The following is a 57,671-nucleotide window of genomic DNA, read 5'->3' on the forward strand; positions in this document are numbered from 1 at the left end:
ACTACTCACTCTGGCATCAGAGGATGCCCCTTTATATTTTTCCTGCCGTTCTGCAGCAAAGCTCTTTTTTGCAACAACAGGCTTGGATGCATTTTTTACAGCCTTAGCACTTTTATTCACCGGAGTGCCAGGTATTTGTTTCTTTGCCTTTTCTGCCGCACCACTCCATAATGGCGCACTGGAACCCGCTGGTTGCACGATACTTAAATCAATTTTACGCGCATCCAGATCTACCCTACTCACCTGAACTTTGACCTTATCGGTGAGTTGGTAACGCTTACCAGTACGTTCACCGCGCAATTCGTGGCGTGCCTCATCAAATTGGAAGTAATCAGCACCCAACTCCGTGATATGTACCAAACCTTCAATGTAAATATCGTCAAGCTGAACAAAAATACCAAACTGGGTCACGCCAGAAATGGTACCAATGAATTCTTCACCCAATTTATTTTTGATGAAATAACACTTTAACCAAGCTTCAACATCGCGCGACGCCTCATCAGCACGACGCTCATTGGCAGAACAATGCGTACCTAAAGAGTCCCAAATCGTTGGATCTTTCTCAATTTTCTTTTTACCGGCTGCTTTATCAGCAATTAACTGCTTGCGTGCCGAGTTCGAAATAGAGGTGTTCAAAAGGCTCAGATCTATCCCTTTCGGTTCATAGACTTTACCTTGCAATATTGCCTTAATCGCTCGGTGCGTCAACAAATCCGGATAACGACGGATCGGACTGGTAAAGTGCGCGTACGCTTCGTATGACAAGCCAAAATGACCGATATTATCTGGGCTATAAACTGCTTGCTGCATAGAACGCAGCAACATTGTTTGCAACAACGGCGAATCTGGACGGCCTTTAATTTTATCCATTAATGCCGCGTAATCAGAAGCAGAAGGTGAATCACCACCACCTAAAAACAAACCAACTTGTTTCAAGAAATTTCTGACCTGCGTCAGCTTTTCTTTAGTCGGTCCCGCATGAATACGATAGGTACCCGGATGCTTGTAGGTTTCCAACAGGTTTGCCGCACAGACATTGGCCGCCAACATACACTCTTCAATCAGCTTATGCGCATCGTTACGTGTGCGTGGGATAATTTTTTCTATCTTGCCGGCGGCATTGCAAACGATATAGGTTTCAGTTGTTTCAAAGTCGATCGCTCCACGCACATGGCGCGCTTTCAACAGCGCCTGGAACACTTCATATAGATGCAATAAATGCGGCACCAATGGTAAACGCTTCGCCGCCTCTGGCCCTTTGGTGTTACCTAAGACCGCAGCAACTTCAGTGTAAGTAAATCGTGCTGCGGAATGAATCACTGCAGGGTAAAACTGATAGGCATTCACAACACCATCTTGTGTAATTACCATATCACAAACCAGCGTCAAACGATCGACATCAGGATTGAGCGAGCAAAGACCATTCGATAACTTCTCCGGCAGCATAGGAATAACTCTACGCGGGAAATATACGGAAGTGCTACGCAACAAAGCATCCTGATCCAACGCGTCATTTGGAGCCACGTAATGACTCACATCGGCAATCGCAACCAAGAGACGATATCCTTTGCTCCGCCCGATTTTTACCGGCTCACAATAAACGGCGTCATCAAAATCGCGCGCGTCTTCGCCATCAATGGTCACAAGTGGAATATCGCGCAGATCAACTCTGTCTTCGAGATCCTTAGGACGAATTTCTGAAGGTAATTTAGCAGCAGCTTTTTGCGCTGCCTCAGAAAACACGTGTGGCACACCAAACTTACGCACAGCAATTTCAATTTCCATACCCGGGTCGTCAATATCACCGAGTATCTCGACTATCTTTCCAACGGCCTGTGCATAGCGGGTAGGCTGCTCTGTAAGCTGAACACTGACTACCTGACCGGCTTTCGCCTTTCCCGGGGAGCCTGCAAGCAAAATATCCTGGCTAAAACGGTTATCTTCAGGAGCGATAACCCAGACTCCATTTTCATTTAACAAGCGACCTATCACATGCGTGTTGGCACGTTCCAGAATCTCGATAATGCTGCCTTCGAGGCGCCCGCGGCGATCAGTGCCTACAACGCGCGCGGTGACTTTATCTCCATGCAACACCTTTTGCATTTCCCGCTCGGGCAAATACAAATCATCACTACCGTCATCAGGTATCAAAAAGCCATAGCCATCTCGATGGCTATTTACTTTTCCTGAAATAAAATTTTCTTGATTAGCGAGTGTATAGTGTCCAGAACGATCAGGCTTGATTTGACCGTCTCTTTCCATCGCGTTTAATCGTCGCGTCATGCCATCAAACTCCTCGGGTTTCACGCCTAACTTTTCTGCAATATCGTTTGCAGTCAGTTTGGCCTTATTCGTACGAAGGACGCCCAGAATTTCTTCGCGGCTAGGAATGGGGTATAAATGCTTATTCAAATGATGTTAATTTCTTTAAAAGTTAGATCACGCCCTGACTATACAAGACATCCTCCTAGTTTACCGGAGCAAACGTCAAATGCCTAACAATTCTTCAACAAGAACCAGGTGAACCCTTGACACTACAAGCAAACGCTCTATAATGCTGGCTTCCGTTGCCCACGTGGCGGAATTGGTAGACGCGCATGGTTCAGGTCCATGTGCCGCAAGGTGTGGGGGTTCGAGTCCCTCCGTGGGCACCACAGCATTCGAAATGCCCGTTGATTCGTCAACGGGCTTTTTTGCATTTAATCACCTTCATCAGCATTCAGACCTCCTTTTAAAATAAAAATCTAAATATTTTAAATATTCCCCCAAACAAGGTGCATTTCATCTATAATCACGCCTTCCGTTGCCCACGTGGCGGAATTGGTAGACGCGCATGGTTCAGGTCCATGTGCCGCAAGGTGTGGGGGTTCGAGTCCCTCCGTGGGCACCACAGCATTCGAAAGCCCGTTGATTCATCAACGGGCTTTTTTGCATCCGCGCATCTCAAGCCTCACACACACCTAGCTCCAACCAAATACATCTGAACCAAAACAAGCACCCAAAAAAAACGGAAGCCTATTCGCTTCCGTTTTTTAGTGCAATTTATGCAGATTCACCCTTTTTCAACCAAGCATTCAATTGATGAGGACGAATGCTATCGTACTCTTCGAACGGTTGATGAATCCAAGGATTTGTCGCCAGATAATCAAGGTGATAGTCAGGAGCCACAGATGAGCACGCTTTATACCAGATCACCGCAGACTTCACATCCGTCACTGCTGGGAAATTTTCACGTAAGTGGTGCAATACGCGCTCCAGTGTGACGCCCGAGTCAACCAGGTCATCCACCACCAACACACGACCCTGCAAGGTACCCTTAGTCATGGAAATATATTTACCGATATCCAAAGACCCCTGAACTGTACCCGCATCCTCGCGATACGAACTAGTAGACAAAATTGCCAAAGGAACATCAAATATTCTGGAGAATATATCGCCAGGACGCAAACCGCCGCGCGCCAGACACAATACCTGATCAAACTTCCAGCCAGATTCATGCACTTTGAGCGCTAATTGCTCAATGGAGCGGTGATACGCATCCCAGGAAACCCACAAATCTTTATCTGTAGAGGCAGGTGTATTCATATTTTTATTTTTCCTTCTTTAAACAAACGGATGGCGCAATACAATAGTTTCCTCGCGGTCCGGGCCAGTTGACACCATATCAATTGGCACCCCAACGAGAGACTGAATGCGCTCAATGTAATTGCGAGCATTCAGAGGCAACTCTTCCATGCTCTTAGCCCCAACGGTCGATTCCGACCATCCGGGCATTTCTTCGTAGATCGCTTCACACAAAGAAGCCTCTTCAGCACCTACCGGGAAAATATCAACCACCTTATCACCCAGCTTATAGCCTGTGCATAGCTTCAATGTTTCGATACCATCCAACACATCCAACTTAGTCAGACACATACCTGAAACACCATTAATTTGGACAGAACGCTTTAACAAAGCCGCATCAAACCAGCCACAGCGGCGGGCACGACCCGTCACAGTCCCAAACTCATGACCGACACTGGCTAAATGCTTGCCAACGCCTTGATCGGTCGGCAATTCAGATGGGAACGGACCAGAACCGACGCGTGTCGTGTAGGCCTTCGTAATACCCAAAATGTAATGCAACATGTTAGGACCAACACCTGCACCCGCAGCAGCGTTACCCGCAACGCAGTTGCTGGATGTCACGAACGGATAAGTACCATGATCAACGTCGAGCAAACTACCCTGCGCACCCTCAAACAACAAGCTAGCACCTGCCTTATGAGCTGCATACAGGGCACTAGACACGTCCGCAACCATAGGACGGATACGTGGCACATGAGCCAGAGCATCATCGAGCGTTTTTTGATAATCAACCGCTGGTGCTTTGAGATAATTGGTCAGCACAAAATTGTGGTAATCCAGATTTTCTTTTAATTTTTCAGCAAAGCGTTCGGCATTAAGCAAGTCAGCGACCCGAATAGCGCGACGCGCAACTTTATCTTCATAGGCTGGACCAATACCCTTCCCCGTCGTACCGATTTTTGCGGCGCCACGAGCCACTTCACGTGCCGCGTCCAATGCTGTGTGGTAAGGCAAGATAACTGGGCAAGCTTCGGAAATTTTCAAACGAGAGACAACTTCAACGCCGTTCGCTTGCAACTTATCAATCTCGCGGAGTAAATCAGGAACTGACAACACAACACCATTGCCGATATAGCAAGCAGTACCTTCACGCATAATACCCGATGGTATCAATTGCAAAGCCGTTTTCTGACCACCAATAACCAGAGTATGACCGGCATTGTGACCGCCTTGAAAACGCACAACACCTTGTGCGTGATCAGTCAACCAGTCGACGATTTTACCTTTACCTTCGTCACCCCACTGGGTTCCGATCACAACGACATTTTTTGGAGTTTTATTGTTTGACATCACTCAACCTACATTTTGAAGAATCCATTGATCACCATCGAATACGACCACTCTGTTGCAGTCGAATTCGTCTTGTTCGTTCTCGTGCCCAGGGAAATTTTGAATTACCACTTCCCCCTCATTACGTAATTCTGCTATTTTTTGGCGCAAACCAACATCTCGGCTCCACGGGGCGCGAATCGCATCCTTGCGCTCAGCAACTGGCATCAATCGTGCTAGCTCACGCAAATCCAATGAAAATCCGGTCGCCGGACGCGCCCTACCAAAAGCCTCACCCACATGATCATAACGCCCGCCACGTGCCACCGCGTTTGGCAAGCCATGCACAAAAGCACTAAACATCACGCCACTATGGTAGTGGTAGCCTCTCAAATCAGCCAAATCAATGGTCACCTGTGCAGGCCCCACCAAGCTAGCCAGATATTCCAACTCATCAAGCGCACTAATAATGCCATTTACCGCAGGCAGTTTTTCTCTTGCGATTTTCAAAATAGAAACATCACCATACAAAGTTGGCAACAGCATCAGAGCCGCCCGTACCTCCGGCAACAATTCACGGCTAACGATGTCTATACTAGGCAAATCCTTCGCCTCAAGCAAAGAAAATAAAACATTCTCCTGCTTCTTTGCCTCGGAATCAAGGTCGAGAATCGCGCGCAAAACCCCCACGTGACACAAATCCAGACGTACTTCGCGAATTCCAGCCAATGCCAGACTCGCCAATACCAATTCCTGGATTTCAGCGTCAGCTTCTAAACCCGCATGACCATAGATCTCAGCACCAATTTGTATTGGCTCACGGGTTGCATGCAAACCAGAAGGCTTAGTGTGCAACACGTTGCCAGCGTAGCAAAGTCTAGTCACCGACGCGCGATTCAACAAATGCGCATCAATCCTAGCCACTTGGGTAGTCATATCTGCACGTAGGCCCATGGTACGTCCGGAAACCTGATCAACCAACTTAAAAGTGCGTAAATCCATGTCCTGACCAGCGCCAGTCAACAAGGATTCGATGTACTCAAGCAAAGGCGGCATTACCAGCTCGTAGCCATACAATCTGAAGTGATCAAGAAAAACTCGGCGCAAGTCTTCGATCTTACGTGCTTCAGAAGGCAGGACGTCAGCAATATTTTCGGGGAGAAGCCAATTCGGCATGAAAAACAATCAAAAAAAATTAACAAATACGTATTTACGACAGGCATCCAGCAAATAGCGATCTGTACCGCAATTGGTACAGATCGCTATTTGCTGGATATGTTTTCTGAATTACTTAGATTTTACTGCATTCGCCCCACCACTAGATACCCCAGGGGTTTTAAAATACTTAAAAAAGTCTGAACTTGGATCAACCACCACGAAGTCACTCTTACTTTTGAAGCTAGCACGATATGCTTCAAGGCTACGGTAAAATTTGTAAAATTCCGGATTTTGTCCAAAAGCCTTGGCATAAATCTGCGAAGCCTCGGCATCACCTGCACCGCGCATTTCTTCAGATTCACGATAAGCTTCAGCCAACAACACGGTGCGCTGACGATCCGCATCAGCTCTAATTTTTTCCGAATCAGCTGAACCGGTCGAACGCAGCTCATTTGCCACGCGCAAACGTTCCGCTTTCATACGGTCATACACAGAATTATTGATTTGTTCAACATAATCAACACGTTTGAGGCGCACATCAACAATTTCCACGCCAATTTGGCGTGCTTCTTCAGTCACCTTGCTACGAATCGCTTCCATTACCTTGCCGCGCTCGCCCGATATCACTTCTCGTACGGTGCGTTTGGTAATTTCATCATTGAGTGCCGCTTTAACGATTTGCGATAGCCGATTTCTTGCACCGCGTTCTTCACCAGCAAAACTGACGAAGTACAGCTTAGGATCAGAGATACGCCATTTCACGTAAGAATCAACGAGAATATTTTTCTTCTCAGCAGTAATGAAACGATCAGCCTCATCAGCATCAATAGTTAAAATCCGCTTATCCAGAAACAATACATTTTGAAATGGCGGAGGCAACTTGAAATGCAAACCAGGTTCACTAATGACCGATTTCACCTCACCGAATGCAAAAACGATGGCATAGTTTTTTTGATTAACAACAAATATAGTTGAATAAGCAACTAACAATAGACCAACAAATATCGCCAGAAAAGACATAATCTTATTCATATTAACGTACCTCCCTGTCGCGGGAATCACGAATTTCCCGAGATCTATTTTCGTCTTTATTACTACGCATTTCTATCGTTGGGATTTGCTCATTCAACACAGAAGATTGGACTGCGGCCGGAACCTGGGTCGCCACATTCGACTTGGCAGATGCGGCTTCGTTTTGCGACATCACTTTATCCAAAGGTAAATACACCATGTTATTCCCGGACTTGGTATCCATCATCACCTTACTAGTGCTCGCGAAGATTTGTTGCATCGTTTCCAGATACATACGATCACGGGTAACAACCGGTGCTTTCTGATATTCATTCAACACTTGCTTAAAGCGAGAAGCATTACCCTCTGCATTTGAGACTACACGCGACTTATAGCCTTCAGCCTCTTGCAACAGTCGCGATGCTTCGCCACGCGCTTTAGGAATCACGTCGTTCGCATACGCCTGACCCTCATTTTTCTGACGCTCTTTATCCTGGCCTGCTTTTACTGCATCATCAAATGCTGCCTGCACTTGCTCAGGAGGCTGCACACCTTGCATAGTCACGTTAGCAATTTGCACACCAGCCTTATAGCGATTCAAAATCTGCTCCATAAGAGCGCCTACGTCAGACGCTACTTTTTCGCGGCCTTCATATAAGACGAAATCCATCTTACTCTTACCGACGATTTCACGAATCGCAGTTTCAGCAACCTGACGTATCATTTCATCCTGATCACGATTACTGTACAACCAATCAACGGCATCTTTAAGTTTGTACTGAACGGCAAATTGAATATCAACAATATTCTCATCATCAGTGAGCATTAAAGACTCACGAGCCTGCTTGTTTTTGACATTTGAGCGATAACCAACCTCCACCGTGCGCACTTGCGATACATCGACGATTTCGTGGTTTTGGATAGGATAAGGCCAACGCCAGTTCATACCAGCACCAGTAACATGCGTATATTTACCAAATGTCGTAATTACCGCAGTCTGACCTTCTTGGACGATAAATACGCCACTGACCAACCAGACAAATAAGAAGACAAGCAGGATAGCCCCGACGCCCAACTTTGCACTTACAGGGTCAGAATTAAAGTTATTACCCCCATTACCACCGCTGCCATCGCCTTTTTGACCCAGAAAGCGGTTTAAGCGCTGATTCAGATCCTTCCAGATTTGCTCTAGGTCGGGCGGTGTATCAGGAGATTTTTTGTCATCCTGATTACTATTCTTGGAGCCACGGCCCCATTGAGGATCGTTCAATGACAAAGTCACACCAATTCTTTTTAGAAATGAACCAATCATTCTCTTGATTTCCAATGAATAGAAGGTTGAGCTACAGGATATTAAATCTTGCATCAGTTTCATCGGGAGCAATCTTTGCTCCTGCTGTTTCCGACGCCTTTTGGATAGCAAAATCTGCAATGGACTGCCTCAACAGGTCCAAGCCAGCACCTGTTCTTGCGCTCAGAAATATTCTGTCAATTTTACCACACTCGTTTAGCACGACCGCCGGCTCGAGAGCCGCCAGATCGATTTTATTGCAAACCATTAATTGCGGAATATGATCTGCGCCAATTTCTTTCAGAACATGATTCACCTGCTCTACCTGATCTGCCCGCACAGGACTATTAGCATCAACAACATGCAATAACAAATCCGCATGTATAGTCTCTTCCAAAGTTGCGCGGAAAGCGGCTACCAATTGATGAGGCAACTCGCGAATGAAGCCAACGGTATCAGAAATCACCACGCTACCCGCGTCACCCAGATACAGGCGCCGTGAAGTAGTATCCAACGTAGCAAACAATTGATTGGCCGCATACGTGCCCGCCTTCGTCAATGAATTGAACAAGGTTGATTTACCCGCGTTGGTATAGCCAACCAGAGATACTGAAAAGGTTTTGCTACGATCACGTGAACGACGCTGCGTTTCACGCTGCTGCTGTAACTTTTCAAGGCGCGACTTCAACATTTTTACTCGCTCACCAAGTAAGCGACGATCTGTTTCCAACTGCGTCTCGCCCGGCCCGCGCAAACCTATACCGCCTTTTTGACGCTCCAGATGCGTCCAACCACGAATCAAGCGCGTAGCCAAATGTTGCAACTGAGCCAACTCAACTTGCACTTTACCTTCGTGGCTTTTTGCCCGTTGCGCAAAAATATCCAGAATCAAACTCGTGCGATCAACCACCCTGATCTTCAGGTGTCGCTCGAGGTTACGTTGCTGAGCAGGCGAAAGCGCATGATTGAATATAACCAGATCAAGCTTCTCATCAGCAACGATATCTGCAATTTCAGTCGCTTTACCACTGCCAATAAATAACGCTGCGTCCGGTCTGGAACGCTTACAAGTAACCACACTTATAGGGTCAGCCCCAGCAGATTGTGAAAGCAGAGAAAGCTCTTCCAGGCCAGCTGCAAAATCGTCCTTGCCAAAATCGACGCCTACCAAGGCTGCGCGCATGCTCAAGGACATATACAAAAAATAGAAGGAATCAAAAAATTACTCAGCCTCAGACTCAGTAGCAATACTAACAGCACGTGCCGGAACCACCGTAGAAATAGCGTGCTTATAAACCATTTGAGTCACGGTATTTCTTAACAAAACCACGTATTGATCAAAGGATTCAATATGACCTTGCAGCTTAATACCGTTAACTAAGTAGATAGACACGGGAATATGCTCTTTACGCAGTGCATTCAGAAACGGGTCTTGTAAAAGTTGCCCTTTATTGCTCATAACAGCTCCATTGTGTTGTTGTGATCAGGAGTTGGGGATTATTTGAAATATTTCAAGTAATCCCATAGTAATTACAAAACAACTGTAATTGAATTTTATTCAAAAACTTAATAATACGATTTTCTTTAACCGAAAAAAATCAACATTAATATGTTTCTCAAGAACTTATTTTTCTTTACTTAGACTTATCGAACGGATTCTTACCAGAACGCATTTCAATTCTCAGGGGGGTCCCCGTCAATGAGAACGTCTCTCTAAAATGTTTTTCCAAATAACGCTTGTACACGTCACCGACCGCCTCCAATGCATTACCGTGAATCACAATAATAGGCGGATTTTGACCGCCTTGATGCGCATAACGCAATTTCGGACGTATTGATCCTTTGCGCTTCGGTTGCTGATGCTCAACAGCTTCAATCAAAGCACGGGTCAATTTAGGGGTCGATAAATTAGCCATCGCTGCTTCATAGGCAGCATCAATCGATTTCATCAATGGGCTAATACCAGTTGATTTTAAAGCAGAAATGAAATGGAACTTTGCAAACGTCAGGAAATTCAACTTACGTTCGATATCAAATTTAATCTCATCCCTACGATCACTTTGCAGTCCATCCCATTTATTGACACCAACCACTAATGCACGACCAGACTCCAGAATAAAGCCAGCAATATGGGCATCTTGCTCGGAAATATCCTGTTGCGCATCCAATAGCAGCAACACAACATTCGCCTCAGAGATGGATTGCAAAGTTTTAACGACAGAAAACTTCTCGATTGCCTCAAAGACCTTACCACGACGACGAATACCCGCCGTATCAATCAAAGAATAATGCTTACCATCTCGCTCAAACGGAATTTCTATTGAATCACGAGTAGTGCCCGGCATGTCAAACGCAATGACCCTATCTTCACCGAGCAGGGTATTAACCAATGTCGATTTACCGACATTAGGACGCCCGACAATGGCTATTTTAATACCACGAACAACATCAACTGGCTCCTCCATTTCTGGCGGACGTTGAGCAAAAGCAATGTTAAGTGACTCTTCGACCAAATCAGCAACGCCATCACCGTGAGCTGCAGAAATCACATAAGGATCCCCCATACCCAATTCGTAGAAATCAGCGGTAACGGCAGAATATCTCATGCCCTCAGCTTTGTTGACAACTAGCATCACAGAGCGGCCTGATTTACGCAAGAAATCGGTGATGGTCTTGTCATGTGGCGTCAAACCCTGACGACCATCAACAATAAAAATAACGACATCAGCTTCAGCAACGGCTTGCTTGGTTTGCTTAGCCATTTCATGCAAAATACCCTCTTTGGCAACTGGCTCAAAACCTCCAGTATCAATAACTAAAAAGGGCCTCTCTCCAACACGACCTTCACCATAATGGCGATCGCGAGTCAGACCGGGAAGGTCTGCCACTAATGCGTCGCGTGAACGGGTAAGCCGATTGAACAGCGTGGATTTGCCGACGTTAGGTCGGCCTATAAGTGCGATAACCGGCTTCATTTGTATTACTCGGCTGCAAAAGCAACCACTGATCCTGATTTTGTTTGAACAATCAGATTTGAACCAACCACAATCGGGGCAGCTAAAATCTGACTACCATCGGTAGCAACTCTACCAATGAAAGAACCATCTTCTCTTGAGAGAAAATGAACGTAACCTTCAAAGTCGCCCACAGCTACGCTGCGACCAAAGGAAATAGGGGCTGATAAACGACGGCGAGCAAGCTTATCATTACGCCAGGCACTAGACCCGCCATCGCGATTAAATGCATTTACAGTGCCAACGCTATCTGATGCAAACATGAAACGCTCATCTGCGCTCCCACCAACTTCGCTAGAAATATTTTTTACCCAGCGTGGCGAACCTGTGTTTAAGTCAAAACAACCAACTCGCCCTTGGTACGACGTCGCGCAAACATCCTTACCCACCACCACTGGCAGACCGGATACATCAGCAACACGCTCGAGCTCAGTATTACCTTTGGGCTCACCAACAACAGCTTCCCAACGCAAGCCACCATTTTTAAGCGCCAAAGAAGACATGCGCCCGCCAGGCAAAGCCACTATAACCTGATCACCGACCACCAACAAGCCGGGCACTGCTCGTAAAATAAGCGGCGGCAATGGACGCTCGACGGACCATTTTTTCGCACCAGTTTCTAAATCATAAGCACTAATCCGATTGTCATTACTACGTATAACAACCAACCCTGCACCAATCGCAGGAGTTGAAAGGATTTCAGACGATTCTTGCACTTTCCAACGTAATTTACCATCAGTATCGAAAGCGAACAAATTCCCTTTCTCACCAGCAACCACAACAGAACCTAATCCTGCACCAACGCCTGCAGTCAGGCTAAACCCGGCATTAATACGCCAAACGGAACGACCAGAAGCAGCATCAATTTTTGCCACCGTACCGTCCGCAGCCGCCACATAAACACTAGAACCGTCCACCGCAGGACTAAAAACATAATTTGCTGATGAGCCAATCGAAATCAACCAAGCCTGCTTAACAGCAATCGTTGACTTGATCTCCACTAGTGGTGCTGGGAGTTTTTTTGGATCAGGCTTAGAAGCAAATGGGTTTAAAGATGAGCATCCCGCCAAAAGACAAAACGCAGCCACCGAAATTAATTTGGCGGAAAATTGCATGAACAACTCCTGTTATTTATTTACGACAACTGCATCAGCCGCAGAACCGCCTATCGCATCCAGTTTAATCTGCACCAATTGACGTGCCGAGTTTTTATCTGTCATTTTTTCAAGGGCCGCCTGATATGCTTTACGCGCATCATCAATTTTTGCTTGCGCAACCAGAACATCCCCCTTGCGATCAAAAACCTCGGCCTGCAAATCCACCGGAAATTCTCCGGAAAGTTGCGTCATAGCCAGTTCGTAATTTTTTTCATCTAAGGCGATTCCGGCTAAACGAATCCTTGCGATCGCTTTGTAATCATCATTCTTGCTCTTATCAACTACCCATTGCAATTGCGACTTTGCAGATGTCAGATCATTTGCATCAAATGCACTTTTAGCAGCAACCATAGCAGCCATCGATGCATACGAAGTAGTCGCAAATTTTTCTTTTAAATCATTTGCAGCACGCTGTACTTTCGCATCGTCTTTTGCTGCCACAGATTTTTGCATTTCCTCATACAACTGAGATGCCTGGCCAGATTGATTGCTTTGATAATTACTCCACTGAGTCCATGCTGCGTAGGCGGACAATGCGATAATTAAAATCCAAGTAATCAAATTACCATATTGTTTCCAGATTGCTTTAAGGGTTGCAAGTTGTTCCTGCTCTTCTAGATCGTAAGCCATGTTCTTATATTTTATTAATGGTGAATATGAATATGATTTGGGTCATCGCAACAATCCGCGTCTGACTCTGCACCGACAATTTGATCAACCAAATAATCAATTACAGTATCAAATGGCACACTGATTTGGTTATTTTCCTGATTATCAGAGCGCATGGTTTTGATAATAACGCTATTACTGGCAAGTTCATCCTCACCGATAATGGCGGCATAAGCGGCACCACTTGCATCTGCTTTTTTCATTTGCGCTTTGAAATTACCGACACCTGTGGCAGTTGCGCAATGTAACACAACATCAAGACCCGCATCACGCAATCTCTCGCTCAAGACAAACGCTTGCATTTGCGCATCATTACCTTGATGCACCACATATACGTCGCAAATCGCTGAAGGCTGAGTATCGCCAGCTGCCTTCATCAATTCGATCAGACGCTCGATACCCATACCAAAACCACATGCCGGAGTAGGCTTACCACCAAAGGTTGCAAACAGCGAGTCGTAACGCCCACCACCACAAACTGTACCCTGAGAGCCAAGTTCGTCGGTAATCCACTCAAACACCGTCAGGTTGTAATAATCCATCCCACGCACCAGACGTGGATTGATTTTAAATGGAATACTATTAGCCCTTAAGATTTTCTGCACACCTTCAAAGTGGGCAAGAGATTCCTCACCCAGGTAGTCAAGCAACTTTGGTGCAGCATTAACCATGTCTTGCATCGCTGGATTTTTCGTATCCAGAATTCGCAATGGATTTGAGTGCAAGCGACGTTGTGCTTCAGCATCAAGCATGTCCATATGCTGCTCAAAATAAGCAATCAAGGCTACTCTATGAGCATTTCTTTCTGCCGCGTTACCGATGGAATTTAATTCCAGACGCACGTTTTGCAGACCTAAATCATCCCACAACCTCTGACATAGCATAATCAATTCTGCATCAATATCAGGACCACTGAAGCCCAAAGCTTCAGCACCCACCTGATGAAATTGACGATAGCGCCCACGCTGGGGGCGCTCATGGCGGAACATAGGACCGGTGTACCATAAACGTTTTGGACCATCGTAGACCAAATTATGCTCAATAGCGGCACGTACAATACCAGCAGTACCTTCAGGCCTCAGAGTTAGCTTGTCACCATTCATCGAATCTTCAAAAGAATACATTTCTTTTTCGACGATATCAGTAACCTCACCCAAACCACGTGAAAACAAAGGAGTAGCTTCAACAATAGGTGTGCGAATTTGTTGAAAACCATAACTCTTTAAAACTGACTGCACCGTATTCTCAAACAACTCCCACAAAGGAGAGTCAGATGGAAGAAGGTCATTCATCCCTTTAACACCAACGATTTTTTCTATTTTTTTATTTTCCGACATGGTCAGCCTAGTTTAATTACTCTCAACTTCTGCAGCACTTCCGTAACGCTTCTGCACATAATCCAACACGATAGCTTGAAATTCCTCAGCAATGCGATCGCCGCGCAAGGTCATCGCTTTTGTGCCATCAATGAACACTGGCGCAGCTGGTGATTCACCCGTACCTGGCAAACTAATACCGATATTTGCGTGCTTTGATTCACCCGGGCCATTCACGATACACCCCATCACGGCAACATTCATATTTTCAACACCAGGATACTGCTTCTTCCAGACTGGCATCTGATCACGTAAAAACGTTTGGATATCGTCCGCTAATTCCTGAAATACCGTTGACGTCGTACGACCACAACCCGGGCAAGCGATTACCATTGGCGTAAATTTTCGCAAACCCATGGTTTGCAAAATTTCCTGGCCAACAATCACCTCACGACAACGATCGCCACCTGGCTCAGGGGTTAAAGAAATACGTATTGTATCGCCTATCCCCTCTTGCAACAAAACACCCATCGCTGCTGTCGAGGCAACAATTCCTTTACTTCCCATGCCCGCCTCAGTCAGGCCGAGATGCAATGGATAGTCGCAACGCGCAGAAAGTTCACGATAAACTGCAATCAAATCCTGCACGCCTGACACTTTGCACGACAAAATGATCTTGTCACTACCCAGACCCAACTCTTCTGCACGCTGTGCATTTTCAATGGCTGAGGTAATTAATGCCTGATACATCACTGACTGAGCAGTTCTTGGATCAGCCAATGATGCATTCTCATCCATAATCCGCGCCAGCAAGTCCTGATCCAGACTTCCCCAGTTAACACCGATGCGCACTGGCTTATCGTATCGACATGCCATTTCTATCATTTGCGCAAACTGCGTATCGCGTTTCGCACCCTGCCCGACATTTCCGGGATTAATCCTATATTTAGACAATGCTTGGGCGCATTCTGGATAATCCCTAAGCAATATATGTCCGTTATAGTGAAAATCACCAATCAACGGAACATCCACGCCCATACGATCGAGCTGTTCACGGATTGCAGGCACCGCCGCTGCGGCCTCCTGATTATTAACTGTAATTCGCACCAACTCAGAGCCAGCCCGCGCCAGATCTTTAATCTGAATCGCAGTTCCAATGACATCAGCAGTATCCGTGTTTGTCATCGACTGCACAACGACTGGAGCATTGCCGCCGATTAATACTTCTTTCTTGCCATAGACAATTTTTGCAGTGCGACTAGAACGCCTTGCCAAAGGCCCGGAAGCGATTTCCGATAAAAATGGTTTCATGCTTACTTCACGCTTAAATTAACGACATTCGTATCTTTAGGAGGGACAATTTCAAGTGCAACGCCGCGTAGGACCGCATCAACACCATGCGCATTTCCCAATCTCAACTGAACCGGCTCTTTCACATCAAAAAACTCTTCAGTCCCAGCCCTGGCCAAATGAGATGTAATTACCTCACCAGACTCTTTTTTCACCTGCAGCCATGAATCCTGGCGAAACTTCAGATGCAACTTATTATTCGCAGATAACGCACTACCACTCGACGCAACAACAGACGCACTGGAAGCGGGAACCACGACATTGGTCGCAGGCATCAAACTAGACTGCACACTCTTCACTTCCGTAACTGGCGTTGGTGGTGGCGCCACCTGTGTTACCACTGCTTCGGAAGCAGCAACACGCTCTACCACCGTGCCTGCCTGAGCAACGACATCCGGTGGAAACACGTCGATCTGAGACGCTGGCAGCGTCACATTATCAACTTGAGGAAGTGATGCAGAAACCTGCTCCACTACTGGCTTCGCAGCATCTGAATGTGCAAACAATAATTTAAACCATTCCGCCTGCTCGAAATGCTGCGCAAGAACAAACAAGAGTGCAGCGACAGCCAAAATGCCAGCACCTAACATGTACTTCTTGTTATGATTCTCGGTCCTGCCGAGAAAATGAGATTTAGATTCAAGAAAAGGCGTCGCCAGAGTTGGCCGCAAATCCGTATCTAATTCGACGGAACTTACCTCCCCCGGAAGACAAGCAATGATCGGCGCAGGATCAACTCGCAGCAATTTTGCATATGATCTGACGAAGCCTCTGACAATCACCATCTTGGGTAATTTATCAAATTCATTACTTTCCATCGCCAGAACTTGTCTATGCGATAGCTTAAGCTGCTCTGCCACTTGCTCAAGGCTCAATCCCAATTGCTGACGTGCAGCAGACAACTTCGCACCAGCAGTATCAAGAAGCTCAACTGATTTCTCCTCAACCAAACCAGAAGCCATCGATTCAGATAAAGGATTTAAGCCAACCTCATTCATCAAACAAACCTCTCTGCAAGAGACTAAATTCAGGGGAGTCTGGATAACGCTTTCGCAATTGCGCAGACAGACTATTTAATGCAGCATCATCACGCAACTTATGCTCAATTTTTATGGCAAGCCACAAAACATCAGGTGTCAGCACATCCTGCTGTATGACGCGACCAATATAAAACCTGGCCTTTGCATATTCACCACGTAAAAATAAAGTTCTTGCCAGGTTAGTATTTAAACCTGAATTCGCTGGATCAACCCGAAACCCTTGCATAAAATATTTTTCGGCCGCCGCATTATCACCCATATTCAAGCTACACATACCTGCAGCGTTGTAAGCTTTTGACGAGGCATAGGTCTGACTTTGGAGCACTTTCTGGAGGTAAGTCAGCCCCTCTTTTTCGCGCTTATTCTGGCACAAAAACCAACCATAATTGTTCGCAATATCCAGATTATCAGGAGCAAGTTTCAATGCATACAAAAAGTTATCTTCAGCTAATTTTTTTTCGCCAGTACCCATAAATATCAAGGCCCGAACGCTATAGGCATCAACTAAATCAGGGGAAATAGCCAAAGCATGCTTGATCTCATCAAGAGCAACTTTATATTGCCCTTGCTGGTAATAACTGATTGCCAATTGCATTCTGATAGACGCACGTTTTTGTGCATCCTGCTTTTCAACAGAAAGATTTGAATCATCCGAAGGCCCCTCCAACTGTTTTGAGGCACAAGCAGACAAAACAAGAAAAAAAGAAAGAAGAGCAGCTCTTCCTATCCAACGATACGATCCAAAAATTTTCACTGAGTGATCTCCACGATCTTGCCAAAATTCTCACCAAACTTCTTCTGATACTCCGCCATCTTTTGCATGCGCTCTTGCACACGGGTTCTATCCTTCACCTCACCAGCCAATTGTCCGCAAGCAGCGTCAATGTCGTCACCGCGTGTTTTACGCGTTGTCGTAACAATGCCAGCATCCAACAAGACCTGCGCAAACGCTTTAATTCGCGGATTTGCAGAACGCTTCAAGCCAGATTCAGGAAATGGATTAAACGGAATCAAGTTGAACTTACAAGGAACATCTTTCACCAACTGTATCAACTCACGAGCATGTGCATCAGTATCATTCACGCCATCGAGCATACAATACTCAAACGTCACAAAATCGCGTGGCGCAAACGCGAGATAACGCTTACATGCAGCCATCAATTCTGACAACGGGTGCTTCTTATTCAACGGAATTAAACCGTCGCGCAACGTGTCGTTTGACGCATGCAAAGACACAGCTAACGCCACAGGGCATTCTTGCGACAACTTATCCATCATCGGCACCACGCCGCTTGTGGAGAGCGTTACACGTCGACGCGACAAACCATAAGCATTATCATCCAACATCAAACGCAAAGCAGTGACTGTTGGTTCAAAATTCAACAGAGGCTCACCCATGCCCATCATGACTACATTCGTAATCTGGCGCTCGCCCTTAGGCCCCATAGGGATGCCTTTGGTACGACGCAACTCAAACTCAGCCATCCATAGCTGACCAATAATCTCTGCCACGGTCAGATTACGATTAAATCCTTGCTTGCCAGTTGAACAAAAGCGGCAATTCACCGCGCAACCAGCTTGCGTAGAGATACACAAAGTACCCCGATTTTCCTCAGGAATAAACACCGTTTCAACAGCATTTCCCTGCCCCACATCCACCAACCATTTACGGGTACCGTCAAGTGAAGTGTGGTCACTAATCACCGCGGGAGCAGTTATCACCGCTCTGGTAGCAAGTTTTTCGCGCAACGATTTTGCGAGATCTGTCATCTCATCAAAACTGCTTGCGCCAAACTGATGTATCCAACGTTGCAACTGCTTTGCACGAAACGGCTTCTCACCCAATTCGCCACAGTACGCAACGAGCTGTTCCGGATCTAGATCCAATAAATTTATGAGTGCCGTCATGTGTTTCTCTCTTACACCCCGAATCGCAGCATTGCGAGACGGGGCATCAATTACTTCAATTTCTTTAAATACTGCTTAATACAAATTAACGTGAGTACACGTTCAGTGCTGGAAAGAAATAAGCGATTTCAACAGCAGCTGTTTCAGCAGCATCAGAGCCGTGAACTGCGTTTGCATCGATAGATTCAGCAAAATCAGCGCGGATTGTGCCTTTTTCAGCTTTCTTAGGATCAGTTGCACCCATCAGGTCGCGGTTTTTCAAAATCGCGCCTTCGCCTTCCAATACTTGTACAAATACTGGACCAGAGATCATGAAATCAACCAGATCTTTGAAGAATGGACGTGCAGCATGAACAGCGTAGAAGCCTTCGGCTTCAGCGCGGGACAATTGCGTCAAACGAGCAGCAACAACTTTCAAACCAGCAGTTTCAAAACGGCTGACAATTTGACCAATCACGTTTTTTGCAACTGCGTCAGGTTTAATAATAGATAATGTACGTTCGATAGCCATCTGAAAACTCCAATAAAAAGAAAGGGTTAAGACAAAAACTCTAGAATTCATCTAACCCTAGATTTTAGCATGAAACACTTGATACAACATGTCTTTAAAGAAAGACCGTAAAAATACCAAGCATATATTTGCCAACTCAAGAAACCAAATCAAAGACCGCCATAGACTCAACGTGGGAGGTATGCGGAAACATATTAACAACTCCTGCGTAACTCAAACGATAACCAGCTCCATTGACCAAAATGCCGGCATCGCGCGCCAAAGTTGATGGACTGCAAGATACATAGACCAGTCGCTTAGGTTTGAGGTCGGGCGCAACTTGCGTTAAATCCACCAAAGCCTGACACACTGCCATCGCACCGTCACGAGGGGGATCAATCAAAAAGCGATCAAATTTACCCAGCTTAACAAAATCCTCCGCCGTCACCTCGAACAAATTGCGCGTGCTAAATGAGGTCTTTTCAGATAAACCATTGTGAACAGCATTTTCGAGCGCACGATCAGTCAGCGTAGAACTACCCTCAATCCCAACTACCTGTTTTGCAAGTGTAGCAATAGGCAATGTGAAGTTACCTAAACCACAAAATAAATCAGCAATACGCTCATCTTTTTGCGGATCAAGCAAGCGCAGCGCTTTTGCCACCAGCACACGATTAATATGGTGATTCACCTGCGTGAAATCGGTAGGCTTAAACGGCATCTTGACGCCAAATTCAGGCAACAGGTAATGCAGATCGCTAGTTGAAGGGTAGTATGGCTCAGCAGTTTCCGGACCTTTCGTTTGCAACCACCATTGCACCTTGTGGTGATCAGCAAAAGCTTTTAACTTCACTTCATCATCTGCAGCCAATGGCGCCATAATCCGCAACACCATTGCAGTCACCCCCTCACCGATGGCCAACTCAATTTGCGGCAAATGCTCAATGATAGACAAAGAGGCAACCAACTCACGCAAAGGCATCAACATTGCCGAAACGTGGGGCGGCAAAATCTTACAAGTTTCCATATTCGCCACATAACGCGACTTTTTCTCATGAAAACCAACCAATACTGTGCCTTTTTTAATCACGTGGCGAACTGACAGACGGGCACGATAGCGATAACCCCAGGTTGGACCGTAAATTGGGCGCATCATCGTTTCAGCCTTCACCTTGCTGATGTGCCACAAGTTATCTTCCAAAACACGTTGCTTCATTGCCACTTGTGCATCAGGCTCAAGATGCTGCATAGAACAACCGCCGCAAGTACCAAAGAATTCACATTTTGGATCCACCCTTTGCGATGAAGTACGATGCACCTCCGATAAAGTTGCCACCTCCCAACTTGGCTTCTTTTTGTAAGAACTAAAGCTAACCAATTCACCCGGCAAAGCACCTTCAACAAACACCACTTTTCCTTGCGTACCATCTTCATTTTGCAAATGACCAACGCCGCGCGCGTCCATATCAAAAGAACGTATTTCTATTTTATTCATGGGAATATCGGCGCAAACTTCAGTCGCGCCATGTAAAAGATAAAGATCAAAAGCGGAATTATAAAAGAACTGGAGCGTTTCACCCGCGCAATTCGCAAATAAGTGAACGCCTCTTCAGATTAGAGAGTCCCTACCCACGCCGCGAGACAAGAACGAACGCTTCAATTTAATCAAGGCTTCTTGCTGGATCTGGCGTACCCGCTCACGGGTTATCCCCATTTCATCAGCTAATGTCTCTAAGGTAGCAGGATCATCATTATCCAAGCCAAATCGTCGAATGACCACAATACGTTGCTTATCCGGCAATTTTGCCAACCAATCCCGTACCAAGACAGTCATCTCATGATGTTCAGCGCGAATATCAGGACCATCATCACTATCACCAGGCAACATATCCATTAAACTGGATTGCGGATCATTATCCAAAGGAGTATCGAGCGACGTCGCATGTTCTGACAAGGCCAAAATATCCTGAACCTCATCAACCGGCCGATCCACCAACAAGGCGATATCTTCCAAATTAGCATCCCGACCATCTCGTCGCTGTGACTCCAAATGGTATTTAGCACGCAAGATTTGATTGAGCTCACGCACCATATGTACTGGCAAGCGTATTGTGCGCGCTTGATTCATGATGGCTCGCTCAATACTCTGTCGTATCCACCAGGTCGCATAGGTGGAAAAACGAAAGCCACGCTCAGGCTCAAACTTATCGATCGCATGCATCAACCCAAGATTACCCTCTTCTATCATATCCAAAAGAGCAACGCCGCGATTAATGTAGTGCTTCGCAATTGACACAACCAAGCGCAGGTTGTGTTCAATCATTTTTTGCCTCGCCTCGAAATTACCTTGCTTGGCTAAAGTCGCAAAGTGCAATTCTTCCTTGGAATCAAAAAGGGGCCGGGTACCAATTTGATTCAAATAATATTGCGTCGTATCGGTCGAAAGCTCAGCCGCCAATACGTTTTTCAGCTCATCAATTGGCGCAACAATAAGCGAAACAGGATCAACTGCCTGAGCCTCACGATCATCAGTATCAGCATCCACCTCAGCAGCGTCCGTCAGTGCATCCACATCAATACCATCATCTACTTCAATCGACAATGCCTCCGCTTCCTCATAAGAGGAAACGTCCAACTTTTGGTTGATCGCACTTTTTTGCATAATTTTGTCTGAATAGTAAATATGATTAAACTCGGAAATACCTCATAACCGCACACTGCCTGTGATCATCAAATTTCTACTACCGTTAATGGCAAATTATTACCACATTTTAATCATTTTACAACACTATTTATATGACAAAGTGCATCCAGACAGCATGCATAACAAGCAAATTAACGCGCCGGCAAATATCTCATAGGATCAACTGGTTTTCCCTGCAGACGAATCTCAAAGTGCAGATTAACAGTATCACTATCAGAATTTCCCATTTCTGCAATTTTTTGCCCTTTAGTAATAGCTTGCCCCTCTTTTACGAGAATAGATTTATTGTGAGCATACGCCGAAAGCAGGCTACTGCTATGCTTAATAATTACTAAATTACCATAGCCACGGATTCCACTTCCAGCATACATCACCTTCCCAGCACCGGCTGCCAGCACCTCTTGCCCCATCTTACCTGAAATATCCAAACCCTTATTTTTTGCATCGTCAAATCCAGTCAACACCTTACCATCCACTGGCCACATCCAATCAACCGCCTCATTATCTGCAACAACTTTATCGGGCGCCTTCTCCGCTGACTTTAATGGAACAACAGGATTTACAACGTCGTTTTTAACAACCGTAGGTGTGCCACTCTCTGGTTTTTGCAATTCAGCCAGTACAGCCTCTGAATAAGGACGCTTGTCACCCTTAGGGCTATTTTTGTTGCTCGATGAAGGAGGCTGCGATAAAGGTTTTACATCAACAGACGCACCAGACACAGCGACTGTTTGCACACCCTGCAGACCATTAGCAGCATCTGGCGGAGCAACTCGCAACACCTGATCAACCTTAATATCGTTAGGATTTTTTAAGCTATTCCACACCACTAAATCACTATAACTTTGCCCGTGATCTAGCGCAATTCGATACAGAGTATCGCCACGCTTTACAACATAGCTTCCCTTAGTAATCTCTGGTGGTCGGACAACTGGTTTCGCAACCGGAATCACAACACTAGCCTCGGTTACCGGCACTGAGGCACGCTCAACAACTGGCGCCTTGTTGGGAGTCGTCGTGCAAGCAGACATCAAAAAACTTATGCAACCGAGGCCAACAAGGTTTTTAACGTCATCTATTTTTTTCATTCTCATTACAAAATTGCCCTTGAATTCCAGACCAGAATTTTTACTTTTATCAATAACCACATTTACCCCAAATAATCAGACGACGCCAGAATGTAAAGGCACAAAATGACAATTTTCAACAACTGCGCTGCTCCACTCATGCTCAGAAACCCGCTCAATGAGTTGCAATACCTGGTGCCGACCACCGACAGGAGCAATTAGTCGCCCGCCGACTTTTAGCTGAACCAATAACGCTTGCGGCACTTCCATACCCGCTGCAGCCAATATGATACCGTCAAAAGGCGCGGCCTGAGGCAAACCAAGCATCCCATCGCCATAATGCAAACGAATATTGGCAATGCGCATAGGCCGCAAATTATTCTTTGCCAATTCGTGCAATGCCTTAATTCTTTCGATGGAATACACTTCCTTAGCAATTAAAGATAAGACTGCGGCCTGATAGCCGCAACCGGTACCGATCTCAAGCACCTTGTCGAGCTTCACATCATTACGCAGAATCTCTAACATTCGGGCAACGATATATGGCTGCGAAATAGTTTGATGATGGCCAATAGGCAAAGAAGCGTCTATATATGCCTGACTTTCAAGACCAGACTCTAAAAACAAGTGGCGCGGTATAGTTCGCAATGCCTCCAATACAGTAGTGTCTTTCACTCCCTGCTGAGCAACCCTGGCGACCATCGCGCGCCTGACAGCCTCGGAGACCAAAGGACTATCCGAGGTATTAAGCACGACAGGCTTTTGTTCTTTTGTAGAATTCCACACTGACACCGGATTGGCACGTGGTGTCGAATTCGTATCACGCCCCAGATTTTGCATCGCTGTCTGCGTAGAAACACTGGTAGCGATGCGATTGCGCCCTGCATTATCCTTACGTTCGACGACCGAAGACAAAGGAAGTGGAAAACGCTTTTCTTTTGCCGTCGTCATTCAAAAGTCATGGCGAGCATGTCCAGATGTTTAAAGTTAGTCAAATCCACTTGCAATGGCGTTACTGCAACATATGCCTTTGAAGTGACGTCAAAATCAGTACCTTCACCGCCATCACGGATTCCACCCGGAGGCCCAATCCAAAATATTTCCCTTCCTTGTGGATCCAACATAGGAATGACTGACTCCGAAGCGTGGCGTTTTCCCAAACGGGCGGCGCGTATCCCTTTAATTTCATGCAGCGGAAGATTTGGAATATTGACGTTCAGCAAATAAGGTCGCGGCAACTCAGGAAAACCAAATTTCACCAGATCGGACGCATACTTCGTCGCAACATCCAGATGCGCCCACCCCTTATTGACTTGGGAAAAGGCAATCGCAGAGATGCCAAATAAAAAACCTTCGGTCGCAGCTGCCACAGTCCCCGAATACAGGGTATCGTCTCCCATATTTTGACCTTGGTTGATACCAGAAACGATCAAGTCAGGCATCTCTTTCATAATGGAGGTCAGCGCAATATGCACACAGTCCGACGGCGTACCGTTCACAAAATAAAAACCATTCGCGGCACGTTGCACAGTCAAAGGTCGATCAAGGGTCAACGCATTCGACGCACCCGATCTATTACTATCTGGAGCCACCACTGTCACATCAGCAAATTCAGCTAAAGCAGATGCCAGCATCACGATGCCGGGAGCCAGATAACCATCATCATTACTAATTAAGATTTTCATAATCCACATTCTAACCGAAGCGCAAAAACAAATTTCTGCCGATGTGACTTTTTTGCGGCATAATCAAAAAATTAAACGGTCGTACTATTTAAAAACGGAGGCGATAAATGAAAGCTGTTGTTTGTAAATCGTGGGGCGCTCCTGAAACCTTGGAAATTATGGATTTACCAGATTTAACACCGGGATTCGGTGAAGTCGGAATACAAGTCAAGGCCGCAGGCGTCAATTTCCCCGATGTCTTGATCATACAGAATAAATATCAATTTAAGCCCGAACTGCCGTTCACTCCTGGTAGCGAACTATCCGGAGAAGTCTATGCCGTTGGCGATGGAGTTACTCATCTGAAAAAAGGCGACAAAGTCATCGCCTTCATCGGCTACGGTGCTTTTGCACAACAGGTTGTTGCACCCGCCAACGCCGTCATGCCTATGCCTCCAGGAATGGATTTTGATACGGCAGCTGCGATTACGCTTACTTATGGGACGTCCCACCATGCAATTGTTGATCGGGCACAACTTAAAGCTGGTGAAACGATGCTGGTATTAGGTGCGGCAGGTGGGGTTGGCCTTGCTGCAATAGAAATAGGAAAAGCACTAGGTGCGAAAGTTATTGCGGCAGCCTCTACTGACGAAAAATTAGAAATTTGCCGTCAACACGGTGCGGACGTGTTAATTAATTACAGCAATGTCGATCTGCGTGAAGCAATTAAACAGGCCAGCGAAGGCAAAGGACCGGACGTCATTTACGATCCAGTAGGCGGCATCTATGCCGAACCGGCGTTCCGCTCAATTGCATGGCGCGGACGCTATCTGGTAGTTGGCTTTGCAAATGGTGAAATTCCTAAACTACCACTCAATTTAATGCTTCTCAAAGGCGCCTCTTTAGTCGGCGTATTTTGGGGTGAATTTGCCAAACGCGAGCCCAAAAATAATCTGGCCGCGATGAAAGAATTAATCGGCTGGCTTCACCAAGGAAAAATCAAGCCGCATATTTCTGCTCGTTACGCCTTAAACGAAACCGCGCAGGCACTCAATGATCTGGCAGCACGCAAAGTTACCGGAAAAATCGTGATTCGTCCCGAGAGATAAATGGCCCCTCAAAAAATAAAACTCCGTCTTACGAAGACGGAGTTTTGTGACTTTGAATTGCAGATCAAAATGGCGCCGCTTCACCTAACCAATAGCGATTAATATCTTTTAAGCCCCATTTCGAAACATCCTCACGGTTAGCGATCTTATCTTGCAAACCAGGACCCGCCAGATCAAGCAACTCCGGCGCAATATACGACATTGATTTGATGGAGAAAAATACCCTGACCTTCGGGGCGAGCAGCGACTTACCAACTTGCTGCTCAACCACGACACCTAAACGCCCGGATTCCAACCGAACCAACGTCCCAACCGGATAAATACCAATACTCTTCACAAAGGCCTGAAATATCTTTTCATCGAAGTGACCTTTACTCCACTCGGCCATCTTGCGTATTGACTCCGCTGGGCACCAGCCTTGCTTGTATGGTCGATTTGAGGTAATCGCATCATAGACATCACACACCGCACCCATTTTGGCCAACAAGCTAATCTGCTCACCCTGCAATCCATAAGGATATCCGGTTCCATCCATTTTCTCATGGTGATGCAGACAAACATCAAGCGCAACAGCGCTAACGCCTTTTGCTTCTAATAACATTTTGTGACCTGCCACCGGATGCTCTTTCACAGCAACGAATTCATCGTCGGTTAATTTTCCGGGTTTATTCAAAATCTCGGCAGGAATCATCATTTTACCGATGTCATGCAACAATCCTGCCAGACCTGCCTCGCGAGTTTCCTCGTCACTTAAACCTAATTGCTTTGCCAGCGAAACCATCAAAGCACATACGGCAACCGAATGCATGTAAGTGTAGTCATCTTTGGTCTTCAGACGAGCCAGGCCAATCAAGGCACCAGGATTACGCATGACTGAGTCCGCAATCTCTTCAACCATTTCCTTAGCATTACCTACATCAACGGCTTTCCCCATGCGTGCCTCGCTAAACATGGAAAATACAGCCTCTTTTGATTTACTGACAATCATCGACGCCCGACCTAGCTCGTCCCCCATAGAGACCGGTCCGGTTTGACGTGTAACAATTGGTTTTGGCACAGGAATTTCGGGTTTAACCGGTTCAACAGTCCCCGACTCCTGTTCTTGATAGACATCCAATCCCTTACTGGTGTCTATCCATGCTTCACGGATTTTTGTCTTTTGAATTTCTGCCAATTCATTTGGATCAGCAAGAACGAAGGATTTCTTCCAAAATGGCGTATCTATCCAAGAACCACATAGCTCATGGAGGTACATTCCGATTCTTAATTGTGTCACTTCAATTTTTTTTAACATAAACCACTTAGGCAAAAATCTGTCCGGTGAAATCACGCAAACACTAACGCCAAATTATTCTACAAAGCTCCACACTAAGCCACTAAAAGCTTACCATTTCTAACAAAATTTTTCCTTTGAGCAACTTTTTAGCAATTGCATAGGCCTGAAAAAATTCTGCATCGTGCGATTTTTAATAAAACTCAGGTTGTAAGGATGTTCAGCCACAATTTGCGGAAATAACGAAGTCTCATGAATTCTTTGGAGTTGCTCAGCAATCTTACCCCACAAAATCAAGGATGGCACTTTTCCAAATGAAACAGAATGAGAGTGTAACGCTGCAAATATAGTCTGCAAGAAAATCTGCCATGATTTACCATCCCTGGCGGGTGCCACCGAGGTACGGAAGACCAGTGAAGCATTTAATAGAAGAAAACCATTTTTATGTAGATTTTGCTGCAATTCGGGCAATGTCTGAATAAAACCGGAATCTGGCGCCAATGCAGTTTGAGCAATACCACGCATTATTTCACCACTCGTGACACTTTCATCTAGTCGACCATCAGCAACCAATAACATTTTTATAAAGTTACGCAAAGAAGTTGCACGATTAACTTTTTTAGACAAGCCAGCCCCATCAGGGGACCAGATTTGCTTCACTGCACCGTCCATGAAACAAACACCAGTAGCGCTATCCTCGCGCGGATATGGACCCTCGCCAATCAATACATATCTAACATCCTCGATTGGTAGCTCGAATGCCGCAAATAATCTTCCGTCCGTCGGCAAAAATCCATTCGAACAGAGTTGCTCAAAATATGTGGGGTTAGCGGCGTGCATTGCAGCCAACCCAAGTTCAACAGGATCGCGCCAGGATTCGTGCACTGTCGTCAGCGCTAATTGTATTTCAATAGGTAGAAACGCTGTACTGCCCTTCATTTTTCGGTTCCGCCACCCATCGATGGAAGTGAAGCAGTAGGGAATCCAGCGCTAATCATGGGTTGAACTGGCGCATTCCCAGGCGAAGGGGTAATTTGGTTCGAGCGAGCAGGAAAAGCAATAGGTGCAATCGGTGAGACTGGTGGCATATCACCCGGTTGCACTCTTACCGAGCCTGGAATCACATTAACTATCGCGTTTTCCGGCAAGGAAACACGTCGCATCACGCCGGACTCCGAGATCATGACATATTTATCCGCTACCTCTTTAAGAATAATACCTGGAGCAATTTCAGCATTGAGAGGAATAGTTTGCGCTGGCTTTCCATTGGCAACAACGATCGCCAGACTCTCATTCGATTTCTTGGCGATAATTACCCCTTTAAGCTCGTAATTACTGGCAATAGCCTGATCAGCCTGAGCACCTCCGAAAATACCACCCCACTGCCCTGCTCCGGGTTCAATATTATTATCCAGCGCTGGTCGCGCAACACTGCGATCAGCAGGCTTAAAGACCCGTATCCCCCAAAAACTCAAAGACACGCACAACAAAATAAAAGCTAAAAAGCTACACAAAAGAGGCAAGCGCTTCATTTCATTCCTTATCAGCGTACCAGCTGATTAATTTCAATAATTGGCATCAACACCGCCAACACAATCAACAACACGACAGCACCCATGGCCAGAATCAATACCGGCTCAAGCAAGCCTGCGATAGTCAACGCGCGTCGCTCAAGATCCTGCTCCTGCGCACTCGAAGCGCGCTCCAACATAGCGGGCAGTTCGCCAGTCACTTCACCGGCACGTATCATATGAATCAACATCGGTGGGAAATGCTTATGTGCAGCTAATGCACGGGCAAGTCCAACGCCCTCACGTACACTTGCTGTTGCATCTTCGACCTGCTCACGCATAGCGACGTTAGAGAGCGTTTCACGGCTGGTTTGCAATGCCCGCAAAATTGGCACTCCAGAACCCGTAGTAATCGCTAAAGTACTGGCAAATCGCGCGGTATTTAAGCTACGCTCAAACTTTCCGTAAACCGGTGCAGTCAACAACCACTTATGCCAACGCATTTTAACGTCTGGATTTTTTAAGGCTGTGCGCCACAAAGCAAAAGCAGCAACAACAATCAATGCAACCAACCAACCATAGGCGCGCACAAAATCAGAAATCGCCAGCATCATTACCGTCAAGAACGGTAATTTTTGCTTGGTATTAGCAAATACTGAAACAATCTGCGGAACCACGTAGGTCAGCAAGAAGATAACAATCGCAAATGCCACGACTGTCACGATAGCTGGATACGTGAAAGCCAATTTAACTTTCTGCACCAACGCATTCCGACGTTCAATATAGTCCGCCAGACGCGATAACACGCGTGACAAATGGCCAATCTGCTCGCCGGAAGCAACCAAAGCACAATAGATTTCAGCAAAATCATTTGGGTGCTGTTTTAAGGCATCTGACAAAGCAGCACCGGCCATTACTTCAGACCGAATGGAGGCAATGATATCGCGGATAAAAGTACGTTCAGATTGTTCAAGCAAAGCAGAAAGACATTGCTCCAATGGCAGCCCGGCTTCCAACAAACTTGCTAATTGGCGCGTAAATAAAGCGAGTTCAACACTAGATAAGCGTTCCGCAAACAAAGCTCGTTTCTTTGCGCCACCAGCATCGGTTTGATTAAGAATGGATTCAACACTCACAGGCACTAAGCCCTGAGCTCGCAGATCGCTGCGCGCTGCTCTAGCACTATCGGCGTTAAGTACCCCTTTGCTGGTAACCCCATTGCCGTTTATTGCTTCATATCGAAATGCAGGCACAGTCTCTATTCCTTAGTTACGCGCAATACTTCTTCTTGCGTTGTCACACCGCTTTTAATCCAACGATCACCGTCTTCGCGCATGGTTTTCATGCCATTATGCTGGGCAGCGGCCCGAATCTCAGCCTCAGAAGCTTGGTGATGAATTTGTGCGCGAATTTCTTCAGTGGTCTGTAACAGCTCATACACCCCCAGACGCCCTTGATAGCCTGTGTGTCCGCAATGTTCGCAACCGACGGCATGCCATCTTCCGCCCTCCTCACGACGACAATGTACGCACAATTTACGCACGAGTCTCTGAGCTACTACACCGAGCAAGGAGGAAGACAGCAGGAAGGGTTCTATACCCATATCCAGCAAGCGTGTTACCGCAGCTGCAGAATCATTAGTATGCAAGGTCGCCAACACCAAATGGCCAGTCAACGACGCTTGAACCGCGATTTGCGCCGTTTCAAGATCGCGAATTTCACCAATCATAATGACATCAGGATCTTGACGTAAAATGGCACGCAAGGCTTTCGCAAACGTCATATCAATGCGCGCATTAACCTGCGTTTGCCCTACACCAGCCAACTCATATTCAATTGGATCTTCGACCGTCAGAATATTGGTTGTACCTGCGTTCACGCGTGACAAAGCCGCGTAAAGCGTCGTGGTTTTACCAGACCCAGTAGGTCCGGTCACCAACACAATACCGTGGGGCTGCGAAATCAGTTTATCAAAACTCTGCAACACATCATCGCTCATCCCCAAATTACTGAGATCAAGACGCCCCGCTTCTTTATCCAGCAAACGCAATACAGCACGCTCGCCGTGACCAGTCGGCAAAGTTGATACCCGTACATCCACCGGCTTACCACCGATACGCAGTGTAATACGACCATCTTGCGGCAAACGCTTCTCGGCAATATCCAGCTGCGCCATGATTTTGATGCGAGAGATCAGGGAGGCATGAATCGCTTTACGTGGGCGAACCACGTCACGCAGAGAACCATCGACACGGAAACGAACAACTGAAATTTGCTCAAACGGCTCAATATGAATATCTGATGCGCCATCACGCAAAGCCTGCGTCAATAAGGCATTAATCATTCGGATGACTGGAGCATCATCTGCGGACTCAAGCAAGTCTTCGATTGCGGGCATATCCAGCATCAATTTTGCCAAATCAAGATCAGACTCAACTTCACCAACGACATCAGCTGCATCGCCACCAGAACCCGCATAAGCTTTTGCGATCAAGTCGTTGAGTGCTTCAGGAGTGAGCACATTAAGCTTGATTTTTCCAAATTTTCGACCAACCTCAGCAATAGCTGCCGGCGCTGTTTTTTGTGAAACAGAGATTTCAACCGGTGCGTCAGGCAAGGACGTATCGCGACTTGCAAGTACCATAAAATCACGCGCAAACCCGTACGGCAACAAGCGGTTTTCTAACATGGCTTATTTACTTTCTGGATTATTCGTCTTCGACACCGGAACCGAAATCGTCATCGGCGTCGTCATCAGTTTGCCCTTTTCCATTTCTGGTAACAAGGCAGCGGCACTGCCGCCTTTTGGCACTGGCATCTGCGTACGCATGTAGTCATAACGATCAACGGAAACGTTATTACTATCTTCAGCAGAACGTATCACCGTCGGGCGCAGGAACACCATTAAGTTTGTTTTATTGCGAGTTGCCGTTTGATACTTAAATAAATTGCCGATAATCGGTATATCACCTAAACCTGTCACTTTTTCTGTTGTATCTCCAACGGTGTCAGAAATCAAACCGCCCAGAGCCAAAATCGAACCATCTTCAACCAACACATTAGTGGCAATCGAACGTTGCGTTGTTGTTGGACCAGATGGATTGGTAGCAGAACTTGCGACCACCGCTGAACTTTCTTGATATATGGCAAGCTTCACTGTACCACCCTCAGAAATTTGAGGCTTGATAGTGAGCTTTAAACCGACGTCTTTACGTTCAATCGTTTGGAATGGATTAACCCCAGCGGAACCCGTAGCTGCGGAAGTTGTAAATTGACCAGTGATAAATGGGACATTTTGGCCAACGATAATTTTTGCTTCTTCGTTATCCAAAGTAACCAGATTTGGCATCGACAAGATATTTGTTCCGTCACCACTATCGACCATATGAGCCAATGCACCAAGAGTCAATTTACCACCAATTTGCTTGAAAACTCCGAGAGACAAACCATTGCTTGGAAGAGACGAACTCGTCGCTAAGTTTGCGAGGTTATTGCTACCGGTAGAAAAAATACTACCGCCGCCAACACGGTAACTACTATTCGAGTTCCCCGACAGACCCGCCCATTGAACGCCAAAATCATTTTCTTTATTAGCATTAACTTCAATGATCAATGCTTCGATATATACCTGTGCCCGACGAGCATCAAGCTGATCAATGACCGTACGCAGGTTTTTATAAACCGCTTCGCTGGCCGTAATAATGAGTGTATTCGTTGCCGCATCCGCTTGTATGTATCCCGCTGCGCTGTTACCGCCACCACCAGATTTACTAGTGCTGCTAATGGGTAACGAGCCGCTGCTCGTACCTGTGCTGTTTCCGCCAATACTAAAGCCATTTTGTGCAGAACCAGTATTAGCATTTGGTGATGATCCTGTATTTGATAAGCCACTATTGGATTGTGGCTCACTGGTATCGCCAGTAACGATAGAGCGCAGTGTTTGCGCCAATTTCACAGCTTCCGCATTACGCAAGTACACAACATGAACATTGCCGGGCAAGGCAGTAGGCTGATCAAGTTTAGTGATCAGGGATTTAATCAAATTCGCCCGCGCTTGAGAAGGTGCACGAAGCAACAATGAATTAGTACGCGGATCGGCCATCAACACTGCTTTTCCGGCATCTGCAGGACCCGCGTTATTTTCAGTCAACTTGCTGACCATCGCCGCAATATCAGTCGCCATTGCATGCTTGACTGGAATGACATCCAAATCAACGGTTGCAGGCACATCCAAACCAGCAATAATTTTATTCAGCCGCTTTAGATTATCTGCATAATCTGTAATAACGACGGTATTGTTACCTGGGTTTGCATTGATAGTGTTATTTGGCGAAATCAGAGGACGCAATACCGTCACAATATTCGCCGCAGATTCATAATTCAATTGGTAGATTTGTGTTGCTACCTGATCCCCTTTAACTGGCTCCCCTCTCTCATTCTGTATCGATTGCGTTGGTCCTGGCTGCAATTTTGCGTCTGCTTCCGGGACAACCTTGTAATATCCGTCAGCATAAACCACTGCATAGCCTTGCAAACGTAAAGTCGAAGTAAGTAGCTTAAACGCCTGATCTTTCGTCAGCGGTTTTTCGGAAACCAGATTAACCTGTCCTTTTACGCGAGGATCGATAATGAAAGTGGTCCCTGTATAGTGCCCGATAGCTTTAACGACGGATTCGATATCAGCACCAACAAAATTTAAATCAGCTGTATTCTTGTCTGGCGCCTGCGCCAGGGCTGCAGCACTAAAAATACAACCTGCACTCAACACAGCCGCACCAGTGATCGCGGAAAAGTGATGCAGTGGTTTGCGGAAGGAATTGCGGATCATAGCTGCCTTGCTTTTTAATGGAAATGTTTTCATTTGAACTCTAACGCGATGACATCCTTGTCGCCGTCTTTACGGCGTTGCCCCAGCAAATTCAACAAATTTGCCAACTTTGTTTCTTGTCCTTCTTGTGCCCAGGCTTTGCCCGAGAACTGAAAGTGGCCCGCCTTTAGGGCACCACTCCCACTCAGCATCATTGGCCCAGCTTCCGTGACCAAATTGATATCTGCATTTGTTCCTTGCAAATCAAAAGCCATTCTATAACTACCCAAGGGTCTCACTGGCGATAACTTTGACGCCATTTCTGAGAGATTTAATTGCAATTGCCCCTGCGCATTCAATATCGAACCATCTCTGACGAACTGCAAATTATTCCACGACAAATGCAATTTACCGGACGGCCCTATCGTATTAAGCGGCGCGCCTAAACCTTCCAATCTTTCAGTCGGTAAAACTAACACGGATGGGCTTACATGCCACTCAGAAAAATTACCAGTAAGCTTCACAGGAACGGATAAAACCTGCGAATTTTGCAATTCCATATCTAACTGCGTCAATAAAATTAAGGGTGAAATTTTCCAGGAGAAACGTCCCGGAAACAATGGCGTCACTGGATCATTAATTCCCGCCGCAACGCCAACAAAACCAGAACCATTCCAAAAAGAACCCTGTACATCACACAGACTCAAGCGCCCTTGAGTCTGGCGCTCTATCAACACGCCCATCCAACTAGCTGGAAGAAAACAAAACACTGTGCCAATAACACTTAGAATCGCAATCACTACCCAGACAATTTTCATTGAAACCGAACCCGAAGACACCATATTACAGCCCACCGCGCTGCTGCTTCAGAATTAAAACGACCGATACTTGTCCGTTTTCTGGTGAAGCCACAACTTTCGCTTCCTCTACAGTCAGCCTTGATGCTCGTTGCGACTCAAGCAACCAATCCATCATATTAGAATAAGCCACTGTCTGAATTTGAATTCTGACAATATCGTCCGTTACACTGAGTGACTGTGTTTTGATACCGCGAGCCGACAAACTTGCTTCGACAATTTCCTTCGTCACTGGCTCAACGATCTGCGACAAACTGGCGGCTAATTTCATTTGCTGACCGCTTAGGGCCGATATTTCAGCCACTTGCTGCCGCAATACAGGTATTTGCGTTTGCAATTTTTGCCGACCGCTGATGGCGGGATCTAAGAATATAAGATACACCAAAGCCAAAACGATGACGACGGCAGCAGAAGACAACATTTTGCGCTCACGCTGATCGCGCTCACTCCAAAACAATTCAAATTGTTGGACTAATTGATGTTTCATTCTTTCACCTCGCCCTGAGTCACATGCAACACACCATCAGAGGTGATTTTTAAGCGCATAGATTGCTCTGCCAATGCCGCTTTCAACTGATCCACCGGTATAGCAGCAACTGATTTTACTTTCACTTCCAAACCATGCTCTTTATATTCAATGGACACAATCGCCGTTGGCTTGCCAACCATCACTCTGTCCCACACATGCGAAAACTGAGCAGACAAGACGACAAAATCATCGGCAGCAAATTGTCCCACCATTTTTTTTGTGAGGTTCACTTTCTGACGCATTTGTTCGAGCGGATTAAGAATCGTTGTCTCTTTCGGAAAACTGGTTTTATATGTCTGAACTAAAGCGTCATTCAAGCTTTTTGCAGACCGTTTCAAACTAAACCATTCGAGATTTAGTGCAATAATATTGACGAGCAAAATCATTGCCATCAGACGTAAAGGCCAACGCCAACGCGACCAATCGATGGCAGGCTTATGAATATCGGATATATCAGACATTAAATCCGGTGTCTGCGCATTGATACCACCGACTCTGACTCCCCACCCAATTGGCTGAACAGCGAAACGCTCACCCAAATTTTGTTGTTTGAGACTTGCCTGATAGCTATCGACTTCACTTGCGGTGACATACAAATCTACATGAGAATCTAGCGCAAGCATGCCTAGCATACTGATCGCATTTTCCTGCTCATCCTCTGCCAGACTTAAACCCATACCCTGGAGTGAAGCTTGGCGCAACAACAAGCTCAAGGCGCCATCCTTGCGTTCTAAAACTGCCACGGCCTGTTGAGGCTCACCTGTAATGGCGATCGCAAGTTGTGCGGGATACGCGGTAATTTTCTTCACTGGCCAATCTTTTACCATTGCCGCCAATTGTTCAACCCAATGGCGATCAGCAACGGCGATGGTGGCCACACCATCAGCAACAGGACTCGCAACCAAAACTGCGTCAGAGGGATCACCAGCGATCTGCTCTTCCAGCAAATTCGGAAGTGCCATCTTAAATTTCGCGGCAGACATAGGCGGTACTTGGGTGCTCAGCAAACTGACGTCGCTCGCTGCAAAAAGCAAGCTCAGTTGGCGCGCACCGGAAGCCAGAGATTTTAATTCTGTAAAATTTTTATGGCCTTGCTGTAACAACTGACCTTCTGCTGAGAACAAAGCAAAAGGCAGCACTTGCAAAAGCCAATCGGGTTTCGCTTGAACCGCCACCCTTGAGGGCAAAGAAATATAGAGTGTGCTTGCCATTATTTTTTAATTTTCTCTTACCCAAAGTACCGTTGTTGTTCCATCAGTCGCTCTCGACACCAACGCACTGACATCTAGTGCAGAGCGACTCATCTTTACTTTTCCGTTTACTATAAAAAACCCCGTTTTAATATCAACGTCTGAAGGGCCAATATTTTTTGTTTTATCACTAAATCTATGCGTAAAGTCCGCGGCATTTGCAAAAAAAGCAGTATCCCGACTTGCAATCATTTGTGCTGCGTCTCCCATACTTACACCATCGATTCTTGCAGAAATTACCTCAGCTGGCGCGGTATTTACGTTCACTGGCGTAATTCCACCGGTCCTGGGCAAAACGACGACATAGGGTCGCAAGCTCCTCAACATATCCGGCGTAAATCCCGGAACCGCAAGTAAATCATCAACTTGAGTAAATCGCAAGAATTGTACTGAAGTATTACTACTAGAGGATGTCGTATTTGTCTCGACCGCACCACTGGCAGGATTATTGACAGGATTGTTTGCAGGAGGAGTTGCTCCATTACTCGTGCTAGTAGCTGCACCAGTGGAATCAGGATTTAAGGCTTGCGCTAATTTTGGTTGAGTTTGAGCAATGGCGGTTGCAGCAGTGGCTGCCAACCCACCGGGCAGATGCAGATTGGTCAATAATCGCGAAAAGACTGCAATCTCTCTTGGATCGACCTTACCATTGGTGGCTAGGTTATTCAGATTATAGGATGCTTGCGCATCGACGATCTGACCTGAGAGTGTTGCATCACTGTCCTTAGCATCGGTACTTCCATCTTCCACATATTGATCAAGGCGTGTGTTTTCGAGTTTTACCGCCCAAGGCTCACCCAGATAATCTGCTGTTGAATGGCGCGCATCTTCACGCAAAATCAATCGTGCCCAGTCAATCGCACCGCGTAAAATCCATTTTTTCTGCAGTTGCATTCGCTGATTTTCAATTGAACGAACCTGCACTTGTTGCTGCCAGAATAAACTAGCAACAATAGTGATAGCCAACGTAGTCAACAACAACGCGGTAACAACGGCGACACCGGTTTGTCGCATTGGATAGCGAGGATCAAGTTGCCGGGTAGATTGAATCAATTCGCGCATCAATTTGCCCCTAACAAGAAAATTTTCATCATAGGAGCTTCACGACCTTGTACCTGCATAGAAACCTCAACGCCTGCCAAGGTCGCGCTCTTTGCACTTGCACCCGAAGGGTTTGCAGGATTAGGTGGAATGACAGGGTTCACAGAAGTTGCCGTATCACCAGCATTCACCACATTGTCGCCATTCATGCGCCAGCCGGTTTCCCCGACTTTCCAGGTACGCAGAGAAAAAGACTCTACTTTGCTTTGCAACGGTATTGAAGGCGTCCCATCTAAATCTTCGGCAGCACTTTGCCATTGAGCGAATAACACTACTGTCTCGCGAGTGGGGCTTAATTCACGCCGGGAAAGTACGCCATCAACCACGTTATAAACAACCACCTGAAAACGTATTGGAAGGTTATCTTCGAACACAGACCGAATGATCATTAACTTACTGCCCGCAGCGGTTAATACGCTGTTTCCCGGCAGCATATTAGCGTCCATCACATGAGCACAATCATTTTCTATCTGCGCAAACGCAATTTGAATTCCACGTGTCTGATCCATTTCACCGTTTAAAGTCTGGCGGGCGCGAACGATAGAATCTAATCCACGCCATCCGAGTACGGCAACTATTCCCAAAATGGTAATTGCCACCAGCAACTCAATTAAAGTGAACCCGGTAATTTGACTAAAGCGCCGCGACTTACAGTGCATTCGGAACCACCTGCGTCAATTTGATGATGCGTCGATCAGGTTTATTGTTCTCGAACACAAGTACCTCGACGCGTCGGAAAGAGGGATTTGGCGTGGCAATAACATGTTCTTCACATACCAGATGCAAGTCGGCCTGTGGACAATCAAAATTACTATCTCCCAAAGGCGGCCATTCACGCGCCAGACGAATTTGCGCCAGACGATTTTCTGCAGACCAGGTTGCCATCAAGGAGACGCGCAAATCGTTACTGTTTTGAGTGAGGCTACCAACAGCACGCAAACTCGCCCCCAATGCTGTCCCAACGATCACCAATGCTACCAAAACTTCAAGCAAGGTAAATCCAGATTGACGAGAAATGTTCAGGTGCATCTTATTCCACTGAAAAATGACCGATACCATCAGCCGAAATTTTGACACTGCCATCAGGCACTTTAAGCGTCAGCACGAAGGGCTTATCAACTGGTTCGCGTCCAAAAATAATTCTGACGCCAGCCTGATTTTGGGCAGGTTCAATATGCAACTCGACAGGCGACAATTCAAAATCACGCTCGCGCAACATATCATCCTTGAGCGGCGACCACACCCTGTCCTCACGTACCAGAAATCGATAAGCGTATTGATCAGCATCAAAGGCCACCGGTGTATTGCGCAAAATAGCTTCATCTCGTGCCAACTGCAATAGCAACGCAATACGCTTAGCGTCATTTTCTAATCGCTGCCGCTGGCTCGGCATAGCATTAAAACTGACCACACCAAGCATCACTCCAGCAATTACCATTACTACGAGCAACTCCAGAAGCGTAAAGCCGTGTTGCCTGCGGCGTCGGGTTTTCATGTGTCCGACTTTATAAGTCCCAGGAACCTATATCAGCATCATTTCCAACACCACCAGCCTGACCGTCAGCACCATAAGAAAACACATCAACTTCACCCTTCAGCCCAGGCGAAAGGTACTGATAAGGATTACCCCAAGGATCTTTTGGCAACTTATCGATGTAACCACCGGTTTTCCATCCATTTGCAGCCGGACCAGAGCTCGGCTTCAAAATCAAAGCTTGTAAGCCCTGCTCTGTTGTTGGATAGCGTTGATTATCAAGACGATACAACTTCAATGCCTGCATGAGGGTAGAAATATCCTGCTTTGCAGCAGCAATACGCGCATCATCGGTACGACCCATTAATTTTGGCACTACCAACGCAGCTAAGATTCCCATAATTACCACAACAACCATAATCTCGATCAATGTGAAACCACGCGAGCGTTGGCGCTTCTGGTGGGTGTAGGACGCGGATACTGCAATAGATTCAGAATTCAACATAAACGCTTCTATTAAAAATGAAATTTAAATAAGCCACATCAGCCGGTACTTAGTGCGCACGGAAGTATAAATCGGGAATATAGCATACCTAGTATTTGTTACTTAAAAATAACAAAAAAAACCATAAGTGACGATACTCCCCCATAAATTTAGAATATTCAATCTACAATCAGCATTTTGTAAGGACAATATAAGAGCAAAAAAATATACTCATCCAGAGTATCTATTAGCGTCCACGCAATGTTACAAATTGACGCCACAGACTAAGCTAATTTCAATGGCAAACTTCGTAAGCGCTGACCGGTCAAAGCAAACACCGCGTTAGCCACCGCCGGCGCAATTGGCGGTACGCCTGGCTCACCTATTCCTTCGGGCGGTTCTGCACTTTTGATAATTTCGACTTCAATTTGTGGCGCCTCATTCATACGCAGCACTGCATAGTCATGGAAATTACTTTGGGCAACCTTACCCTCTTTAATCGTTATTTCGCCATGTAGCGCAGCACTCAGACCAAATACAATCGCCGATTCCATTTGCTGAGTAATGATATTTGGATTGACGGCAATCCCACAGTCAACGACACAAACGACTTTATGCACGCGAATTTGTCCGTTTTGCACAGAGACCTCGGCCACCTGCGCTACGATACTACCAAATGAACGGTGCAAAGCAATCCCGTGCGCACGCCCTTTAGGTGCTTGCCCCGCTTTGTTCATCGCCGCATCCAGCACTACCAGGTGACGTCGGTTATTACTCAACAGTTCGCGTCGGAGACTAACCGGTGTTTTACCAGCAGCATGAGCCAACTCATCAATAAAACTTTCTTTAAAAAAAGCATTGTGAGAATGCCCCACCGAACGCCAATAACCCAGTGGCACTGGTGTCGGTACAATCACATGAGAAATTTTTTGATTCGCAAATTGGTAAGGCATATCAAACTCGCCTTCCGCCGTTGTCTTATCAGGCCCTGCCCCTGGAACACCGAAAGTGCGCTGCAAAACCTGATGTGTTACCGAACCAGAAGCCGACTTATTCCGGTAAGCAACGACATTACCCTTGTCATCCAGCGCAGCATTAAAACGCGCCATCGCTGCAGGTCGATACATGTCGTGCGCCATGTCTTCTTCGCGACTCCAGATCAACTTGACTGGCAAACCATTAGTCTGCATGGCGATCGCCACAGCTTGCAACACCATATCCACCTCCAGACGGCGACCGAAGCCACCACCTAAGAAGCACATATTCAAATGCACTTTTTCCGCAGAAATTCCGGCCAATTTCGCAGCTACGTCGACAGCAATGCTTGGCACTTGCGTCGATACCCACAGCTCCAATTGACCATTCTTAAATTGCGCAGTGCAATTCATCGGCTCCATCGTTGCATGCGCAAGAAATGGCGCCCGATATTCTGCTGAGATCGTTTTTGTCGCTGCCTTTGAAGCAAGCATCGCCTCTGCATCACCCTGCTGGTAATAAGTAAAACCAGCCTCGGCATCAAGTTTTTGCGCCAGCTCTTTAAACACGGTTTCACTTGAAAGTTGACTATGCGCTCCTGCATCCCAATCAACAACAACGGCGTCTATTGCTTTTCTGGCTTCCCAGTAAGATTTAGCCACCACAGCAACGCCAGAAACCGAACGATCATCCAGCGATTTGGAGAGATCAATCACATTTAATACATTCGCCATTGCCAATGCTGACTTAGCATCGATACGCTTGATCTTGCCGCCAATTGTCGGGCTCAATTTCAATGCTGCATAGACCATCCCTTCAGGATGTGCATCAATACCAAACTGTGCAGTACCATTTACCTTCGCCGTCGTATCTGTTCGCGCTTGCGGACGACCAATGATGCGGAAATTTTTAGGATCTTTTAAACTTACAACACCTGGCTGCGATTCAACTGCTTTTGCAGCCAATTCACCGTAGGAGAGTTTTTTACCAGAAGAATGTAAAACAACGCCGTTTTCAGTATGACACTCACTGGTCGGCACAGACCATTCTTTTGCCGCTGCGGCAACCAACATTGCACGCGCCGTTGCACCAGCTTCACGCATTGGCAACCACGCATCTTTAACACTAGACGACCCACCAGTGACTTGCAATCCAAGTTCGCGCGCGGTTTTAGAGGTCATCCATTGCGCAATATGCTTGATTGTGCCGTTATCATCCGGATGAAACGGCAAACCATCTGCCAACATAGCTACATTGCCGTAAATTTTATCGATAGGTGCCGCCATCGTCTTTGTCTGCGATATGGCGACATCTAACTCTTCAGCCACTAACATTTGCAAGGCAGTATGTATTCCCTGCCCCATTTCACTTTTGTGCAAAGCGACTGTGACCATGCCATCTTTAGCAATTTTGATCCAACCATTTAAGGCGATTTCATTTTGATCAACGGGCAGGTCATGCGCCCCATGCAGACGTTGACGCGGTGGCATAAAACCCCAACCGACGATCAGCGCACCTGCGACGCCGAGACCTCCCAAGATAAAGCGACGCCTTCCTGATTTTTTTTCTTCTGTCATTCTCAAGTCTCCGTTTAATGCATTTTTTTATTTAAACTTCACTCTGCTTTTATTCCAACCCGAATTCTGCACACAAAAAAAAGGAACAAACTCATCACTTTTTTATTTATTTCGCCGCGGATAACCTTCAGCAAGTATCCTTTGCCACACAACTTCTTTTTGCTCCTGATTCATAAACACCCACTCTGCCACTTCGGCCACCGTTCTTCCACAACCACGACATACGTCATCAAAAGTTGTAGAACAAACCGCAACACAAGGCGTATCGGGGCGCTCGCTCGCTTTGTCCATATGAGATACCATAAAAATTCTGATTCGACATGCGAATTATCAACCCGCACTTTAAAATAAGACGATCGTTCGCGTCTTGACGTGCAAGATAATAACGCTAATTCTTCGCGCTGCGTTCAGTAATGCATTTCGTTAGTCAGCACTAAGATGCACTATAATTGACATTAACGAGCTTTAAGCACGAAAATGGCAGTTTTTTTGCTGCAATATGCTTATTTTTACGGTATTTTTGACAATAAACGAAATTATTTTCCTCTTATTTTGCGTCAAAATTTGCCCCCTATCACGATCAACACCAATGATGAGTCCGAGTGATGCAATGCTGATACTGGCATTCACATCTGAATAGCCGCTGGCTCACCGTTTTTAGAAAAAGAAATTCATGGCCAAAGATTTTTTGCAGACACTGATACTGTTGATTTTAGTAACGGATCCTTTCGGCAACGTTCCAATCTTCGTGAGTGCCTTATCCCACGTTTCACCCGAACGCCGCTGGCGTGTGATCGTACGCGAATGCGCGATTGCATTCATTTTGCTACTGTTATTTATGTTTTTTGGAAAAAGCTTTTTAACTGCGTTGCAGTTATCAGAAGTATCCATACGCATTGGCGGCGGCGTCATTTTGTTTTTAATTGCGCTGCGCATGGTCTTCCCTCAGGAAGGTGGCGTCTTTGGTGGCACCGAGGAAAATCACGAACCTTTTATCGTGCCTCTGGCTATTCCTGCTTTGGCGGGACCATCCTCACTTGCGACCGTTTTATTATTTTCTTCTGATAACAGTTCAGAGATCTTAGTTCATCTTGGCGCATTAACCGCAGTCGCAATTGTCTGGCTGGTTGTTCTGCTTGGCGCAGAACGCATGCAACGCGTTTTGGGCGCCCAAGTCATGACAGCGTTTGAACGCCTGATGGGCTTAATCCTTGCAGCCATGTCGATTGAAATGCTGCTTACAGGCATCAGGGAATATATTAAATCACTGGTCTAATGATGAACCTGTAAGAGTTGTTTGCTGCGGGAATAAGGAATCCTTTTCCGCAGCAAACAAATTGTGATTAAACGAAAAATAGCCCAATAAAAATAAAACAAGCGCGATTAAAAACTGTTTCAGATGCTGTCGATTCATATTCACGCCTCAGCCATTCCGGCCAGTTAGATAAGTCAGTTAAACTCCATCATCTACTCCCCCACGGTAGTTTAGGTGTGTGTTCAGATGATGTTTTTGTTATTAAACTCCACAATCTGCTCGCTTGTATAGCCAAGTTGCTGCAAGATTTCTTCATTATGCTCACCGAGCGTAGGACCCAACCATTGAGTAACGCCCGGGGTCTCAGACATCTTAGGCGTTATCGCTGGAACCTTGACGGGTGTGCCATCTTCAAAATGATGCTGCTCAAACATATTCCGCGCCAAAAATTGCGGATCAGACAGCATGTCACGCACAGAATAAATTTTACCGACGGGAACATCAGCAGCCTGCAATATTGACAAAGCGGAGTCTATTGTCTGGGTATCGCACCAAACTTGAATCGCACCATCAATTTCAGCCGTACGTGGAACACGTCCATCGTTACGCATCAACTGAACATCGTCCGCCAGATCATTGCGCTGTATTGCCTTCATCAGACGATGGAAAATCGCATCACCATTTCCGGCAATAACGATATTTTCACCATCTTTGGTTGTATACGTATTGGACGGAACAATGCCAGGCAAAGCGCCTCCAGTGCGTTCGCGCACAACGCCAGCGACATCAAACTCAGGCACTAACGATTCCATTAAGTTAAACACCGATTCATACAAGGCGACATCAACCATCTGCCCTTGCCCCGCAACGCACTGATCAGCGCGCTTACCGTTCCAACGACCACCGGTCACGTCGCGATGCCGCAGTGCCATCATTGCGCCGATCACACCATGCAAAGCTGCAACAGAATCGCCAATAGAAATACCAACCCTTACCGGTGGACGATCAGGATGTCCCGACACATAGCGCAAACCGCCCATCGCTTCGCCAATTGCCCCAAAGCCGGGTTGATCGCGCATCGGCCCTGTTTGTCCATAACCGGACAGCCGCACCATGATGGTAGCTGGATTGATTGCTTTTAAGGACTCGTAACCGAGATTCCATTTTTCCAAAACACCCGGGCGATAATTTTCGATGATGATATCGGCATCTAAGGCAAGACGCCGCGCAATTTCTTGTCCTTCGGGGCTTTTCATATTGAGACTCAGGCTCTTTTTGTTACGCGCCTGAACACTCCACCATAAAGACGTACCATCCTTTAGAACACGCCATTGGCGTATGGGATCGCCGCCTTCCGGCGATTCAATCTTAATGACCTCAGCACCAAACTCTGCCAACATTCGCGAACAAAATGGCCCAGCAATCAGCGTACCTAATTCGAGAACTTTAATTCCTGCCAAAGGACCATGTTTTTGCGCTGCCATAGGGATAAGCCTGACAAAAAATTGCGATAAATTTAGGAATAAGTTGAACTTTAGCGCACATTAAACAGAGCAGCCGATTCAGGTAGCTCGTCTGTCCAACATCGCACGCGCAATGGTTCCGGCATCAACATACTCAAGTTCGCCACCAACAGGAACACCACGCGCCAGACGACTCACTTTTAACCCGCGCGCCTTCAAGGTTTCACTGATGTAATGCGCAGTAGCTTCACCTTCGTTAGTGAAATTGGTGGCCAACACGACTTCGGTGACTGTGCCATTGGTAGCGCGAGTGATGAGCTTATCGAGATAAATATCTTTAGGTCCGATGCCATCCAAAGGAGATAAGCGCCCCATCAAGACAAAGTACAAACCCTTATAGGTTAATGTTTGCTCTATCATCATCTGATCTGCAGGGGTCTCGACCACACATAGCAGATGTGTATCACGTTCTTGATTCTGACAGGTTTCGCAAACATCAATTTCAGTAAAGGTATTGCAGGCGGCGCAATGCTGAATACGATCTACCGCATTCAGTAACGCATGCCCCAACGCTGATGCAGCTTCACGATCATGTTGCAGAAGATGATACGCCATGCGCTGTGCAGACTTAGGCCCAACGCCGGGCAAACGGCGCAGAGCCTCAGATAGATTTTCAAGGCTACCGCTTTTTTTCACGTTTTTGACGCTCAAAATGGCATTTTAAAGCCAGGTGGTAACGGCATACCCGCTGTCAGTCCAGCCATTTTTTCTTGGGAAGTCGCTTCTGCTTTGCGCACCGCATCGTTAAAAGCAGCTGCAACCAAATCTTCTAGCATATCTTTATCGTCACCCAACAAGGATGGATCGATAGTGACGCGTTTTACATCGTTTTTGCAAGTCATCACGACCTTGACCAAACCGGCGCCAGCCTGACCTTCAACTTCAATCAAAGCCAATTGATCCTGGGCTTTTTTCATGTTGTCTTGCATAGCCTGAGCTTGCTTCATCAAGCCTGCGAGTTGGTTTTTCATCATAAGAATATCTCCTGAAAAGAAAGGAATAAATTAAATTTAATTCGGTTGATTCGGTTTAAATAATAGATAAAGTGATCTGCATTAAGCCGGACGAACACTACCGGTCACAATTGCAGCACCAAATTCGCGCATTAAGGTCTGCACAAACGAATCACTCTGAATCGCTTGCTCTGCCTGTTGCTGACGCACTTCACGCTCAGCGACCGCCCTCGCATTGGCGGTGAGTTCGACCGCACCGATTTTTGTTTCCACCCGAATGGTTTTCGAGAAACGATCCGATAGCGCAGCAGACAGTTTATCTACGCTACCAGCCGATAACAGCGTCGGCAAAGGTACGCGAATCTCAAATACAAAGGCATTGCCATCCTGCCTGCAGTTTATCAATTCACTTTGCTGCGCCAATTGTTGCGCCACGCCGCGTACGGGCAAACTAGCAGCTAGCACTGGCCATTGCCCATCCCATTCCAGGGCAGGTACCACGCCACTCCATAAGCTACGATCAGCGCTAACAGGTTCAGTTGTCGGTATCTCGGCCACATGCTCCGGTTCGGATTCCATCAAAGTTTCAGCTTGAGAAGTTATCACAGCTGGACGTTGCCTGGCTACCGGAGCTGTAGATGGCGCAGAGACCTCAAATACATCCTCATCCCAAGGTGGTGGCATGTCATCCATCTCGACTGGCTGCATCTCGGACATCACCGTAATTGGAGCGACACGATTCATCACTGGCGCAGGTGGAACGACTCTCGCCATCGTAGAATCACTCCCGACTGGTACTGATGGAGTCAATGGTGCCGGCGTTTTTTGCACATCAATGGCAGGAGCCATAGAAGCAACAGCAGGCTCAACTCTTTCAAGAGGTTCCGGATTTAATGTGGCAGGTTTTGCCCCCGCACTCTTAGCACTTGCAGCCCGTGCGGCGGCCAAAGCGGCCATTGCCGGACTCACAGGTTTTGTAACACTAGCAGGAGTGGCTACAGGAGCAGCCGCATTTACTGGGGTAACCACGGCCTTAGCAGCCGTTGATACCGACAATGCGGCTGACGCACCCGGCGCTGCAACACGAGTAGATGGAGCAGTTGCGTTTGCTGGCACAACGGTTCCGCGATTGACGTTCAGCGCTGGTGGGCTACCAACATCATTGACTGAAACTAAAGCCCCACCCTCGACAGGCCGAAATGCCAGCATACGCAACAAGGTCATGCTAAAACCAGCATATTCGTCGGGCGCCAAAGCCAATTCATTGCGGCCGTGTACCGCAATCTGATAAAACAACTGCACTTCTTCTTTGCTAAACGTACTCGCCAGTCGCAATACATGCTCGCGTTCAGGCAAGTCATCTCCTACAGCAGCCGGCACCATCTGTGCAACAGCAATCTGATGCAATAAGGTACCCAAATCCTGTAAGGCCGCTTTGTAAGACAAACTTCTTGCCGACATTTCGTCCGCAACATCGAGCAAACTCTTACCATCATTGACAGCTAAGGCGTCCAGCAAGCGAATAAGATAGGACTGATCCAAGGCTCCCAACATGCCCTGCACTGCTTCAAGACTGACTTTGCCAGCTGCATATGCGATTGCCTGATCTGTCAGAGACAAAGCGTCACGCATAGAGCCATGCGCACCCTGCGCCAACAAGCGCAAAGCAGGTTGCTCAAATTCTATGAATTCTTGCCCGAGAATATTTTCCAGATGACCAACAATGTGGCCAGGCGGCATTTGTTTGAGGTTAAATTGCAGGCAGCGCGACAACACCGTCACCGGGATTTTTTGCGGATCGGTCGTCGCTAAAATAAATTTGACGTGTTCAGGCGGCTCTTCCAAAGTCTTCAGCATTGCATTGAATGCGTGATTGGTGAGCATGTGCACCTCGTCGATCATATACACTTTAAAACGTGCATTCGACGGTGCATAAATCGCCTGCTCCAGCAAGGACGCCATTTCATCGACGCCGCGATTTGAAGCCGCATCCATTTCTATGTAGTCAACAAAACGCCCCGCATCAATTGCTGTACAAGCATCACATACGCCACAAGGGTTTGCAGTGATACCTTTTTCACAATTGAAAGATTTAGCCAGTATCCGTGACAGGGTCGTTTTACCTACCCCACGTGTTCCTGTAAATAAATAGGCGTGATGCAGCCGCTGCTGCTCGAGCGCATGAGTTAAAGCACGGACCACGTGCTCTTGCCCCACCAGCGTTTCAAAGCTTTTGGGACGATATTTTCGGGCGAGAACTTGATAAGACATTCTGAGATTTTACCCTATTCAGAAAGCGGAAAAGTGATCAGCATGATGGAATTTGCAAATATCCCATCACCAAAGCGTTTAACTGCATAGAAAATTCTGGATTTTTCAACTTTTGGGGCGACAACATTAGTGTTTGATATAACACGCCATAGACCGCCGCATGCACCAACTCTGGCAGTTTGCCCGGATATTGATCAAGATCGCAACTAGCGCGAAATAGCATCCCCCAAATATCCGCTATTTTAAGATACAAAGCATTAAAAGCCCGCCTATCAGAGATTTGTCTCTCTAATAAAATCAAGGCAGACCATTCTTCAACTTGCTTTGCGTGCAATTCAATCAAACGATCAAGCACATACTGCATCCCTTCAAGTAATGGCCTGCCCTGCATTTCTGCTATCCAAGCCTCCATACATACGCCAACATTCAAAAAACGCTGCTGCATACAATGCGCAGCAATCGATCTCTTACCAGGAAAATACTCATACAAAGTACCTACCCCAACACCTGCCACCAAAGCGATATCGCGCATGGTCAGACTGGAATAACCCTTCTCAACCAAAAGCCGAACAAAAGCTTCCAGAATTGCTCCCTGCGTCAACATTGAGCGCTGCTGCACCGGCCTGCGCCTTGATTTTAGTGATTCCGCGACATCATTCATTTATATTTTTTCGAATTACAAACACGAACATACGGCAAAGATTTAAACGTTACACTAAGTTTAAAACTTAGCATTAACATTATTAATACATAAGAACAACTCAAGGAGACGACATGCAATGGCACACTCATGAAATAAGCAATCAGGTTCCGGAGCTGCAAGACTACAATATTTTCACTCAGGACAGCGCATTAATGCATGCGGTCAGCTATTTTGGCGCCGACTGGCAAACTGAAACACTGCAACAGTCCGGTGAACTACTCGGTCGCGCCAGCACATTACAACTCGGCGAACTTGCCAACCGGCACCTGCCAGAATTACACACCCACAACCGTATCGGCGAGCGTGTAGACCGCGTTGAATTTCATCCGAGCTGGCATCAACTCCTTGGCTTACTGCGCCAGCAAGGCCTGCACGCCGCACCATGGGCAAATCCCAAAGCAGGTGCCCATGTAGCGCGCGCTGTGGGCTATTTCATGCAAGCGCAAGTTGAATCGGGTTCACTTTGCCCGACGACAATGACTTTCGCTGCTATTCCGGTGCTTCAAAATGAACCTGGATTATTTGCGTTACTGAAGAACAAGTTATTTAGTAACGAACATGATGCCAACGATATACCTATTGCACAAAAAAAATCGATCCTTATCGGCATGGGCATGACCGAGAAACAAGGCGGCTCTGATGTGCGCACCAACACCACGATCGCCCGCCTAATGAACAACGATGGCAAAGAAGGACGCGGTGAGGCTTATTTACTGACTGGCCACAAGTGGTTTTTTTCTGCACCCATGTGTGATGCGCATCTGGTACTGGCGAATACAGAGAAAGGTTTATCCTGCTTTTTTGTTCCACGCTGGAGACTTGATGGCAGCAAAAATTCCATTCACATACAAAGACTCAAAGACAAACTCGGTAATAAATCCAACTCCAGCAGCGAAGTAGAATTTATGGATGCTTTTGGCATCATGGTCGGCGCCGAAGGAAGAGGGATTCCAACGATTATCGAAATGGCCAACCTGACCCGACTCGATTGCGTGATCGGCAGTGCCGCGCTGATGCGTCAAGCACTGAGCCAAGCGATGCACCACGCTCGCCATCGTCAGGCGTTTGGCAAACTTCTGATCGAGCAGCCTTTGATGCGCAACGTGCTTTGTGATCTGGCATTGGAAAGTGAAGCTGCAAGCTATCTGATGCTGAAATTAGCGCAAGCCCTGGATCATCCAGATGACCCGCTACAAAAAGCATGGAAACGCATCCTCACACCTGCGGCAAAATTTTGGATCTGTAAGCGCGCATTAGAATTCACCGGTGAATGCATGGAAGTCTGGGGTGGTAATGGTTATGTAGAAACTGGCCCCATGGCAAGACTGTATCGAGAAGCCCCGGTCAACTCGATTTGGGAAGGATCTGGCAATGTCATGTGCCTGGACGTATTGCGAGCGATAGAAAGAGACCCTGAAGGAATGCAATTGCTGATTGCCGAATTGAATGCATCAACATCCGCGACGGTCAGAAAAATGGCAAGCGATCTCACCTCTGATTTGAGTACAACCCCTGAACACCAGGAAATGAACGCCAGACGATTTACACAAAAATTAGTTCTTGCGGCGCAAAGCCTGCTTATGCATGAACTGGCACCTACTGCAATTGCCGATGTTTTTTCGCTTAGCAGATACGATGCGCACGGAGGCAAGGTCTACGGCACACTCAATTGTTCGGTTAGCATTGAATTACAACAAAGCATCCTTTACCGTGCATTTCCACCATTTCAACAACCAGCTACACCTTAAAAACCCGCTAAAAAAAATCAAACACAGCAGACGTACATTCAATGCGGAGCAATCAAATTTCATCGTTGACTGCTCTGCAAAATTGACTCGACCTGCCCAGATCCATGCAACAAATTTGCATACAGCGCATCACGGCTTCTCAGCTCTTCACGCAAACCCGCCACCTCGCGACTTAAAGCGCGAATATCTGCGTGTAGTTCGCGCTCAAGCGCCGCTTCTTCCTCCCCCACAAATAGAGCCGCAATATTTGCCGTTACGATCGAGAACATAGCGTAGCCAAAAAGCACAATAAAAACCGCGAATATTTTAGACGCTGGCGTCGATGGAACAATATCACCATAACCCACTGTCGCTACAGTCGTAAAGGCCAGCCAGACGCCATTCGAATACGTATTAACATTTGGTTCCAACCAATAAAATCCAGCACCCGCAGAAGTCAGCATAAGTACTGCTAAGGACATCATTTTCGCCAGATGCCCAGGCCTGACCTGCTGCAGCACTAGCGTAGCGATGCGCAACACGATGGCTGCGCACAAAGCAAGTCGCAACAACCATTGCACCACGCCCCAATCAGATGGTGCGGGCAAGGCACTAAGAATACAGCCACAGATAATACCTATATCCAGAGCCATTTTGCCACTACGATGACGTCCTACACGGTTTCGGCGCCATTGAATCATGGTATCCAAGGACATCAATAATGCTGAACAACCGTAGCTTACCCGTCCATAAAAACGAAGCGAATCTGTCTCACCATCGAGTAACAAATAAAATGCCGGAATACTCAACAGTAAGCCAGCCAGCAATAGCGGCCGCGATAGAAAAGAAAAAAAGCGCTGACTTAAAGCAGAAGCATTAACTCGCTGCTTATTTTTTTGACGTCTATTTTTCATTCCAGTCTCCGCACTAATAATTTTAAACATCATTACGTTTTATTTGCCAATGGTCTTGATATCCAACAAACCAACATAAGAAATGAAATAACACCACGAGAACTGGATAACAGCAACGACACCGAACACCGACCCAGTCCATAGATATGGGGCCAAGATACCGACCACACAAAGCGAATCACTACCCAATGATGGCATTGGGTAAGTTGGTGAAATTATTATTGATAGGGGATTACTCGGCAATTTTGCGCTTATCGCCACTTCCTATGAATATGAAGGAATCGTCTTAAGGGCTATTATGGCAAAGTACGATATATAGCTCACGGCAACACCTTCAACTCCATTTCGCCGCCGCCATTGATCACATCAACAAATAAGATCTGTTTCGATGTGGAAATAAGAAAAAATATAACTTATGTTGAAAATTAAAACCGGCAAAAAATAATATCCTCCCATCGGTTTTTTATAAATTTTCTTGGAAGATCATAATGACAGCACTTCATTTATACACGCCACAACCAATAAAATAATCATCCACTTTTTCTACATACGTAGATTTAGTTTCGAGCATTTTTGTCACGGGGTTAGGCCACTGGTAATCTACCCAACCCTTCCCTGCACTCTTCACAACCGCCAACATTTCCTTGACGACAAACCTATCTCCGACCTTCAAGTCAATCATATTCTTGCCATTCATTTTTGGATTATTTCCGTGACTCAAGTTTACGCCATTGAGATCATAGGCAAAAAGATACAAATCACGGTCGTGAAAATCCTTGTTGGATTTATTGGCAAACTCGACAAAAGCTTTTTCTTTACCATTTTCTTTAATATAGCTAAGACCTCTTTTAACCATCGCCACCGCCTCATCTGGGCTAGCTCGATCTCCAGCTGCAAATACCGGCGAAACCAACAACAAGCTAAACAAACTAATGAATATGCTTCTACGTAGAAGTAACATGCTTGCCTCCCTGAATGTATGTCGAAAGTAAAATAATGCCCAAGCAATACCCTTGGAAATTTTACTATGAGAACAAGTACCGATCTAAATTTGCAAAACAATAGATGTACTAATTCATTTATCAGATTAATTAAAAAATCTCAAAAGACAAGCTAATTAGAGAAGTGCAATGAAAAACAAAGGGAAATTAAGGGGAGAAATAAAACAGAAGCGCAATACAGAAAAGTAAGCAGGAAGATTGAGATGGAAAGACCAAATACTAAGTTGGCGAGCCTGGTCTGCGGCACTTGCGGGAAATGACTGTGGCTGCTTCGTTCCCGACCTGACCAGATTGGCCATGCCGCAATGCGCAGGGGCCCGCCAGCGGCAATTATAGCGCAAACAACTCAAGCCGTGGAGGCATTTATAAAATCAGGAATCACTTTCCTTTGTTATTTCATACAAAAACTTCGAATCCTATGACGATTTTTTTGCATTCTATCCACATAAAAATGAGTTTCGTCTTATCGCGGTAGAAATTTTCATTACTTCAGATTAAATTCTTGACATCTCAAAATCCCATAAGGATGATGAGATATCTTTTCAAAATAACAACCAGGGACGCAAAATGGAACTTCGCATACAACATCTTTCTAAACAATATAGCAATGGTGTACAAGCTTTAAACGATATCAGCCTGACTATCCCAGCCGGCATGTTTGGCTTACTCGGCCCAAATGGCGCCGGCAAGTCAACATTAATGCGCACCCTCGCGACACTGCAAGATGCAGATTCGGGAACGGCGCATCTGGACGCCATTGATATCCGCACCCATAAAGATGATATTCGTCGCCTACTCGGCTATCTGCCACAGGATTTCGGTCTTTACCCCAAAGTGAGTGCCTATGATTTACTGGAACATTTTGCGTTACTTAAGGGGATCGATAACCGAAAAGAGCGCAAGGAAGTAGTTGAAGCCCTACTTCATCAAACCAATTTATACAATGTGAAAAATAAACACGTAGGCGGTTTTTCTGGCGGTATGCGTCAGCGTTTTGGTATTGCGCAGGCACTGATCGGCAATCCAAAATTGATCATCGTCGATGAACCTACTGCAGGTCTCGATCCGGAAGAACGAGTACGCTTCCATAACCTTCTGTCCGATATTGGTAATGACAAAATCGTGATTCTGTCCACACATATAGTGGAAGACGTCGCCGACCTCTGCAATAACATGGCGGTAATTAATAAAGGACAAGTGATTTTAAAAGGACAGCCCTTACCCTTAATTGATTCGATTCAAGGCAAAATCTGGAAGCGCTTCATAGAAAAATCCGAGCTTACTCAATTCCAACAGAATTACAGTGTCATATCTAGTCGCCTCACATCAGGTCGCACTTTAATCCACGTCTACGCTGACCACCAACCTGCAGACGGCTTTACTCAAGCACATGGCAACCTGGAAGATGTCTACTTCGCGGCCATGGCAGGTCTTCTCAAAACAGATGTACATGTCAATCACAACAGCAATGTCCGCGTCGCTTAAGGAGTGAGTATGTTAGCTATCATGTCTTTTGATCTGCGGCAAAAATTCCGCAGCATATCTACCTACGTTTACTTTCTCATGTTTTTCTCATTGGCGATGCTGTGGATGGCGGCAGCGGGTGGAGTATTTTCGGGTGCAACGGTCAGCTTTGGAGGTAAAACATATATTAACGCGCCTTCATCGGTTTCGCAGACCATTACATTTTTAGGTTTTTTTGGAACGGTGATCGTTGCCGCGATGATGGGTCGCGCTATCCAGCAAGATACCGAAAATAATATCTGGCACTTTTTTTACACGTCACCAATTAACAAATATCAATATTTATCTGGACGTTTCCTCGGTGCTTTTTTGACGCTGATCGTCATTTTTTCCAGCGTCGGGCTTGGTGCATGGTTAGGCTGCTACTTACCGGGTCTTGAAGCGGTGCGTCTTGGACCGAATCAACCGATGGCTTACATACTCCCTTATCTCTATTCATTAATTCCAAATTTTTTGATTTTTGGCGCATTGTTTTTCACGATGGGTGCGCTGCTACGTCGCATGTTGCCAGTTTATGTGGCAAGCGTATTTTTACTCATCGGCTATTTAGCATCTGGCCATCTGCTCGGCGATTTGGATAATAAGACGCTTGCTGCGTTGATTGACCCATTTGGCTCCAGAGCTATTAGTCATCTCACCGAATATTGGAGTGTCGCAGACAAAAACACCCGATTGGTTCCTCTGAGTGGCATCTATCTGACCAATCGCCTGATTTGGTGTGCCTTTGGCATCATCATGATGGGACTATGCTTCTGGCGTTTCAATTTTTCTGCCGCCAACATCAGTGGTAAGCAAAAGAAAGAAGTAGCTCAAGCAGCACCAGTTATTAAACAAGTTCCAGTAGTGCACACCAACTTCTCCAAAATGAGCTTGTGGCACATATTTGTTGCACAAACAAAATTGAATCTGCGTGAGACCGTAAAAAATATTTACTTCATCGCGATTGCCTTGTGCGGCATCCTGTTTATGGCATCGACCGCACCCGTTATTACAAAAATGTTCGGCACATCGACCTATCCTGTGACTTACGCTGTGCTGGAGGTACTAAGTGGAAGCTTTGCGCTCTTTATGCTGATCATTACCACGTTTTATGCCGGGGAATTGGTGTGGCGTGAGCGCAATGCAAGGATCTCACAGTTATTTGATACCCTGCCCATTCCTAATGCACTTCCATTCCTGTCTAAGCTAAGTTCACTCATTTTATTGCAAGGTATTTTGCTATTTATACTGATGCTATTCGGGATTGCGTTCCAAACTATTAAGGGTTATCACAATTACGAAATATCAGAATACGTGTATCAATTATTCCTTATGCAGTGGCCAGATTATATGCTGGTTGCCGTGTTAGCGATGGCAATTCAAGTCATCGTCAATAATAAATACGTTGGCTATTTCTTGATGATTGCCTATTACGTAGCACAGGTATCTTTACCAAGTCTTGGCTTTGAGCATGCTATGCTGGTCTACGGAAATACGCCAAGCATTACTTATTCCGCAATGAACGGCTATGGTCACTTCTTGCCTCGCTTACGTTGGACTGAGGCCTATTGGGCTGGCTCTGCACTGATTCTGGTCGCAGCTTCAATGTTGTTCTGGGTGCGTGGAACGACAACCGACTGGAGTGGCCGCATTCGCCTTGCCAAGTTAAATTCTGGTAACTCGACCAGCTTTATTGCGGCCGTTGGTGCGATCTGCTTTATTGGTACGGGCAGCATTTTGTTTTATTTCTATAACGTTCTGAATACTTACAAAAATACTTACGACAAACAAACGGATCAGGCAAATTACGAGAAGCAATACAAGCAATTTGAAGCTGTGCCGCAACCGCGCATTACCGACGTCAAAATGAATGTTGATATTTTCCCAGACGATCGTAGCGCTCATATCAGCGGTGATTATGTTTTGACGAATCGTAGTAACACCACGATTAGCGAGATATTTATCACGCAAGATGATAAGGTCAAAATTAATGATTTCAAATTCGATAGAGAAAACACGACAAAAATCAATGATCGCGCCCATGGCTTCTACAGCTATAAGCTAAAGCAGCCCTTACTGGCCGGTGAAAAAATGGCACTACATTTTGAACTTACTGCTGACCCAAAAACGTTCTTAGGCATGAGCCAAAGCAAAACAGTCCTCAATAACGGTACTTTCTTCAATAGCCAATTGATGCCGCACATCGGCTATCAAGCAGGCGTCGAACTGGTTGAAGATAAGGATAGGCGCAAGTTGGGTTTGAAAGAGAAAGAACGCATGGCGGGGCGCGACGACGTCAAAGCGCTCCAAAATAACTATATCTCGAATGATGCTGACCTGATCAACTTTGACGCTGTCGTTTCAACCAATGCGGATCAGATGGCGATAGCTCCTGGTAAGTTCGACCGCGAATGGAGCAAAGATGGACGCCGCTACTTCCATTACAGTCTAGATAAACCGATCTGGAATTTCTACGCTTTCCAATCGGGAAAATACGAAGTTAAAAAAGCACAGTGGAACGATGTTGCCATTGAGATTGACTACCAAAAGGGACACGAATACAACCTCGATCGCATGATCCTGGGCGTACAAAAATCGCTCGACTACTACACCAAAAACTATAGCCCTTACCAGCACAACATGGTCAGGATTATCGAGTTCCCAAGGTACGAAGGTTTCGCGCAGGCTTTTCCGAATACGATTCCTTTTTCTGAATCGATAGGATTTATTGCCAAGGTGGACGATAGTGACCCAAAAGATCTTGATTATCCGTTTTATGTTACTGCTCATGAGGTAGCGCATCAATGGTGGGCACATCAGGTTCTTGCCGGAAATACGCAAGGGGCTACCGTGCTTTCAGAAACGCTGGCACAGTATTCAGCTCTGATGGTGATGAAGCATCAATATGGTGATGCGAAAATGCGCCGATTCCTGAAATTTGAATTAGACCGTTACCTCATGGGGCGCGGACAAGAGCGCAAAAAAGAGCTGCCTTTAGCTTTAAACGAAGATCAACAATACCTGCACTATCGCAAAGGTAGCGTTGTCATGTATCTGCTGCAGGATCAGATTGGCGAAGATAAAGTCAACGAAGCCTTAAGAGATGTGATTAATCAATATGGCGGGAAAGGTGCACCTTATCCAAATAGCCGAGTCTTAGTTGATGCCATTCGTAAGGTAACACCAGCCGACAAACAATCATTGATCGACGATTTGTTTGATTCCATTATTTTGTTTGAAAACCGTGCACTGTCCGCAACTGCTAAGCCATTAAGCGATGGCAAGTATGAAGTCAGCATGAAAATCGAAGCTGGAAAGTTCAAAGCAGACGAATTAGGCGCTGAGAAAGAAGTCCCATTGCATGAATGGATGGATATCGGTGTCGACGACAAAGATGGCAACCCCTTGTTACGCGAACGTCGATTTATTGATCGTAAAAACATGTCGTTCACGGTTGTTGTCAAAGGTGAGCCTGCAAAAGCTGGCATCGACCCTGACAACAAGTACATAGACAGAACGCCGGATGACAATCTGGTTAAAGTCGATATACTCAATAGCAAATCATAAGTTTTTACTTGCGCTTTAAAAGAGGAGGCACGCCCTCCTCTTTTCATTTTAGCAGCCCGGATCTGATGCATCACCGATTGTCAACACCGCGCACAAATGTTATCGTAAAAACAATTTCAATTTCAATTTCCAAACGAGGCCTGCCATTAATGCGCGGCTTTTGAGTCATTCACAGTTCGGGAGTATTGTTTGGAATAGACACGTAGTAGCCATTGGATACCGATCTAATGTCAGTTATTCCGAATCTTTACAGTTGCTTGCATGTGTTTTTTATAATGTCTGACACTACAAACACAATGGTAAGCATTGGATCATATGCCGAACAATCAAGAAAAATTAATCGATATCCGCAGAAAATTAAAGGTAAGCACCCGGTGAAGTCATCTTAAGGTTAAGAGCGTATGTAACCCTCCCGTAAAATCAAGCCATGCATAACCAGAGTTCTTGAGGCAAACTTATATGCCAAAGGAGAACAGAAATGCGTAAGAGCAGATTTACAGAGACACAGATCATTGGAATATTGAAAGCGGTTTCTGCAATCGACGTTGATTTACTGGTTCGTGCCATGTCTA

At 46.2% G+C, this 57,671-nt stretch carries 50 protein-coding genes, 2 tRNA genes, 1 other RNA gene and 1 pseudogene (2 of these 54 only partly in view); 8 read left to right on the plus strand and 46 right to left on the minus strand.

Annotated features, from left to right (window positions below; all coding sequences use genetic code 11):
- A protein-coding gene (rnr, locus tag ACO0KY_RS07220) for a ribonuclease R (RefSeq protein WP_423045048.1) crosses the window boundary here: on the minus strand, nucleotides 1-2,412 show its 5' portion. 87 nt of this gene lie to the left of the window's left edge; the window shows 2,412 of its 2,499 coding nt (coding positions 1-2,412); its start codon is at nucleotides 2,410-2,412; its stop codon lies off the left edge, out of view.
- Between the two features lie 157 nt (nucleotides 2,413-2,569).
- On the opposite strand from rnr, the gene ACO0KY_RS07225 reads away from it, so the two are divergent.
- A tRNA-Leu gene (locus ACO0KY_RS07225) sits at nucleotides 2,570-2,654 on the plus strand.
- A 151-nt stretch (nucleotides 2,655-2,805) separates the two neighbouring features.
- Nucleotides 2,806-2,890, plus strand: a tRNA-Leu gene (locus ACO0KY_RS07230).
- A gap of 152 nt (nucleotides 2,891-3,042) precedes the next feature.
- Here the strand turns inward: ACO0KY_RS07230 and ACO0KY_RS07235 are convergent.
- The 21 genes from ACO0KY_RS07235 to surE form a co-directional block, all read right to left on the minus strand.
- Nucleotides 3,043-3,585 carry a phosphoribosyltransferase gene (locus tag ACO0KY_RS07235; protein WP_422988147.1) on the minus strand — a complete coding sequence of 181 codons (543 nt, stop codon included), beginning with the start codon at nucleotides 3,583-3,585 and terminating at the stop codon, nucleotides 3,043-3,045.
- 18 nt (nucleotides 3,586-3,603) lie between these two features.
- Nucleotides 3,604-4,917, minus strand: coding sequence for an adenylosuccinate synthase (locus ACO0KY_RS07240; RefSeq protein WP_423045049.1), 1,314 nt, complete (start codon nucleotides 4,915-4,917; stop codon nucleotides 3,604-3,606).
- 3 nt (nucleotides 4,918-4,920) lie between these two features.
- Complete coding sequence (locus ACO0KY_RS07245) at nucleotides 4,921-6,072, minus strand: ATP phosphoribosyltransferase regulatory subunit (protein ID WP_423045050.1); 1,152 nt, start codon at nucleotides 6,070-6,072, stop codon at nucleotides 4,921-4,923.
- 111 nt (nucleotides 6,073-6,183) lie between these two features.
- Nucleotides 6,184-7,086 (minus strand): protease modulator HflC, encoded by a 903-nt coding sequence (hflC, locus tag ACO0KY_RS07250; RefSeq protein WP_186911635.1) that lies wholly within the window; start codon nucleotides 7,084-7,086, stop codon nucleotides 6,184-6,186.
- A gap of 1 nt (nucleotide 7,087) precedes the next feature.
- Nucleotides 7,088-8,377, minus strand: a complete 1,290-nt coding sequence (gene hflK / locus ACO0KY_RS07255) for an FtsH protease activity modulator HflK (RefSeq protein WP_423045051.1) — start codon at nucleotides 8,375-8,377, stop codon at nucleotides 7,088-7,090.
- A gap of 31 nt (nucleotides 8,378-8,408) precedes the next feature.
- Entirely contained in the window at nucleotides 8,409-9,539 is a 1,131-nt protein-coding gene (gene hflX, locus ACO0KY_RS07260) for a GTPase HflX (protein ID WP_423045090.1), read from the minus strand.
- 39 nt (nucleotides 9,540-9,578) lie between these two features.
- Entirely contained in the window at nucleotides 9,579-9,815 is a 237-nt protein-coding gene (hfq, locus tag ACO0KY_RS07265) for an RNA chaperone Hfq (protein WP_186911633.1), read from the minus strand.
- Nucleotides 9,816-9,990: 175 nt separating this feature from the next.
- A complete protein-coding gene (der, locus tag ACO0KY_RS07270; protein WP_186911632.1) occupies nucleotides 9,991-11,331 on the minus strand; it encodes a ribosome biogenesis GTPase Der in 1,341 nt (446 codons plus the stop codon).
- A 5-nt stretch (nucleotides 11,332-11,336) separates the two neighbouring features.
- Nucleotides 11,337-12,485 carry an outer membrane protein assembly factor BamB gene (gene bamB / locus ACO0KY_RS07275; protein ID WP_423045052.1) on the minus strand — a complete coding sequence of 383 codons (1,149 nt, stop codon included), beginning with the start codon at nucleotides 12,483-12,485 and terminating at the stop codon, nucleotides 11,337-11,339.
- A 12-nt stretch (nucleotides 12,486-12,497) separates the two neighbouring features.
- Complete coding sequence (locus ACO0KY_RS07280) at nucleotides 12,498-13,157, minus strand: YfgM family protein (protein ID WP_423045053.1); 660 nt, start codon at nucleotides 13,155-13,157, stop codon at nucleotides 12,498-12,500.
- Nucleotides 13,158-13,171: 14 nt separating this feature from the next.
- Nucleotides 13,172-14,533: a histidine--tRNA ligase gene (hisS, locus tag ACO0KY_RS07285; protein ID WP_423045054.1), complete on the minus strand. Its 1,362-nt coding sequence runs from the start codon at nucleotides 14,531-14,533 to the stop codon at nucleotides 13,172-13,174.
- Nucleotides 14,534-14,545: 12 nt separating this feature from the next.
- Nucleotides 14,546-15,823: a flavodoxin-dependent (E)-4-hydroxy-3-methylbut-2-enyl-diphosphate synthase gene (ispG, locus tag ACO0KY_RS07290; protein ID WP_186911628.1), complete on the minus strand. Its 1,278-nt coding sequence runs from the start codon at nucleotides 15,821-15,823 to the stop codon at nucleotides 14,546-14,548.
- A gap of 2 nt (nucleotides 15,824-15,825) precedes the next feature.
- Nucleotides 15,826-16,860: a helix-turn-helix domain-containing protein gene (locus ACO0KY_RS07295; protein ID WP_423045055.1), complete on the minus strand. Its 1,035-nt coding sequence runs from the start codon at nucleotides 16,858-16,860 to the stop codon at nucleotides 15,826-15,828.
- Complete coding sequence (gene pilW, locus ACO0KY_RS07300; protein ID WP_423045056.1) at nucleotides 16,853-17,656, minus strand: type IV pilus biogenesis/stability protein PilW; 804 nt, start codon at nucleotides 17,654-17,656, stop codon at nucleotides 16,853-16,855. The genes ACO0KY_RS07295 and pilW overlap by 8 nt, the downstream gene beginning before the upstream one ends.
- Nucleotides 17,653-18,810 carry a 23S rRNA (adenine(2503)-C(2))-methyltransferase RlmN gene (gene rlmN, locus ACO0KY_RS07305; protein ID WP_186911626.1) on the minus strand — a complete coding sequence of 386 codons (1,158 nt, stop codon included), beginning with the start codon at nucleotides 18,808-18,810 and terminating at the stop codon, nucleotides 17,653-17,655. Before rlmN ends, pilW begins: the two co-directional genes overlap by 4 nt.
- 85 nt (nucleotides 18,811-18,895) lie before the next feature.
- Entirely contained in the window at nucleotides 18,896-19,321 is a 426-nt protein-coding gene (gene ndk / locus ACO0KY_RS07310) for a nucleoside-diphosphate kinase (protein WP_422995788.1), read from the minus strand.
- Between the two features lie 136 nt (nucleotides 19,322-19,457).
- Nucleotides 19,458-20,795 (minus strand): 23S rRNA (uracil(1939)-C(5))-methyltransferase RlmD, encoded by a 1,338-nt coding sequence (rlmD, locus tag ACO0KY_RS07315; RefSeq protein ID WP_186911624.1) that lies wholly within the window; start codon nucleotides 20,793-20,795, stop codon nucleotides 19,458-19,460.
- A 114-nt stretch (nucleotides 20,796-20,909) separates the two neighbouring features.
- Nucleotides 20,910-21,962 (minus strand): RNA polymerase sigma factor RpoS, encoded by a 1,053-nt coding sequence (gene rpoS, locus ACO0KY_RS07320; RefSeq protein WP_423045057.1) that lies wholly within the window; start codon nucleotides 21,960-21,962, stop codon nucleotides 20,910-20,912.
- Between the two features lie 173 nt (nucleotides 21,963-22,135).
- A complete protein-coding gene (locus tag ACO0KY_RS07325; protein ID WP_423045058.1) occupies nucleotides 22,136-23,092 on the minus strand; it encodes a peptidoglycan DD-metalloendopeptidase family protein in 957 nt (318 codons plus the stop codon).
- Nucleotides 23,093-23,167: 75 nt separating this feature from the next.
- Nucleotides 23,168-24,022 carry a protein-L-isoaspartate(D-aspartate) O-methyltransferase gene (locus tag ACO0KY_RS07330; RefSeq protein ID WP_423045059.1) on the minus strand — a complete coding sequence of 285 codons (855 nt, stop codon included), beginning with the start codon at nucleotides 24,020-24,022 and terminating at the stop codon, nucleotides 23,168-23,170.
- A complete protein-coding gene (surE, locus tag ACO0KY_RS07335; protein ID WP_423045060.1) occupies nucleotides 24,019-24,756 on the minus strand; it encodes a 5'/3'-nucleotidase SurE in 738 nt (245 codons plus the stop codon). The genes ACO0KY_RS07330 and surE overlap by 4 nt, the downstream gene beginning before the upstream one ends.
- A gap of 107 nt (nucleotides 24,757-24,863) precedes the next feature.
- On the opposite strand from surE, the gene ACO0KY_RS07340 reads away from it, so the two are divergent.
- Nucleotides 24,864-25,844: an NADPH:quinone oxidoreductase family protein gene (locus tag ACO0KY_RS07340; protein WP_423045061.1), complete on the plus strand. Its 981-nt coding sequence runs from the start codon at nucleotides 24,864-24,866 to the stop codon at nucleotides 25,842-25,844.
- A 64-nt stretch (nucleotides 25,845-25,908) separates the two neighbouring features.
- Here the strand turns inward: ACO0KY_RS07340 and ACO0KY_RS07345 are convergent, their stop codons facing one another.
- The 16 genes from ACO0KY_RS07345 to ACO0KY_RS07420 all read right to left on the minus strand — a co-directional run bounded on the left by ACO0KY_RS07345 (nucleotide 25,909) and on the right by ACO0KY_RS07420 (nucleotide 41,973).
- A complete protein-coding gene (locus ACO0KY_RS07345) occupies nucleotides 25,909-27,138 on the minus strand; it encodes an HD-GYP domain-containing protein (protein WP_423045062.1) in 1,230 nt (409 codons plus the stop codon).
- A gap of 99 nt (nucleotides 27,139-27,237) precedes the next feature.
- Entirely contained in the window at nucleotides 27,238-28,056 is an 819-nt protein-coding gene (locus ACO0KY_RS07350; RefSeq protein WP_423045063.1) for a uracil-DNA glycosylase, read from the minus strand.
- Nucleotides 28,053-28,649: a type II secretion system protein N gene (locus ACO0KY_RS07355; protein WP_423045064.1), complete on the minus strand. Its 597-nt coding sequence runs from the start codon at nucleotides 28,647-28,649 to the stop codon at nucleotides 28,053-28,055. Before ACO0KY_RS07355 ends, ACO0KY_RS07350 begins: the two co-directional genes overlap by 4 nt.
- A gap of 11 nt (nucleotides 28,650-28,660) precedes the next feature.
- A complete protein-coding gene (gene gspF / locus ACO0KY_RS07360; protein ID WP_423045065.1) occupies nucleotides 28,661-29,881 on the minus strand; it encodes a type II secretion system inner membrane protein GspF in 1,221 nt (406 codons plus the stop codon).
- A 5-nt stretch (nucleotides 29,882-29,886) separates the two neighbouring features.
- The gene (gene gspE / locus ACO0KY_RS07365; protein ID WP_423045066.1) at nucleotides 29,887-31,317 is read right to left on the minus strand and encodes a type II secretion system ATPase GspE; all 1,431 of its coding nucleotides are present in this window, start codon (nucleotides 31,315-31,317) and stop codon (nucleotides 29,887-29,889) included.
- Nucleotides 31,318-31,320: 3 nt separating this feature from the next.
- Complete coding sequence (gene gspD / locus ACO0KY_RS07370; protein WP_423045067.1) at nucleotides 31,321-33,489, minus strand: type II secretion system secretin GspD; 2,169 nt, start codon at nucleotides 33,487-33,489, stop codon at nucleotides 31,321-31,323.
- Nucleotides 33,486-34,253: a type II secretion system protein N gene (locus ACO0KY_RS07375; protein ID WP_423045068.1), complete on the minus strand. Its 768-nt coding sequence runs from the start codon at nucleotides 34,251-34,253 to the stop codon at nucleotides 33,486-33,488. Before ACO0KY_RS07375 ends, gspD begins: the two co-directional genes overlap by 4 nt.
- Nucleotides 34,254-34,278: 25 nt before the next feature.
- Entirely contained in the window at nucleotides 34,279-34,779 is a 501-nt protein-coding gene (gene gspM, locus ACO0KY_RS07380) for a type II secretion system protein GspM (protein ID WP_423045069.1), read from the minus strand.
- Entirely contained in the window at nucleotides 34,776-36,032 is a 1,257-nt protein-coding gene (gspL, locus tag ACO0KY_RS07385; protein ID WP_423045070.1) for a type II secretion system protein GspL, read from the minus strand. The genes gspM and gspL overlap by 4 nt, the downstream gene beginning before the upstream one ends.
- A gap of 6 nt (nucleotides 36,033-36,038) precedes the next feature.
- Nucleotides 36,039-37,133 carry a type II secretion system minor pseudopilin GspK gene (gspK, locus tag ACO0KY_RS07390; RefSeq protein WP_423045071.1) on the minus strand — a complete coding sequence of 365 codons (1,095 nt, stop codon included), beginning with the start codon at nucleotides 37,131-37,133 and terminating at the stop codon, nucleotides 36,039-36,041.
- Nucleotides 37,133-37,831, minus strand: a complete 699-nt coding sequence (locus tag ACO0KY_RS07395; RefSeq protein WP_423045072.1) for a PulJ/GspJ family protein — start codon at nucleotides 37,829-37,831, stop codon at nucleotides 37,133-37,135. The genes gspK and ACO0KY_RS07395 overlap by 1 nt, the downstream gene beginning before the upstream one ends.
- Nucleotides 37,821-38,201 (minus strand): type II secretion system minor pseudopilin GspI, encoded by a 381-nt coding sequence (gene gspI / locus ACO0KY_RS07400; protein WP_423045073.1) that lies wholly within the window; start codon nucleotides 38,199-38,201, stop codon nucleotides 37,821-37,823. The genes ACO0KY_RS07395 and gspI overlap by 11 nt, the downstream gene beginning before the upstream one ends.
- A gap of 1 nt (nucleotide 38,202) precedes the next feature.
- Nucleotides 38,203-38,667 carry a type II secretion system minor pseudopilin GspH gene (gene gspH / locus ACO0KY_RS07405; protein WP_423045074.1) on the minus strand — a complete coding sequence of 155 codons (465 nt, stop codon included), beginning with the start codon at nucleotides 38,665-38,667 and terminating at the stop codon, nucleotides 38,203-38,205.
- Between the two features lie 10 nt (nucleotides 38,668-38,677).
- Nucleotides 38,678-39,151 carry a type II secretion system major pseudopilin GspG gene (gene gspG / locus ACO0KY_RS07410; RefSeq protein WP_423045075.1) on the minus strand — a complete coding sequence of 158 codons (474 nt, stop codon included), beginning with the start codon at nucleotides 39,149-39,151 and terminating at the stop codon, nucleotides 38,678-38,680.
- Between the two features lie 263 nt (nucleotides 39,152-39,414).
- Complete coding sequence (locus ACO0KY_RS07415) at nucleotides 39,415-41,682, minus strand: molybdopterin cofactor-binding domain-containing protein (protein WP_423045076.1); 2,268 nt, start codon at nucleotides 41,680-41,682, stop codon at nucleotides 39,415-39,417.
- Between the two features lie 102 nt (nucleotides 41,683-41,784).
- A complete protein-coding gene (locus tag ACO0KY_RS07420) occupies nucleotides 41,785-41,973 on the minus strand; it encodes a DUF1289 domain-containing protein (protein WP_423045077.1) in 189 nt (62 codons plus the stop codon).
- Between the two features lie 382 nt (nucleotides 41,974-42,355).
- Here ACO0KY_RS07420 and ACO0KY_RS07425 point away from each other — a divergent pair, with 382 nt between their 5' ends.
- Entirely contained in the window at nucleotides 42,356-42,958 is a 603-nt protein-coding gene (locus ACO0KY_RS07425) for a MarC family protein (protein WP_423045078.1), read from the plus strand.
- Nucleotides 42,959-43,179: 221 nt separating this feature from the next.
- Here ACO0KY_RS07425 and ACO0KY_RS07430 read toward each other — a convergent pair whose 3' ends face one another.
- From ACO0KY_RS07430 to ACO0KY_RS07450, 5 genes are all read right to left on the minus strand, one after another.
- The gene (locus ACO0KY_RS07430) at nucleotides 43,180-44,421 is read right to left on the minus strand and encodes a CaiB/BaiF CoA transferase family protein (RefSeq protein ID WP_423045079.1); all 1,242 of its coding nucleotides are present in this window, start codon (nucleotides 44,419-44,421) and stop codon (nucleotides 43,180-43,182) included.
- A 78-nt stretch (nucleotides 44,422-44,499) separates the two neighbouring features.
- Nucleotides 44,500-45,096 carry a recombination mediator RecR gene (gene recR / locus ACO0KY_RS07435; protein ID WP_186911694.1) on the minus strand — a complete coding sequence of 199 codons (597 nt, stop codon included), beginning with the start codon at nucleotides 45,094-45,096 and terminating at the stop codon, nucleotides 44,500-44,502.
- Nucleotides 45,097-45,107: 11 nt separating this feature from the next.
- A complete protein-coding gene (locus tag ACO0KY_RS07440; RefSeq protein ID WP_186911602.1) occupies nucleotides 45,108-45,434 on the minus strand; it encodes a YbaB/EbfC family nucleoid-associated protein in 327 nt (108 codons plus the stop codon).
- A gap of 81 nt (nucleotides 45,435-45,515) precedes the next feature.
- Nucleotides 45,516-47,684: a DNA polymerase III subunit gamma/tau gene (locus ACO0KY_RS07445; protein WP_423045080.1), complete on the minus strand. Its 2,169-nt coding sequence runs from the start codon at nucleotides 47,682-47,684 to the stop codon at nucleotides 45,516-45,518.
- Nucleotides 47,685-47,721: 37 nt separating this feature from the next.
- On the minus strand, nucleotides 47,722-48,288 hold the full coding sequence (locus tag ACO0KY_RS07450; protein ID WP_423045081.1) for a TetR/AcrR family transcriptional regulator: 567 nt from the start codon (nucleotides 48,286-48,288) through the stop codon (nucleotides 47,722-47,724).
- A gap of 170 nt (nucleotides 48,289-48,458) precedes the next feature.
- On the opposite strand from ACO0KY_RS07450, the gene ACO0KY_RS07455 reads away from it, so the two are divergent.
- Nucleotides 48,459-50,135 carry an isovaleryl-CoA dehydrogenase gene (locus ACO0KY_RS07455; RefSeq protein WP_423045082.1) on the plus strand — a complete coding sequence of 559 codons (1,677 nt, stop codon included), beginning with the start codon at nucleotides 48,459-48,461 and terminating at the stop codon, nucleotides 50,133-50,135.
- Nucleotides 50,136-50,194: 59 nt separating this feature from the next.
- Here the strand turns inward: ACO0KY_RS07455 and ACO0KY_RS07460 are convergent, their stop codons facing one another.
- The 3 genes from ACO0KY_RS07460 to ffs all read right to left on the minus strand — a co-directional run bounded on the left by ACO0KY_RS07460 (nucleotide 50,195) and on the right by ffs (nucleotide 52,351).
- Nucleotides 50,195-51,028: a potassium channel family protein gene (locus tag ACO0KY_RS07460; RefSeq protein WP_423045083.1), complete on the minus strand. Its 834-nt coding sequence runs from the start codon at nucleotides 51,026-51,028 to the stop codon at nucleotides 50,195-50,197.
- Nucleotides 51,029-51,527: 499 nt separating this feature from the next.
- Nucleotides 51,528-51,989 (minus strand): cache domain-containing protein, encoded by a 462-nt coding sequence (locus ACO0KY_RS07465; protein ID WP_423045084.1) that lies wholly within the window; start codon nucleotides 51,987-51,989, stop codon nucleotides 51,528-51,530.
- Between the two features lie 263 nt (nucleotides 51,990-52,252).
- An RNA gene (gene ffs, locus ACO0KY_RS07470) (signal recognition particle sRNA small type) lies at nucleotides 52,253-52,351 on the minus strand.
- 245 nt (nucleotides 52,352-52,596) lie between these two features.
- Between ffs and ACO0KY_RS07475 the strand changes: the two genes are divergently transcribed.
- From ACO0KY_RS07475 to ACO0KY_RS07485, 3 genes and pseudogenes are all read left to right on the plus strand, one after another.
- A complete protein-coding gene (locus tag ACO0KY_RS07475) occupies nucleotides 52,597-53,514 on the plus strand; it encodes an ABC transporter ATP-binding protein (protein ID WP_186911597.1) in 918 nt (305 codons plus the stop codon).
- A 9-nt stretch (nucleotides 53,515-53,523) separates the two neighbouring features.
- The gene (locus ACO0KY_RS07480; protein ID WP_423045085.1) at nucleotides 53,524-57,099 is read left to right on the plus strand and encodes a M1 family aminopeptidase; all 3,576 of its coding nucleotides are present in this window, start codon (nucleotides 53,524-53,526) and stop codon (nucleotides 57,097-57,099) included.
- Between the two features lie 523 nt (nucleotides 57,100-57,622).
- Nucleotides 57,623-57,671, plus strand: a pseudogene (locus ACO0KY_RS07485) (PrpF domain-containing protein) (its annotated part continues 63 nt past the right edge of the window); the annotation flags it as partial.

The sequence above is a fragment of the Undibacterium sp. Dicai25W genome, from assembly GCF_049340505.1.
Classification (GTDB): domain Bacteria; phylum Pseudomonadota; class Gammaproteobacteria; order Burkholderiales; family Burkholderiaceae_D; genus Undibacterium; species Undibacterium jejuense.

What these genes read in the sequence shown, in the direction of transcription:
- ACO0KY_RS07295 (WP_423045055.1), bottom strand. Translation starts at nt 16,860, where the DNA reads ATGAATGAGGTTGGCTTAAATCCTTTATCTGAATCGATGGCTTCTGGT.
- ACO0KY_RS07415 (WP_423045076.1), bottom strand. Translation starts at nt 41,682, where the DNA reads ATGACAGAAGAAAAAAAATCAGGAAGGCGTCGCTTTATCTTGGGAGGT.
- ACO0KY_RS07345 (WP_423045062.1), bottom strand. Translation starts at nt 27,138, where the DNA reads ATGTTAAAAAAAATTGAAGTGACACAATTAAGAATCGGAATGTACCTC.
- gspE (WP_423045066.1), bottom strand. Translation starts at nt 31,317, where the DNA reads ATGTTAGAAAACCGCTTGTTGCCGTACGGGTTTGCGCGTGATTTTATG.
- rlmD (WP_186911624.1), bottom strand. Translation starts at nt 20,795, where the DNA reads ATGAATAAAATAGAAATACGTTCTTTTGATATGGACGCGCGCGGCGTT.
- ACO0KY_RS07455 (WP_423045082.1), top strand. Translation starts at nt 48,459, where the DNA reads ATGCAATGGCACACTCATGAAATAAGCAATCAGGTTCCGGAGCTGCAA.
- gspG (WP_423045075.1), bottom strand. Translation starts at nt 39,151, where the DNA reads ATGTTGAATTCTGAATCTATTGCAGTATCCGCGTCCTACACCCACCAG.
- ACO0KY_RS07235 (WP_422988147.1), bottom strand. Translation starts at nt 3,585, where the DNA reads ATGAATACACCTGCCTCTACAGATAAAGATTTGTGGGTTTCCTGGGAT.
- ACO0KY_RS07430 (WP_423045079.1), bottom strand. Translation starts at nt 44,421, where the DNA reads ATGGCAGCGCAAAAACATGGTCCTTTGGCAGGAATTAAAGTTCTCGAA.
- ACO0KY_RS07245 (WP_423045050.1), bottom strand. Translation starts at nt 6,072, where the DNA reads ATGCCGAATTGGCTTCTCCCCGAAAATATTGCTGACGTCCTGCCTTCT.
- gspK (WP_423045071.1), bottom strand. Translation starts at nt 37,133, where the DNA reads ATGCGCGAATTGATTCAATCTACCCGGCAACTTGATCCTCGCTATCCA.
- ACO0KY_RS07350 (WP_423045063.1), bottom strand. Translation starts at nt 28,056, where the DNA reads ATGAAGGGCAGTACAGCGTTTCTACCTATTGAAATACAATTAGCGCTG.
- rpoS (WP_423045057.1), bottom strand. Translation starts at nt 21,962, where the DNA reads ATGCAAAAAAGTGCGATCAACCAAAAGTTGGACGTTTCCTCTTATGAG.
- ACO0KY_RS07465 (WP_423045084.1), bottom strand. Translation starts at nt 51,989, where the DNA reads ATGTTACTTCTACGTAGAAGCATATTCATTAGTTTGTTTAGCTTGTTG.
- ACO0KY_RS07340 (WP_423045061.1), top strand. Translation starts at nt 24,864, where the DNA reads ATGAAAGCTGTTGTTTGTAAATCGTGGGGCGCTCCTGAAACCTTGGAA.
- ACO0KY_RS07425 (WP_423045078.1), top strand. Translation starts at nt 42,356, where the DNA reads ATGGCCAAAGATTTTTTGCAGACACTGATACTGTTGATTTTAGTAACG.
- ispG (WP_186911628.1), bottom strand. Translation starts at nt 15,823, where the DNA reads ATGAAACCATTTTTATCGGAAATCGCTTCCGGGCCTTTGGCAAGGCGT.
- ACO0KY_RS07475 (WP_186911597.1), top strand. Translation starts at nt 52,597, where the DNA reads ATGGAACTTCGCATACAACATCTTTCTAAACAATATAGCAATGGTGTA.
- ACO0KY_RS07395 (WP_423045072.1), bottom strand. Translation starts at nt 37,831, where the DNA reads ATGCACTGTAAGTCGCGGCGCTTTAGTCAAATTACCGGGTTCACTTTA.
- ACO0KY_RS07480 (WP_423045085.1), top strand. Translation starts at nt 53,524, where the DNA reads ATGTTAGCTATCATGTCTTTTGATCTGCGGCAAAAATTCCGCAGCATA.
- gspI (WP_423045073.1), bottom strand. Translation starts at nt 38,201, where the DNA reads ATGCACCTGAACATTTCTCGTCAATCTGGATTTACCTTGCTTGAAGTT.
- ACO0KY_RS07445 (WP_423045080.1), bottom strand. Translation starts at nt 47,684, where the DNA reads ATGTCTTATCAAGTTCTCGCCCGAAAATATCGTCCCAAAAGCTTTGAA.
- ACO0KY_RS07420 (WP_423045077.1), bottom strand. Translation starts at nt 41,973, where the DNA reads ATGGACAAAGCGAGCGAGCGCCCCGATACGCCTTGTGTTGCGGTTTGT.
- ACO0KY_RS07440 (WP_186911602.1), bottom strand. Translation starts at nt 45,434, where the DNA reads ATGATGAAAAACCAACTCGCAGGCTTGATGAAGCAAGCTCAGGCTATG.
- surE (WP_423045060.1), bottom strand. Translation starts at nt 24,756, where the DNA reads ATGAAAATCTTAATTAGTAATGATGATGGTTATCTGGCTCCCGGCATC.
- ACO0KY_RS07325 (WP_423045058.1), bottom strand. Translation starts at nt 23,092, where the DNA reads ATGAAAAAAATAGATGACGTTAAAAACCTTGTTGGCCTCGGTTGCATA.
- ACO0KY_RS07330 (WP_423045059.1), bottom strand. Translation starts at nt 24,022, where the DNA reads ATGACGACGGCAAAAGAAAAGCGTTTTCCACTTCCTTTGTCTTCGGTC.
- ACO0KY_RS07460 (WP_423045083.1), bottom strand. Translation starts at nt 51,028, where the DNA reads ATGAAAAATAGACGTCAAAAAAATAAGCAGCGAGTTAATGCTTCTGCT.
- hflX (WP_423045090.1), bottom strand. Translation starts at nt 9,539, where the DNA reads ATGCGCGCAGCCTTGGTAGGCGTCGATTTTGGCAAGGACGATTTTGCA.
- gspD (WP_423045067.1), bottom strand. Translation starts at nt 33,489, where the DNA reads ATGAAAACATTTCCATTAAAAAGCAAGGCAGCTATGATCCGCAATTCC.
- hfq (WP_186911633.1), bottom strand. Translation starts at nt 9,815, where the DNA reads ATGAGCAATAAAGGGCAACTTTTACAAGACCCGTTTCTGAATGCACTG.
- ACO0KY_RS07355 (WP_423045064.1), bottom strand. Translation starts at nt 28,649, where the DNA reads ATGAAGCGCTTGCCTCTTTTGTGTAGCTTTTTAGCTTTTATTTTGTTG.
- gspM (WP_423045069.1), bottom strand. Translation starts at nt 34,779, where the DNA reads ATGAAACATCAATTAGTCCAACAATTTGAATTGTTTTGGAGTGAGCGC.
- ACO0KY_RS07280 (WP_423045053.1), bottom strand. Translation starts at nt 13,157, where the DNA reads ATGGCTTACGATCTAGAAGAGCAGGAACAACTTGCAACCCTTAAAGCA.
- bamB (WP_423045052.1), bottom strand. Translation starts at nt 12,485, where the DNA reads ATGCAATTTTCCGCCAAATTAATTTCGGTGGCTGCGTTTTGTCTTTTG.
- ACO0KY_RS07375 (WP_423045068.1), bottom strand. Translation starts at nt 34,253, where the DNA reads ATGAAAATTGTCTGGGTAGTGATTGCGATTCTAAGTGTTATTGGCACA.
- rlmN (WP_186911626.1), bottom strand. Translation starts at nt 18,810, where the DNA reads ATGACGGCACTCATAAATTTATTGGATCTAGATCCGGAACAGCTCGTT.
- gspL (WP_423045070.1), bottom strand. Translation starts at nt 36,032, where the DNA reads ATGGCAAGCACACTCTATATTTCTTTGCCCTCAAGGGTGGCGGTTCAA.
- ACO0KY_RS07450 (WP_423045081.1), bottom strand. Translation starts at nt 48,288, where the DNA reads ATGTTGACGCAGGGAGCAATTCTGGAAGCTTTTGTTCGGCTTTTGGTT.
- ndk (WP_422995788.1), bottom strand. Translation starts at nt 19,321, where the DNA reads ATGGCTATCGAACGTACATTATCTATTATTAAACCTGACGCAGTTGCA.
- gspH (WP_423045074.1), bottom strand. Translation starts at nt 38,667, where the DNA reads ATGAAAACCCGACGCCGCAGGCAACACGGCTTTACGCTTCTGGAGTTG.
- der (WP_186911632.1), bottom strand. Translation starts at nt 11,331, where the DNA reads ATGAAGCCGGTTATCGCACTTATAGGCCGACCTAACGTCGGCAAATCC.
- hflC (WP_186911635.1), bottom strand. Translation starts at nt 7,086, where the DNA reads ATGAATAAGATTATGTCTTTTCTGGCGATATTTGTTGGTCTATTGTTA.
- hisS (WP_423045054.1), bottom strand. Translation starts at nt 14,533, where the DNA reads ATGTCGGAAAATAAAAAAATAGAAAAAATCGTTGGTGTTAAAGGGATG.
- hflK (WP_423045051.1), bottom strand. Translation starts at nt 8,377, where the DNA reads ATGATTGGTTCATTTCTAAAAAGAATTGGTGTGACTTTGTCATTGAAC.
- ACO0KY_RS07240 (WP_423045049.1), bottom strand. Translation starts at nt 4,917, where the DNA reads ATGTCAAACAATAAAACTCCAAAAAATGTCGTTGTGATCGGAACCCAG.